Raw genomic sequence first — 56,634 nt, forward strand, 5'->3', positions numbered from 1 at the left:
AAGTCACGCGCGATCCTCGGCGCGGTCGCCGTACTGGGCAGGGCCAGCCGGTAGGTCTCGGCGCCCTGGGGTGGCGGGGGTACGGGAGTTGCGGTGACGGTCACGGTGGTCATGTCGTTCTCCCAACGCGGTGCGATCTGAACTGGCGCGTGGCCCGCCATGCGTGGCGATGGCCGCGTGGGCGCGCCTCAAGGCGCGTGGAAGCGGCTGCACTTCGGTCTGACTGACGTGCGACGCGGTGCTGTGACGACGGTAGGGTAAATACATTCACCGGTCTACTTCGGTAACTCGATCTGGGGATAGCTGGTGGACCCATGACCCGGTTACGCGCAACACTGTGAGCAGACAGGGGAAGGTGACATGCCGCCAAGGGACAACCCGACCGCACGCCAGGCGCGCCTCGGCGCGGAGTTAAAGAAGCTACGCATTCGCGCAGGCAGAACGGCCCGCGATGCGGCCGGCCTCTTCTCGACGGATCAGGCCAGGATCAGCAACATCGAGTCCGGGCGCCTCGGGATCAGCGAGGAGAGGATCCGGAAGCTGGCGGTCTTCTATGCCTGCGACGACAACGCACTGATCGAAGCCTTGTGCACCATTGCGAGTGAACATCGCGGTCAGTACTGGTGGGACGAGTATCGCGGGATCCTTGCTCCCAGCTTCTTGAACATTGCGGAAGTTGAGCACCATGCGAAGTACCTGCGCTATCTGCAACCAGTAACCTTCCCTGGCGTCTTCCAGATAGAGGACTACGCACGGGCGCTTTTCGAAAGCGTGCTTCCAAAGCTCCCCGCCAACGAGGTGCAGGCGCGGGTGGAGCACCGCATGAGACGACAGTCCGTTCTCGACCGCGAAAGTCCTCCGGATCTTGAGGCAATCGTGCACGAGGCCGCGCTCCGCATGCGTATCGGTGGGCGAAAGGTCGCACGCAAGCAGCTTGAGCACCTCATCGAAGTGTCGGAGCGACCGGACGTCATGCTTCGGATCATCCCGTTCGCCAACGAGAACTTTATAAACCTCACGCAAACCTTGCTCTACGCAGGCGGCGTCGTTCCACAGCTCGATACCGCTCATCTTGACAACAGCTTCGAAGGCCGCTTCCTGGACGCCGCCGCCGAGCTGGAGAGATACCGAACGCTGCTCGACTTTGCCGAGCAGGCCTCTCTGGAGCCTGCTGAGTCCCGCAGCTTCATCCACCACATCGCTCGAGAATTGTGAGACAGGCATGAGTGCAGAGATCAACTGGCAGAAGTCATCATTCTCCGAAGGCGGAGCGCAGTGCGTCGAGATCGCCGAGCACAACGGCGAGATCCTCATGCGCGAGAGTGACGACCCGAACGCAGTAGCCGCCACCAGCCCCACCAAGTTCGCCGCGTTCATCGCAGGCGTCAAAGCAGGCGAGTTCGACCACTTCACCGGCTGAACCCTCCAACCTGTAGCGAGAGCCCCTCACCCACGCCGGTGAGGGGCTCTCGCCATGTACCCGTCTGCATAAATGCTCCGGTACACACTTGCGTCCGTCTCTCTGTGACGCTACGGTCGCTGTGCGTCGCCAGTTCGGGTCGAATCCTCGGCAGGACATCGCCCTGACCGGCGCAACTCTCCCCGTCCCGTGCCCCTTTGGGGAGAGTCCCGAAGGGTTGTCCCCCGCCTGCCGCTCGTCATGCCGGCGCGTGGGCGGGGGACAACTCTGCCCCCCGCATCGCGCGCCGAGGAGAAGGGCACCACGACCATGGCCCCACCCCCACCAAAACCGCCCAGCCGTACGACGGGCAGTGAAGCGCGGCAGCGTCTGTCCATGTTGATCGACATGTTCGGTGTGCACGGGACGCTCATGGTCCCCACGGCCGACCCGCTCCCGAACGCGTCCCCGGCCATTCCTGACGAAGCGGAGCTGTTCCGAAGGATCTTCGAGGAACCGCCACCGGAGTGACCGCCCCGCCCCGCCCCAGCCCAGCTCCCTCCCCGACCGAAGGGATCCGCCATGCCCCCGCCCCAACCCGACGCCCTCGCCGACGCGTTGATCCGCGTACCCCGGCACGAGTTCATTCCGCCCCGGGCCTGGGCCGTGCCCCAAGGCGTCGGCACACCTCCCGCCGCTGCCTCCGGGTACTGGATCGATCAGCACCGTGACCCGGATCGCTGGTGGCGGGCCGTGTATTCCGACAGCGTGATCGTCACTCAGCTCGACGGCGGCCGTACCGAGCTCACGCCGGCCAACGCGGCGGCTCCGTCGACCGCGCCGAGCTGTGCCGCCTCCAGTCCTCTCCTCGTGACCGCCGGGTTACGGCACCTCGCCGTGCGGCCCGGTGACCGGGTGCTCGATGTCGGGGGTGGTACCGGCTGGACCTCCGGGCTGTGCGCGTACCTCGCCGGGGACGACGCGCTGGTCACCGCCGTAGAGATCGACCCCGGTCTGGCCGGCACCGCCGCCGAGAACCTCGCCCGCTGCGGCCTCCGCCCGAGCATCGTCACCGGCGACGCGGCCACCGAACTGCCCGCCCCCCACGACCACTCCGACGACCTGTTCGACCGCGTGCATGTCACCTGCGGCGTCACTCACATCCCATACGCATGGGTGGAGCGCACCCGTCCCGGCGGACATATCGTGCTCCCGTACAACCCGCCCATCGGCAGGCTCCTGCGTCTCACCGTCCACGAGGACGGCTCGGCCACCGGCCGGTTCGGGGAGGAGTGCTCGTACATGCCGCTCCGCTCGGGCGACGGCACAACGGTGAGCGGGCAGGAAACGGCGAACGCCGATACCGACCCCCGCGTCCGCTCCCTGGACTCCGACCCCGAGTCTTTGCTCGCCCCCGCCCCCGGCCTTCAGGTCCTACTCGCCTCCCTCGTCGGAGATGAGCCCTGGGTGAGCGGTTCCGGGAGCGTGCTGCTGACCGACGGGGTCTCCCGCGCCACCGTCGAGGACAGCGGCCGACTGACGCAGACCGGGCCGCGCGATCTGTGGGACGAGGCCGAGTCCGTCCACCGCGCCTGGACCCGGCAGGGCCGCCCGGGGCTGGACCGTATCGGCTTCACGGTCACACCTCAGCGGCAGTACGTGTGGGTGGACGACCCGGCCGTACCCGCCGTATCCGCCGTCCGCGCTCTCGACGAGGCGGCGGACAACGCGACGACCGTGGGAGCTTCCCTTGGCTGACTGCGGCACCTGCCACGGCAAGGGATGGGTCTACGAACACCAGGACGGCGCGCGCAGGAAGGTGAGTTGCCCCGTCTGCAAGTGAGCGTCCGGGAACTGTGAACATCCCGTGGCGCACCGCGGGGTGTCGCACTGAGGCACTTGAGTCTCCAGCGGCTGGAGGGTCCAGGATCTCGCTCATGGACGACGAACGCCCCGACGTGCTCACCATCGGCCGGCTCGCACACCGCACCGGACTTCCGGTGCGTACCCTGCGCTTCTGGTCGGACGAGGGAGCGGTGCCGCCCGTGGCCCGCTCCGCGAGCGGCTACCGGCTGTACGACGCCGAGTCCGTGGCCCGCGTCGAGCTGGTCCGCACCCTGCGGGAGCTGGGGCTCGGGCTCGACGAGGTGTGCCGGGTGCTGAGCGGTCGGACCACGGTCGCCGAGGTCGCCAACGCGCACGTGGCCGCGCTCGACGCGCAGATCCGCTCGCTCAAGGTGAGCCGGGCCGTCCTGTCCACCGTGGCGACACGTGGTTCCACCGCTGAGGAGACAGCACTGATGAACCGGTTGGCGCGGCTTTCCGCCGCCGAACGCAAGCAGATCATCGACGAGTTCAAGGAGGAGGTGTTCGGCGGTCTCGACGTCGAGCCGCACCTGCGCGACCGCATACGCGCCTTCAGCATCGAATTGCCCGACGATCCCACACCTGAGCAGGTCGACGCCTGGATCGAACTGGCCGAACTGGTGCGGGACCCCGGCTTTCGCGCCCGGTTGCGCACCTGGATGGAGCTCAACACGCCCGTACCGGGGCAGGGTCGTCCCCCCGGGGCGTCCATCTGGTGGGCCAGGCAGGTCGTGCGGACCGTCGCGGTGGTCAGAAAACGCGGGGTCGCCCCCGAGGGACCGGAGGCGGCCGGAATGCTGTCCGAGCTGTTCGGCGACGCCGATCGCGCCGCCGTGCTGCGCAGCTTGGAGGCCGGGATCGAGGCACGGGCGGAGCACTACCGCAGGCTTGCCGCCCGCGTGCGCGGGCAGGATTCGGCGCCCGACGCGACCAAGGAGCTGGAGTGGCTGGCGCGGGCCCTACGCGCCGCAGATCAGGCCTGACCGGCCGTATTGTGCTCGTGCGCCATCCCGTGGGTTCCCCTGAGCTCGGCGCGCTCGGCGAGAGCGAGTCCCCGCGGTTCGTGGTGCCGAAGCGGACCATCGGCGCTGACCGAGTCGGGGGCCTGAGCAGGCCAATGCAGTTGCTTTAGACATTGCTTCACTTGGCGAGTCGGCTGCATCGTGATGCTGTCCATGCCTGCCCAGTTCACAGGGCTCCTCTGCGCTTAGGCTTCACCGCCGCAGGCGCTCGCCGCCATCACCCGCAGCTGCCAGGCCCCGGGATACACTGCTCCGCCCCACCCCGTGGTCCGGTTGTGCGCCCATCGCCCCGGCTCGACCTTGCTGCGGCCGCTCCGAGTCCTCAAGACCCTCACCGTCTACTTCGACGCGGGCTGTGTGGCGGCGGAGGCCGCGCGGCGGCTCTCGCTGAGCGTGCGGGCCCTGACGTACCGGCTGGAGAGGATCCACAAACTCACCGGCGCCGACCCCGCCGACCCGGTGCATCGCTACACCTTGCAAACCGCTGTGATCGGGGCCAGGCTCATGGACTGGCCGGCGAAGACCTTCTGAGCCGGAAGGCCGCTCGACGAACCGGAAGCCTTCCGAACCCGAAGCCTTCCGAACCGGGAGGCCTGCGACTGTCGGCATCAAGAACGCGTTAAGACTGCCGGAAAACGGCAATGTCCGGTTCCGGACAAAGATGGGACCATGGGGGTCTGCCGGGGAAACAAGCGGCAGAGGGGGAGGGGGGAACCGATGGATCCGATGACCTTTTTTCTCGGTCTCGGCATCGCGGGGATCGCGTTGCTCGTCCTGTCGTTGATCTTCGACGGCATTCTCGAAGGGCTCTTCGACGGGGTAGGGGTGCTGAACGGGCTGTTCGACGGGCTGCTCTCGCTGCCGGTGATCGCCGGGTTCATCTCGATGCTCGGCTTCGGCGGTGTGATCGTGCTGGGCACCACCGACCTCGGTACGGGACCGGCCGCCGTCACGGGGGTGGCGGCCGGATTCGGTGCCGGGTGGCTGACCTGGAAGTTCAGCAAGGCGCTGATGCGTGATCAGACCGCCGTCACCCCGCGGGGCGACGATCTCGTGGGCTCGGCGGGCACGGTGGTCACCGCGATTCCGGCCGGCGGCTACGGCGAGGTACTGCTGCGGCTCGGCGGCCAGCCGGTGAAGTACTCCGCGAAGAGCGCGCAGCCCGTGGAGAACGGCGCCGAGATCTGGGTGGAGGACACGCTCTCGTCGACCTCTGTCCTGGTGCGTCCCGTCCAGCGCTGACCCGCGTATCGCCGCCCCGCCCGTCACCCGTCACCCGTCCTCGTTTATCACCTCACTCACCCCAACCCGCCTCAATCGCCTTAATTTGCCGTCCCTTCGGGAGGCAAGGGAGAGAGCACCATGAGTCCACTTCTCATCGCCGTGCTGGGGATCGTCGCACTCGTCGTCCTGCTGGCGCTCGCCGTCATCACGCGCTACAAAGTCGCCGGGCCCAGCCAGGCGTTCATCGTCACCGGACGGCGCGGCAAGCAGTCGACCGATCCGGCCACCGGCCGGGTGTCCATGGACACCAGCGGCCAGAAGGTCGTGGTCGGCGGCGGTGTCTTCGTCGTCCCCTTCGTACAGCAGAAGTTCACGCTGGACCTGTCCAGCCGGCACATCCCGGTGGCCGTGCGCGGCGCGGTCACGCTGCGCGGGGTGAAGGCGAATCTCGAAGGCGTCGCCATCGTCAAGGTCGGCGGCACCGAGGACTCCATCCGGGCCGCGGCCCAGCGCTTCCTCCAGCAGCAGGGCGGCATCGTCGGCTTCACCCAGGAAGTGCTCTCGGGTGCGCTGCGCTCCATCGTCGGCCGGATGTCGGTCGAGGACATCATCCGCGACCGCGCGGCCTTCGCGGGGCAGGTCGCGGAGGAGGCCGAGGCGAGCCTCTCGGGGCAGGGCCTGGTGCTCGACGCCTTCCAGATCCAGGACATCACCACCGAGGGCTCGTATCTGGAGGACCTCGGCCGGCCCGAGGCCGCGCGTGCCAAGCAGGAGGCCGACATCGCCGAGGCGGTGGCGCGCCGCGCCGCCGAACAGGCACGGCTCAAGGCCGAGGAAGAGATCGCGATCGCCCAGCGGACCTTCAATCTGAAGCAGGCCGAGATCAAGGCCGAGACGGACGAGGCGGCGGCGCGCGCCGCGGCGGCCGGACCGCTGGCGCAGGCGGCGCGCGAGCAGGACGTGCTCATGGAGCAGGAGAAGGTGGCCCAGCGCCAGGCCGCGCTGACCGACCGTGAGTTGGACACCAAGGTACGTAAGCCCGCGGACGCCGCGCGGTACCAGGCCGAGCAGGAGGCCGAGGCCCGGCGGATCGCGCTGGTCAAGCAGGCCGAGGCGGACGCCGAGCGGTCCCGGCTCACCGGTGAGGGCGAGAAGGCGCACCGCGCCGCGCTCGCCGCCGCCGTACGGATCGAGGGTGAGGCGGAGGCCGCCGCGATCGGCGCCAAGGGTGCCGCCGAGGCGGAGGCCATGCACAAGAAGGCCGACGCGTTCGCGCGCTACGGGGACGCGGCCGTCCTCCAGATGCTGGTGGAGGTGCTGCCGTCGGTCGTCGCGAAGGCGTCCGAGCCGCTGAGCGCGGTGGACAAGATGACGGTGATCTCGACGGACGGCGCGGGTCAGCTGGCGCGTACGGTCGCCGACAATGTCGCGCAGGGCGTCGAACTGCTCAGCTCCACCACCGGAGTCGACCTGGCCGAGCTGCTGAAGGGCATCGCCGCGGGCAAGACCGGGGGCGCGGGAGCGGCGGAGGCCGTGGAGGCGAAGACGGCGGACGGCTCCAAGGTCAACGGACAGATCGAGGTCACGGACTGAGCGGACTCAGCGGACTGAACGGACTGAGCGAGCTGAACGGACCGTCTTGAGCGGACTGTCCCAGCCACGACAAGGGCCCGGCCGGCGGGGAAGCCGACCGGGCCCTCGGCGTTCCCCGTCCCGCAACCAGCCTCCGCGGGTGCGCACTTGCCACCCCAATCATGGGCACTACCCCATAAAGGCGAGGCAAAGAAGCGCTATTGGCTCGTATCCGCGATTCCTGGACGGGCCGACGGGGCATCACCCGTGTGCAGCCGCCACGCGGACCTCTCAGCGGACCTCCCGAGGGGGAATCTGATGAGCCGACCCTGCCCGCCGCCAGGCACGACCGCCGCCCCGCACACGACCGCCACCCCGGCGCGTACCGCTCTCACCGTCCGTGGAGAGGTCGCGCGCCCGGTTTCGCTGACCGTCGCCGATCTGCGGGAGCGCTGGGAGCAGCACCGCGCCGAGGTGGTCTTCGACTGCGCCACCAGCGGGCCGCGGCACCACACCTTCGAAGGGCCGCTGCTCCGGGAGGTGGTCGACGAGGCGAAACCGGTCTTCGACCCCCGCCGGCGCAAGGACAGGTCCCGGTTCCTGCTCGCCGTCACCGGCGGGGACGGGCACCATACGGTGCTCTCCTGGGCGGAGATCGACGCCGACTTCGGCAACGTACCGATCCTGCTGGCCACGGCCATGGACGGGCGCGGCCTGGACGCGGCGGGCAGCCAGCTGGTGGTGCCCTCGGACCGGTGCGGGGCGCGCTACATCAGCGCGATCACCAGCGTGTGGGTGGGCGCTTGGACCTGAGCCGAAACGCCGGCACGGCCCGTAACGCCGGCACGACCCGTAACGCCCGCACAGCTGTAACGCCCGTACAGCCCCGCGGCCTCAGCGGACCTTGGCCACGCCCACGTAGAAGGAGCTCTGCTCGTCCTCGGGTGCCGGTGTCCCCTTGAACCACTTCGGGGCCGTCACCAGCCCCGGGTCCACCAGATCCAGGCCGTCGAAGAACCGCAGGACCTCGGCGTGCGTGCGCAGCCGCAGCGCGATGCCGCCCTTGCCGTAGGTGTTGGTGACCTTGCCGACCAGGTTCTGCGGCTGGAAGTCCGCGGTGCCCTGCGAGAAGACGAAGACACTGCCGGACGGCAGCGCGTCCACCAGGGTGCGGGTGATGCCGTACGGGTCGTCCTCGTCCGGGATGAAGTGCATCAGCGCGATGAGGGACAGCGCGACGGGCCTGCTGAAGTCCAGGAAGCCACGGGCGTGTTCGAGGATGTCGTGCGGCCGGCGGACATCCGCCTCGATGTAGTCGGTGGCGCCCTCGGGCGTGCTGATCAGCAGGGCCTCGGCATGACGCAGCACGATCGGGTCGTTGTCCGTGTAGACGACGCGCGAGGCGGGCGCGATCTTCTGGACGATCTGGTGGAGGTTCGGCTCGGTCGGGATTCCCGTACCGATGTCGAGGTACTGGTCGATACCGCTCTGCGCCACCCAGGCCGCGGCGCGGTGCATGAACGCGCGGTTCAGCCGGGAGTCGCGCCGGGAGTCCTCGGGCAGCTGCTGCCCTATCTCCCGGTCGACCGGGTAGTTGTCCTTACCGCCCAGCAGGTAGTCGTACACCCGCGCCGGGTGGGGCTTGCTGGTGTCGACCTGGGGCTTGGGTGTGCCTGCCGTCATCTCGGTTCACAGTTCCTTACGGAAATCGGCGAGGATTTGTTTGGTGCGGCGCGCGGATTCCGCGTGAGCCACCATGCGGTCCATCGCCTCCATGTGCTCCGCGACCTCACCGGTGTTGTCGATATAGAGGGCACCGGTCAGATATTCGACGATGACCATATCGGGCAATTCGGGTATGGCGAAGCGGAACAGCACGAAGGGGCTGTAGGTGCCGGGGTGATGCCCGGAGGCGAACTCGGCTATCTGAAGCGTCACATTCGGCAGCTCGGTCGCGGCCAGCAGCTGGTCCAGCTGAGCGCGCATCACGGCGGACGAACCGACGGGGCGGTGCAGAACCGTCTCGTCCATGACAACCCAGAAGACCGGGGCGTCCGGCCCGGTCAACAGCGACTGGCGCGCCAGGCGCAGCGCCACATGACGTTCTATGCGCTCCGGGTCGTTCCTGCCGACCTCGCCGTAGGTCAGGATCGCGCGTGCGTAGTCCTCGGTCTGGAGGAGCCCCGGCACGAAATGCGGCTCGTAGCACCGGATGGTCTTGGCCGCTTCCTCAAGGCTGACATGGCCGCCGAACCAATCCGGCAGAACATCGTGGAAACGCTGCCACCAGCCGGGCTTGTTGGCCTCGTCGACCAGCTGGAGAAAGGCGGTGGCCTCGTCGCCGGTCACCCCGTACGAGGGCAGCAGCAGCTGTATGTACGGGACCTTGAGCGCGACCTCGGCCATCTCCATACGCCGTATCGTCGCGGGCGCGACATGTAACAGCCTGGCGGCCTCGTCACGGCTGAGGCCGGCTCTCTCGCGCAGCCCCTGGAGCTGTTTGCTCAGGACGAGCTGCCCAATCGTCGGGGCAGACCGCGGCTCGCTCACACCCCACCACCAGCCACCAGCATGCGGGCAGTTTGCCACAGGGGCCCGAGGGCGCACACGGGGGCCTCGGCGTGGACGGACGCAGGCGTTCCGGCAGGGCGGCAAGATGAACCCTCAGCGTCGACAGGGACATGTTCCGGTGTCCTGAGGATGGCGTCCTCCGGTTAGCATCGATTCGCGGCGTCTTTTCGTTTCCCGCCGTTCACCTGTCCTGCCCCTTGCTCCCTGCCCCTTGTTCCCTGCTCCTTCCCTTCCCTTCCCGTCACCGAGAGCTGGAGTGATCTGGACGTGTCCCGACCGCGTGTGGGTGTGGCCGTGCTGACGATGGGGACCAGGCCCGTCGAACTGCGAGCCCTGCTGGACTCCGTCGCCAAGCAGCGGGAGGCCCCGACGCGGATCGTGGTCGTCGGCAACGGCGCCGCGCTGCCCGTGCTGCCCGAAGGCGTCATCGGGATCGAGCTGGCGGAGAACCTCGGGGTCTCCGGAGGGCGCAATGTCGCGATGGAGAAGCTCCGCGACTGCGGTGACGTGGACGTTCTGGTGGACCTGGACGACGACGGCCTGCTGATCGAGGCCGATGTGATCACGCGCGTGGCCGATCTGTACGAGGCACAGCCCAGGCTCGGCATCGTCAGCTTCCGTATCGCGGACGAGACCGGCCTCACCCAGCGGCGGCACGTGCCCCGGCTGCGGGCCGACGATCCGATGCGCCCGGGTGAGGTGACGACGTTCCTCGGCGGCGGACACGCGCTGTCCATGGCGATGCTGGCCGAGACGGGCGGCTGGCCCGACGCGTTCTTCTTCACCCACGAGGAGACCGACCTCGCGTGGCGCGCTCTGGACGCGGGCTGGACGATCCGTTACGAACCGGCGCTGGTCCTCCAGCACCCGCGCACCTCACCGGCGAGGCACGCCGAGTTCTACCGGATGACCGCCCGCAACCGGGTGTGGCTGGCACGCCGGAATCTGCCCGCGCCGCTCGTACCGCTCTACCTCGGTACGTGGATTCTGCTCACCGTGGCCCGTACGCGGTCGGTGAGCGGGCTGCGCGCGTGGTTCGGCGGGTTCTTCGAGGGCGTGCGGACGACGTGCGGGACGCGGCGGCCGATGCGCTGGCGGACCGTAGGGCGTATGACGGCGCTGGGCCGGCCACCGGTCATCTGAACGCGCCCCCACCGACGGTCAGGTCGCCCGCGTCACCGCCACGGCCGCCTTGAGATCCGCCCAGAACTCGGGCCGGATGCCGACGCGGGGGCCCAGCCGGTAGACGGTCGTCCTGACGGGACCGCGTACCGCCAGCTGTACCTCGGTCGGGCCCGGATGGGCCTGGAGGATCTCTTTGAGCTGCTGGACGGAGCGCGGTGTGACATGACCTTCGAGCATGTCGAGGCGGAGGGGCGCGCCGGCGCCCCGCGCGTTGCTCAGGTCGGGGACCGTCAGCTCCATCGCCATCAGCCGGGGCACGTCCTCGCGCTTGTCGAGCCGGCCCTTGACGAAGACGATCGCGTCCTCGACCAGCTGCGTGGAGACCAGCTGATACGTGGCGGGGAAGAACATGCAGTCGATGGAGCCGGCGAGGTCCTCGACCGTCGCGATCGCCCAGGCGTTGCCCTGTTTGGTCACCTTGCGCTGGAGACCGGAGATGATGCCGCCGATGGTGACCACGGCGCCGTCCGCGTGCTCGCCGCCGGTCAGCTGCCCGATGCCCGCGTCCGCCCGGTCGGACAGGACGTGCTCCAGGCCGAAGAGCGGGTGGTCGGAGACGTACAGCCCGAGCATCTCCCGCTCCTGCGCGAGCAGATACGGCTTGTCCCACTCGGTGTCCGAGAACTCGACGTCGAGTCCGAAGCCGGGCTCGCTGCTCTCCTCCTCGCCCGTCCCGCCGAAGAGGTCGAACTGCCCCTCGGCCTCCTTGCGCTTGACCCGCACCACGCTGTCGATCAGCGGCTCGTACTGGCCGGCGAGGCCCTTGCGGGTGTGCCCCAGGCTGTCGAACGCGCCCGCCTTGATGAGTGACTCGGTGGTGCGCTTGTTGCAGGCGGCGGCCTCGATCTTGTCGAGGTAGTCGGGGAACGAGGTGTACTTCCCCCTCGCCGCGCGGGCCCGGATCACCGAGTCGACCACCTGCGTACCGACGTTGCGTACGGCCTCCAGGCCGAAGAGGATCACGTCGTCGCCCTGGGCCGCGAAGTGGTGCACCGAGTCGTTGACGTCCGGCGGGAGGACCTTGATGCCCATGCGGCGGCACTCGTTGAGGTAGACCGCGGACTTGTCCTTGTCGTCCTTGACCGAGGTGAGCAGCGCCGCCATGTACTCGGCGGGGTGGTTGGCCTTCAGATACGCGGTCCAGTACGACACCAGGGCGTAGGCCGCCGCATGGGCCTTGTTGAAGGCGTATCCGGCGAAGGGGACCAGTACGTCCCACACCGCCTGGATCGCCTCGTCGGAATAGCCGCGCTCCCCGCATCCGCCGCGGAAGGGGACGAATTCCCTGTCCAGGATCTCCTTCTTCTTCTTGCCCATGGCCCGGCGCAGCAGATCCGCCTGGCCCAGGCTGTAGCCCGCGAGGATCTGGGCGGCCTTCTGCACCTGCTCCTGGTAGACCACCAGACCGTAGGTGAGACCCAGAACGTCCTTCAGGGGGTCTTCGAGCTCCGGGTGGATCGGGGTGATCTCCTGCTGCCCGGTCTTGCGCAGCGCGTAGTTCGTGTGCGAGTTCATCGCCATCGGGCCGGGCCGGTACAGGGCGGTGACGGCCGTGATGTCCTCGAACCGGTCCGGCTTCATCAGCCGGAACAGGGAGCGCATCGCGCTGCTGTCGAACTGGAAGACACCGACCGTGTCACCACGTCCCAGCAGCTCGAACGTCCGGTCGTCGTCGAAGGGCAGACTCAGGAGATCGATGTCCAGGCCCTTGTCGGCCCGCACCATCTTGACCGCGTCGTCCATGATCGTCAGGTTCCGCAGGCCCAGGAAGTCCATCTTCAGCAGGCCGAGCGACTCGCACTGCGGATAGTCCCACTGCGTGATGGTCACGCCGTCGGTGTGGCGCACCCAGACCGGGGCATGGTCGACGATGGGCTCGCTGGACATGATCACGCCGGCCGCGTGCACGCCCATCTGCCGGACCAGGCCCTCCACACCCTTCGCGGTGTCGACGACCTTCTTCACATCCGGCTCGTTCTCGTACAGCGCCCGGACCTCGCCCGCCTCCGGGTAACGGGGATGCGACGGATCCGTGATGCCCGCCAGCTCGATACCGGATCCCCCGACGTCGGCGGGCATGGCCTTGGTGATGCGGTCGCCCATCGCGTACGGGTAGCCGAGCACGCGCGCGGAGTCCTTGATCGCGTTCTTCGCCTTGATCTTGCCGTACGTACCGATCATGGCGACCTTGTCGGCGCCGTACTTCTCCGTCACGTACCTGATCACCTCGACGCGTCTGCGCTCGTCGAAGTCGATGTCGACATCGGGCATGGAAACGCGCTCGGGGTTGAGGAACCGCTCGAAGATCAGACCGTGCTCGATCGGGTCGAGGTCGGTGATGCCCAGGGCGTACGAGACGATCGAGCCGGCCGCCGAGCCCCGGCCGGGACCGACCGCGATGCCGTTGTTCTTGGCCCACATGATGAAGTCGGCGACGACCAGGAAGTACCCCGGGAACCCCATCTGGATGACGACGTCCATCTCGTACTCCGCCTGCTTGCGGCGGTCCTCGGGGACGCCGCCCGGGTAGCGGCGCTCCAGACCGCGCCGGACTTCCTCCTGGAACCAGGTGACCTCCGTCCAGCCCTCGGGGATGTCGAACCTCGGCATGAGGTCACGCTTCTCGAACATGCCGGTCGTGTCGATCCGCTCGGCGACCAGGAGGGTGTTGCGGCAGCCCTCCTGCCAGGCGTCGGAGGAGTCGACCGCGTACATCTCGTCGGCGGACTTGAGGTGGTAGCCCGTGCCGTCGAAGCGGAAGCGGTCCCGGTCGGAGAGGTTCTTGCCGGTCTGGATGCACAGCAGGGCGTCATGGGCCGTCGCCTCGTGCGCGTATGTGTAGTGCGAGTCGTTCGTCACCAGCGGCGGGATGCCGAGCTTCCTGCCGATCTCCAACAGGCCGTCGCGGACCCGGCGTTCGATCTCGATACCGTGGTCCATCAGCTCCAGGAAGTACCGGCCCTCGCCGAAGATGTCCCGGTAATCGGCGGCCGACCGCAGGGCCTCGTCGAACTGGCCCAGACGCAGCCGGGTCTGGAGTTCGCCGGACGGGCAGCCGGTGGAGGCGATGAGCCCGTCCGACCACTGTGCGATGGTCTCCTTGTCCATGCGCGGCCACTTCTGGAGCCAGCCCTCGGCGTACGCGTCCGAGGACAGCCGGAAGAGGTTGTGCAGGCCGGTCTTGTCCGCGGCCCAGATCGTCTTGTGCGTATAACCGCCGGAACCGGACACGTCGTCGCGCTTCTGATGCGGCTGGCCCCACTGGATCTTCCGCTTGTCGCGCCGTGATCCGGGGGCGACATACGCCTCGATCCCGATGACCGGCGTCACGCCCGCCTTCCGCGCCTGATGGAAGAAGTCGTAGGCGCCGTGCAGATTGCCGTGGTCGGACATGGCGAGATGCGTCATCCCCATCTCACGGCAGGCGGTGAACATGTCCGTCAGCCGCGCCGCACCGTCGAGCAGGGAGTACTGGGTGTGGACGTGCAGATGTGTGAAGGGCCCTGACACTCCCGCCCCCGGTCAGGCGTCGGCGGCGTCGGACTCAAGGCGCCGGGCGATCGCCCGCAGGCCCGCGGCCACCTCCCGCGCCGAGGGGGCGCGCTCGGGGTCGATCAGCCACTGCTGGGTCAGGCCGGCGACCAGGGCCATGTGTACGGACCCGACGGCACGGGCCAGCTCGCCCTCCGCCGCGCCGTCGATGCCGTGCAGGTCCGCCGCCAGTTCCGTACGGGCCAGTTCGAAGGCCTCGGCGATCTGCCGGCGGATCTCGGGGAAGCGTTCGGCCTGCGCGAACGCCTCGATACTGGCCACCACCAGCGGCCGGTCCGTGGCCCCGGAGTCCGTGACCCGCGCCCACATCGCCTCAAGCCGGCTTCCCTCCCCGGCGCTCCGGGCGGAATCGGCGGGGCGGGCGCGGACCCTGTCGCCCCACTCCTGGAGCGTCTCCAGGAGCGCCGCGTTCAGCAGCGCCTCTTTCGAGCCGTAGTGGTAATTGATCGTGCCGAGCGGCGCGTTGGCGGCGGCGGCGATGTCACGCGAGGTGGTACGGGCGTATCCCCGCTCCTCCAGGCAGCGCTTGGCCCCGACCATCAGCTGTTCGCGATGTCCCATGCCGGGGAGCGTACCCCATGTTTGAACGCTCGTTCAGAACGGACGTTCAGAACGTTGGTTCAGAAACGTGGGTTCAGAGCGTGGGTTCAGAGGTCGGTTCAAAAGGTCGCGTCCGACGCCCGCTCGATCGGCAAGTGGCGGGGCCCCCGGAGGATCGAGCTGCGGCGGTACGGGGGCGGGTCCTCGGACAGTCGGAAGCCCTCCAGACGGGGGAGCAGCGCGTTCAGGGCGATCTGGGCCTCCACGCGGGCCAGCGGCGCGCCGAAGCAGTTGTGGATGCCGCTGCCGAAGCCGAAGTGCTGGTTGTCCTCGCGGGTCGGGTCGAAGTGGTCGGGGTCGTCGAACCGCAGCGGGTCCCGGTTCCCGGCGGCGAGCACGAGGATCAGCGGGACGCCCTTGGGGACGGTGACGTCCGAGACCTCGATGTCCGCGAGCGGGGTGCGCTGCGGGAGCAGGTGGACGGGGGGTTCGTAGCGCAGCAGTTCCTCGACCGCCCTGGGCATCAGCTCGGGCTTGTCGCGCAGCAGCCGGTAGGCGTCGGGGAAGCGCAGGAAGGTGAGCGCGCCGTTGCTGATGAGGTTGACCGTCGTCTCGTGCCCGGCGATGAGCAGGAGGGTCCCGGTCGCCATCAGCTCGGTCCTGGTCAGCCGCCCCTCGGGGCCGTTGTCGTGGACGAGCGCGGAGAGCATGTCGTCCGTGGGGTGGTCACGGCGCTTGTCGGCGAGGTCCCCGATGTAGTCGCCCATGGCCTCCCGGGCGTCCTGGCCCGCTCTCTGGCGGCTCTCCGCGTCCTTCCCCGGCGTCAGGTCGACGCCGTCGATGACCGCGTTCGTCCACGCGCGGAACCGGGGCACGTCCTCGTAGGGCACGCCGAGCAGCCGGCAGATCACGGTGACGGGGAGCGGGTACGCGAAGTCCTCGACGATGTCGATGCGGTCCTTGTCCCCGAACGCGTCGATCAGTTCGTCGGAGATACGGGTCATGTCCGGGCGCAGCGCATCGATCCGGCCCGGGGTGTGGGGCGGCCCGAAAGGGCGCATCGTGAGGCGGCGCAGCCGGTCGTGCTCGGGGTCGTCGAGGCCGATGAAGGCCTGGTGAACGTTGCGTCTGAACATCGGGACCGTGGACGGGTCGGCGCGGCTGCGGGAGTCCGAGCTGACCCGCGGGTCATGGAGCAGTGCGGCGATCTCGTGGTAGGTGCCGACCAGATAGCTGCCGTCCTCCTGCCGCGTCACCCCGTTCTCGCGGAGTTCGGCGTAGAGCGGATAGGGGTCGGCGCGGTTCGCGTAGTCGATGATGCGCTGGTAGAGGGTGTCCGGGGACATGCGTGGGGCTCCTCAACGACGGTGGGCGGCGGTCGGGGTCGGTTCGTGCCGCACCAACGTCAGGCGCCGGTCCGGCAGATGGCCGGTGAGGGCCACGGTCGGTCCGTGCGAGAGCAGTTGGGGGTCCGGCACGTCGGAGGGGACGGGCGCGGCCGAGTCGGGACGGTCCGCGGCGCCGCGCTCGGGGGGAAACGGCGCCGCCGTCTCGATGAGGTACTCGTAGTGCTCAAGCCACTTGGCCCGGTTCACCGTGACCGCCGCGGTGATCCGTCCCCGGTAGCCGTACACGGCGACGAGCCGGCGCTCCCGCAACGAGCCCTGGGCGATGATCACTTGGTCGGAGAAAGTCGGTACGCCGACGGACTTGATGTTGAGGCCGAACTGACTGGACCAGAAGGCGGGCACCGCCAGATGCGGGCGCCTGTGCGGGCCCGTGCTGACCATGTTGTGGGCCGCCACCTCCGCCTGCGCGACCGCGTTGCCCCAGTGTTCGAGGGCCAGCATCTGGTACTCGAAGAGCGGATGCGGGAAGCGGGCCACGTCACCGGCGACGAAGACGTCGTCGGTGACGATCCCGTACATGTTGAAGGCACGGCACCCCGCGTCGCAGGCGACGCCCCGGGGGCCCGCGGCCAGACCCGATCCGGCGAGCCATTCCGTGTTGCGTACGGCGCCGAGCGCGACCACGGCGACATCGGCGTCGATCCGGCTGCCGTCGGAGAATTCGGCGCCCGTGAGCCGACCGTCGCGGCCCTTCAGGGAGGTGACCGTCACGCCGCAGCGCAGATCGACGCCCTGCGCGCGCTGGAGCTTGGCGGCGAACGCGCCGAGCGCGCCGCCGAGCGCACCGACGAGAGGTGAGGGGCCGCGTTCGGCGACGGTCACCTCCAGGCCGCGTTCCCGGCAGGCGGAGGCGATCTCCGAGCCGGTGAACCCGGCGCCGATCACCAGGACCCGGCGCGGCCCGGCGTCGAGCCGTTCCGCGAGCTGTGCCGCGTCGTCGCTCGTCCGCAGCGTCAGCACGCCGTCCAGCCGGGCTTCCGCGGGGTCCGGCCAGGGGCGGGCCCGGGTTCCGGTGGCGATCAGCAGCCGGTCGAACGGCAGGTGTTCACCGTCGGAGAGGATCACCCGCTTCTCGATCGGATCGAGCCCGCCGGCCCGTACGCCGAGCTTCCACAGCGCGTCCACCTCACGGCGGCGCGGCAGCCCGATGTCCGCCGCGCGCGTCCGCCCGAGCAGCACCTGTTTGGACAGCGGTGGCCTGTCGTACGGGGGGTGCGGCTCCTCCCCGACCATCGTCAGAGGTCCGGTGAAGCCCTCGTCGCGCAGCGTCTCGGCGGCGCGCAGACCGGCCAGTGACGCGCCGACGATGACGATGCGGCCGTCCCACGGTTCACCGGTCACCGGGGCCCCGCCCGCTCACCGACGAGGATGGCCTGCACCGGACACGCCGCCGCGGCCCGGCGTACGTGCTCCCGCTGGTCGTCGGGCACGGTCGGTGTGAACATCAGAGCCTCCTCGCCATGCAGCTCGAACACCTGAGGGGCGAGGAACGCGCACTGCGCGTATCCCTGGCAGCGATTGAGGTCGACAACGATCTGCATCCGGTCCACTCCTCCGCGCGCCGCCCGCCGTCTCCGTCCTATGGCCTGCGCGGGAGCGGCGCGAGCGGTGGAGGGCCGACGGGGTGACCTCGGGAAGCCACGCGAGGCCCCGGCCCCCGCACGGTTCTCGGGGTTCTCGGAGTTCTCGGGGTCCTCGGGGTCCTCGGGGTCCTCAAGGTTTCCGGGGTTCCGGGGGTTCTCGGGTGTAGAGCGCGTAGAAGACCACGATGACCGTGGCCGCGCCGAAAGCCAGTCCGATGCCCGAGGACAGCATCACGCTGTGGTTGGTGAGGCTGTAGAGGAAGCCCATGCCTCCGCCGACCAGTACGCCCCAGGCGGCGGCGCGTACTTCGGTCATCAGTCTCCGCTGGACGTGGCCGAGGCCGAAGACCAGGAGCGCCACGAGTGCGCCGGAGATCAGGGCCAGGGCGAGCTGACCGAAGGTGGCGGGGCCACCGCCCCGGGCGAGGTAGGACGCGTAGACGCCATAGGCGATGCCCAGCAGGAGAGAGGTCACCACGAGGCGTGGCGAGACACCGCGCCGCCCGGAGTCCTGGGGGCGTGCGCCCCGCGCACCCGGCGGCGGCCCGCCGTCGTGGCGCGGGAGATGAGGCCGCAGCGTGCGGAGTCGTGTGGGCAACGATGTCCGTGTGGGCATCGGTGTCTGGGTCGCCATGGCAGGCGCTCCTTCCCTCGCCCCCCACGTGCGCCCCCGCTTCTCAAGCGCACACCCGCCCGCCGTACGCGTCAACCTCGGCCGAGGGCAGCCGGAGGCGCTCTCACCGGGTCGGCGGCGCCCCGCTCGCGCCCGTCGCCCCGTACCCGTTCCCTTGAGGAGTGCGGACCTACCTCTCCACGGCGCTGATCGTCCTGCTGACGGTCCTCGCCCCGCTGAGCGCGGTCGCGGCCTGGGTCGATCTGGAGATCGGCGACACCGACCGCTTCGTCTCCACCATGGCGCCGCTCGCCTCCGACCCCGACGTACAGAACGCCGTCGCCGACCGGATCACCGACGAGGTGCTCGCCGAGGTCGACGTGGGGCCGCTCCTCCAGAACGGGGTCCGCGGTCTGCTGCACGACGCCGTCCTCTCGTTCGAGACCACCCATGCCTTCAAGAACGCGTGGAAGACGGCGACCCGCGCCGCCCACGCCACCGCGGAACACGCGCTGACCAGCGGCGGCGGCAATGCCGTGACGATCGATCTGGCGCCCATCACCGCGCGGGTGAAGAAGCAGCTGACCGACGACAGCGTGCCGTACGCGAACCGGATCCCCGTGCGGCATACGCAGATCATCGTCCTGGAGGCCAATGGACTCGGGATCTGGCGCGATGTCACCCAGGGGCTGCGCGCGGCGGGGATCTGGCCCGCCGTCGGAACACTGGCCCTCACCGGGGCGGCCGTGCTGCTCGCCGTCCGCCGCCGCAGCGCGCTCATCGGTGCCGGTCTCGCGTACGCGGCCGGGGCGGCGCTGCTGTTCCTCTGCGTCGCCGTGGCGCGCGGATCCATCCTTCAGGACGTGCCGGACAACGGTGACAGGTCGGCCGCCGCCGCCATCTTCGACGCGTTGACCGCCTCGCTGCGTACAGCGGGCTGGTGCGTGCTCGCCGGCGGACTCGCCCTGGCCGTCGGCGCCTGGCTGAGCGGCAGGCTGCCCCGGGCGCCGCACGCGCCGCGTATCGCTCCCAGCGCCCCGTGCAGCTCCTCCGTCGTCTGACTTTACTAAATCTTTATGTCGATCCCACTCGGCCGAATGTTCCTTTTGTGGCATTTGGAGCACCATGGGGTTATGAGCCAGAACACAGCACAGAGGCCCCCCACCTCGGGCACGGGCACAGGAATCGGCACAGGCACGGGCACAGGAACAGGCATGAGCACCGGTACCGGAGCAGGCACCGGCGCACATGCGGAAAGGAAGGCAGCCTGGGCTGTTGGCGGCAGCTTCTTCGCCGGTGTTCTTCTGCTGGTCGCGGGAGCTGTCGACATACTTCAGGGCGTAGCGGCCGTACGCAGCGACGCGGTCTTCAACAGGGTCACCGGTTACGCCTACACGTTCAACCTCAGCTCCTGGGGCTGGATCCACATAGCACTCGGGATCCTGGTCGCCCTCACTGGACTGGCCCTTCTGATGCGAGTCCCGATGGCCCGCTACGTCGGTATCGGACTGGCGGCGGTCTTCCTCGTCGCGCAGTTCATGTATCTGCCGTACGCGCCCGTCTGGGCGATCGTCGGCATGGCCCTCGCGGCGTTCGTGATCTGGGCACTGACCACGGACCGCGGACCGACCGGGGACGGCAACAGATACTGACGGTCCGGTCCCCCTCCCACCCGACCACGCGTCACCAAGCGCTCGACCACGCAACGTCCGCGCATACGGGCACAGCGGCTCAGGCTCCTGTGTCCGTATGCGCGTACGTACGCTCCACGCAAGGTTTCCACGCAAGGAGATCGGGATGAACGCAGCCAGCGACGCCGCCGGCAAGAACAACGGGATCCTCGACAACATCAGCGCCCTCGTCGCGGAGGAGCGCACCCTGCGCGAACGCTCGACCGAGCATCTCGGCCTCGGTGCCGACGAACAGGCGCGGCTGCTCTCCGTCGAGGTCCGGCTCGACCAGTGCTGGGATCTGCTGCGGCAGCGGCGCGCCAAGTCGGAGTTCGGCGAGAACCCCGACGAGGCGGCGGTGCGGCCCCCGGACGAGGTCGAGGGCTACCAGGGCTGAAACCGCCCGCCCCCCATGGCACCGGCCTCCCGACTCGCCCCGCCCGCGTGGCTGCTCGCCGGGCTGCGCCCGCGGACGGCCCCCATCTCCTGGGCCGCCGTCGCCCGCGCCTCCGTCGCCATCACCGTGCCCTTGGCGGTCGGTCTCGCCATCGGCAGCCCCGCCTACGGCGCGCTCGTCTCGATGGGCGCGCTGTTCTCCGTCGTCGGCAGCACCGCGGACGCGTACCGCATGCGGATCCTCACCATCGCGGTCCCCCAGCTCTTCGGCGTCGTCGGCGTCACGCTCGGCACGCTCGTGTTCGGACAGGGGTGGGCGGCCGTCGGGGTACTGACCGTGGTCGCGCTCGTCTCCGGGATGATCTCCTCGATCGGTGCGGTGGCCTCGTCCGCCGGGCTGCTGCTCCTGCTCGAAGCGGTGATCGGCGCGGGGCTGCTGCTGCCCCAGCCCTGGTGGAAGACCCCGCTGCTGTTCGGTCTCGGCGGGCTGTTCGTCCTCGTACTCTCGCTGCTGGCCTGGCCCGTGCGCGGCAGGGTGCCGGAACGGACCGCCGTGGCCGCGACGTACCGCGCGCTGGCCGGTCTGCTGGAGTCGGCGGGCCGTCGTGCCGAAGGAGCGGAATCGGACCCGTACGACACCAGACGGCAGGCCTTCACCGAATCCCTCAACCACGCCTACGACCTCATCCTCGCCCGCCGCGCCCGCGAACACGGCCGGTCCAGCCCGCTCGTACGGCTGCTCGCGCAGCTCAATGTGATCATCCCGCTGGCCGAGGCCGCGCCCGCCGCTCATCTGCGCGGCCGGCCGCTGCCCGCCGCGGTCCCGGCCGCCGTGGAGGAGTTGGCGGACGCGATCGCCTCGGGCCGCACCGTGGGCCCCACGCCGGAGCTGCCCGCGCCCGACGACCCGTCCGCCCGCGCGGTCGACACCGCGCTGCGGCACGCCTTCGCCGTGGTGCGCCGCACCGACACCGACCCGGACAATCTCGACGACCAGCTCGGCCGCCCCGCCGCACTCCGGGTCCGCGCCCGCCGCGGCGCGCGCAACATACTGCTCTCCGGGGCGTCCTGGCGGTACGGGTTGCGCCTCGCGCTCTGCATCGGCCTCGCCCAGTCGCTGGTGTCGCTCGTCCCCGTACCCCGCTCGTACTGGGTGGCGCTCACCGTCACCTTCATCCTCAAGCCCGACTTCGGCTCGGTCTTCTCGCGCGCGGTGCTGCGCGCGCTCGGCACGGCGCTCGGCCTCATCACCTCCGCCGCGATCCTGGCGGCGGTGCCGCTCGGCTGGTGGGACGTCGCGGTGATGCTGGTCGTCGCCGGGCTGGTCCCGGCGTTCGCCGCGAAGGGGTACGCGTTCCAGACTGCGGCCATCACGCCGGTGATCCTGCTGCTCTCCGACACCCTCAACCGCCAGGGTTCCGCCCTCGTGGTCCCGCGCTTCGTCGACAGCATGATGGGCTGCGCGATCGCCCTGATCGTCGGCTATCTGCTCTGGCCGGAGAGCTGGCGCAGCCGGATCGGGGACCGGCTCGCCGACTCGGTCGAGGACACGGCGGAGTATGTGCGCCGCGCGTTCGTGTACGGGGCCGACCAGAGCGACCGGCTACGCATGCGGCGCCGTCTCTACCGCGATCTGTCCGTCGTACGCAGCGAGTTCCAGCGGGCCGTGACCGAGCCGCCGCCCACCGGGCCGCGCGCCGCGGCCTGGTGGCCGCTGGTCGTCGCGGTGGAGCGCGTCGTGGATGCGACGACGGCGGCCCGGGTCCGCGTCGACTACGGCGCCGAACCGCCCACCCCCGCCGAGATCGCCGGCATCGAGCGGGAGTTGCGGAAGCTGGCGGCCGGGGTGCGGTCGAGCAAGGTCCTGGTGGAGGTACGGACGGAGCCGGCGGCCGACGAGAAGGGCGTCCTGGCTCCACTGCGCCAGGAGGTGCGGGCGGCGCGGGCGATCGCCTCTCCACAACGCAGGACCGGCCTCACTGATCGGACGCCTTGAGCATCCTCTCGGGCACTTTGAGCGTGGCCCACACCCGCTTCCCCGGGCCGAGTCGCGGCGCCACGCCCCAGTCGTCGGCGAGCGCGGTCACCAGCGCGAGCCCCCGCCCGCACTCGTCTTCGAGGTCGGGGGTGCGAGGGCGTGGCAGATAGTCCCCCGCGTCCTCGACCTCCAGTCTGAGCAGCCCTTGGACCCGTTCCAGGGTGACGGCGATCTCCCTCCCCGGTGGGCTGCCGTGGCGCAGCGCGTTGGTGACGAGCTCCGACAGCAGGAGGGCGGCGGTCTCGCCGGGATCTCCGGGCAGATCAACCTTCGTATGAAGAACTTCGCGGGCCCGGCCGACGCTACGTGGGTGACTGGGGAGGCGGAACGTGAAGCGCTGTGTGTGCTGGTGCGGCTGGTCACGCTGTTCACCGTCGTGGTTCATGGGAAGGACCTTCCCTGTGGTGCCGGTTTTACTTTCCGTGCACCAAAGGTGACCGTGTGCAGCTAAACTCATCCGTTCGCTGACATTCGCGAAACCCCGCGGTCAGCCCTGAAACCCCCGGTTCTGAGGCCGGTTCTGAGGCCGGTCCTGGGACCAGTCCTGAAGCCGGTCCTGAAGCCGGTCCTGAAGCCGGTCCAGCTCCCTGCGGTCGCGCTTCGTGGGGCGGCCCGCCCCCCGGTCGCGCAGGGCGATGGGGACGGTCAGTTCGCGCGGCGGAGGCGGCGGGCTGTTGTCCACGTAGCACTCCACGGCCACCGGCGCGCCCACCCGCTTCTTCACGACGCGCGAGACCACCACGACCCGGTCGCGGGCCGCGTGGCGCAGCCGGATCTCGTCGCCCGGCTTGATCGCGTACGCGGGCTTGACCCGCTCGCCGTTGACGCGGACGTGGCCGGCGCGGCAGGCGGCGGCGGCCTGGGAGCGGGTCTTGGTGAGCCGTACCGACCAGATCCAGGAGTCGACCCGTGCGGTCCCCGCGTCCGAAGCCTCAGAAGTCATACATCGAGGGTAAGCGCGGAGGGCCCGGCGGCTCTCCCCCTTTATCCGTGTCCATCCGTGTCGGCTGCCCGTGTCAGCTCATCCGATGGTCCGCGTCTACGCAGAGCGGGGTGACGCCGGTCCGAGACGGCGCCACCCCGCGGTCGTGCCCGGAAAGATCCGGTCAGATCGGGTCAGGTCAAGTCAGATCTGATCTGATCTGATCTGATTAGGGCAAGGCAGGGCAGGTCGGCGTCAGACGCCGATGTCGCTGCCGTCCTTGCGCCAGACCGAGACCACCGACGGACGGACGATCTTGCCGGGGCCGTCGGGCCACGCGCTCGCCGGCTTCTCGACGGACGCGCCGTCGATCTCGCCCGGGTGCTGCACCGCGACCAGGACCCGGCGGTCCTGGACGATCGGGCCGCAGGTCTCCGCACCGTTCGGCATGGTCAGGAACTGCTTCAGCTCACCGCGCCGCTCGCCCTGCGTCGCGACGCCGAACAGGCCGTCGTGCGTACCGAGCGCGTTGCCGTCCGTCGAGATCCACAGGTTGCCGTGCGCGTCGAAGGCGACATTGTCCGGGCAGGAGATCGGGCTGACCTTGTCCTTGGGGAAGCCCGCGAAGTAGGTGGCCGGGTCGTTCGGGTCACCCGCGACCAGGAAGAGCCGCCAGGCGAACCCGTCGCCCGCCGGGTCGTCCCAGTTCTCCGCCAGCTCCAGTACGTGACCGTGCTTGTTGGCGTTACGGGGGTTGGCCTCGTCGGCGCCCGCCTTGCCCGCCTTGCCGCGGTCGGTGTTGTTCGTCAGCGCGACATAGACCCGGCCGGTGCGCGGCGACGGCTCGACATCCTCGGGACGGTCCATCTTGGTGGCGCCGACCTTGTCGCCCGCGAGGCGCGTGAAGACGTACACCTCGTCGGCGGTCATACCGGGCACATGCGAGACATCGCCGGTCGCCAGCGGGATCCAGACACCGGAACCGTCGAACTCGCCGTCGTTCGGGAGCTTGCCCGTGCCGTCGAGCTCGCCCGCCGGGCTGTCACCGGTCAGCTTGGCGACATACAGCGTGCCCTCGTCGAGCAGCGTCAGGTTGTGCTCGTGGGCGGCGCGGCTGCCGTCCTTCTTCATCTGCTTCGACGAGACGAACTTGTAGAGGTAGTCGAAGCGCTCGTCGTCGCCCATGTAGACGACGGGGCGGCCGTCGGCGGTCAGCCGGGGCTGCGCGGCCTCGTGCTTGAAGCGGCCGAGGGCGGTGCGCTTGCGGGGCGTGGAGTCCGGGTCGTACGGGTCGAGCTCGACGACCCAGCCGAAGCGGTGCGCCTCGTTGGGCTCCTGCTTGAGGTCGAACCGCTTGTCGAACAGCTCCCACTTGCGCTCGCTGGCCGCGGTGCCGATGCCGTAGCGCAGGTCCGTTTCGCTCGAACCGTTGGCGAAGTACTGGTTGAAGTTCTCCTCGCCGTGCAGCGTGGTGCCCCAGGGGGTGGTGCCGCCGGCGCAGTTGTTGAGCGTGCCGAGGACCCTGCTGCCCGTACGGTCCGCCGAGGTGCGGAGCAGATCGCTGCCCGCGGCCGGGCCGGTGAGACGGAACTCGCTGGTGGCGGTGAGACGGCGGTTGAGCTCGTGGCGGGTGACGGCGGTGAGCTTGCCGCTCTTGCGGTCCTCCTCGACCACGACGACGGAGAGGCCGTGGGCGGCCCAGGCGATCTCCACCTGCTCGCGGGTCGGCTTGGCCGGGTCGTAGCCCTTGAACATCAGAATCTCGTCGGTGTACTCGTGGTTGGCCACGAGGACCTGACGACCGCGCTCGCCCTTCAGCGGCAGCAGGCTCAGGAAGTCGTTGTTGTACCCGAACTGGCCGGCCTGCGCCTTGGCGGTCTGCTTGTCCGGGTTGAAGGCCGGCGCACCGCGCAGGATCGGTTCGCCCCAGCGGATGACCACGTTCTGGTCGTAGCCGGAGGGGATGGTCACCTTGTCCGCGGTGTTGGGGGCGACCGGGGTGAAGCGCAGGCCGCGGGCGCCGTCGGCCTTGCCACCCGCGCCACCGGCGTTGCCGTTGCCGTTGCCGGCGAGCGCGGCGGCGGACGCCGGGGAATTGCCGGGGCCGAAGGCGAGTGCGCTGCCCGCCGCGGTGGCGACCGTCACGACGGCGGCGGCGCGCACCATGGAACGTCTCGACATGGCACCGGCGATGATGTCACCGACGTACTCGTTGTCGCTCTTGTTCGGAACCTCGTGGAAACAGGCGTCGCCGCAGCGGTAACGGCAGGTCAGCGCGGAACGCCCACCCGGGTGAGGACTGGAACTCGAACTGAGCAGCGGCAGCAGTTTGCGCACTTTCGCCTCCGGAAATGCGATGGTTCGGCGCGCACCGCGCCGACAGCGTGTCGGGATGTCTCGGCTCGTGACGCTAGGTGCGGATGCCACCAGGGTGGCGACCTCCAGGTAAACGGCACATGAATCCGCACCGACCTCATGGCCTGGAGAGGGTAATGCCGGTGGCGCACGAGAGTACCGTCCTGCCCGCAGGGCCGCCCTACCCGTGGACCGCCCCTGCCGGAGATCGTTCGCGGCGGCCGCTAACCTTACGTATCCGCCCTGGCCAGGGATGCGCGTTTCCCCGGTGGCGGACACCGCACCCAACTCATCTGAAAGGCCTCGCCCATGGGCATTCGGAGCTTGCTGCGCAAGGTGTTCGGACGCGACCGTGCGGAGGAGCACCACGAGTCGGCGCCGGTCTCGGCCTCGGTACCGTCACAGGCGGGCCGTTCGGACCGTACGGATTCGGCGGAGCCGACGCCCAAGGACTCGGGTACGGACACGACGGCCGTCCCGGACACGACGGCCGTCCCGGACACGACGGCCGTCCCGGACACGACCACGACAGCGACCACGACCTCGACGGCGACCACGAGCGCGGTCACGGTCACAGCCACGGCCACGGACCCGGCGCCTGCCGCCGCTCCCGCCCCCGTTGAGTCCAAGGACTCGGTCGAGCCCAAGGACGTCGAGCCCAAGGACATCGGAGGGGCGGCGGCGGATCTGGTGGCCGCGGCGTTCGACAACCCGCGCCCGGCCGATCCCGACCGCGGCGTGCCTTCACAGCTGCCGCGGACGAGCGCGATCGAGGAGCCGCCAGTGCTCACGGCCACGCCTGCCCCGGCCGCCACGCCCGCCCCCACGCCCACGGTCCCCGCGCAGGCCACGGCGGAGCCCGAACTCGACATGGCTTCCGTGCGGGAGGCGGTTGTCCCGGCGGCACCGGAACCGGAACCCGAGCCCGAACCCCGGACCACGGCGGAACCGAAGGCCGAGGCCGAGCCCGAAGTCGTCGCGCCCGTACTCGAAGCCGAGCCCGAGCCCGTCACCGAGCCCGAGCCCGAGCCCGAGCCCGCCGCCGCCCGCCCCGCCCTCACCCTCGCCCGCGTCAAGTCCCGTGCCCCCGGCCTCGCCGACCACTACAAGGCCGCCGGCGCCGCCCTCAAGAAGCGCGGCCTCACGGGGGAGCGGGCCACCGTCTATCTGGTGCTCGACCGGTCCGGTTCCATGCGGCCGTATTTCAAGGACGGCAGCGCCCAGCACCTCGGCGAGCAGGCCCTCGCGCTCGCGGCGCACCTGGACGGGAGCGCGACCGTCTCCGTCGTGTTCTTCTCCACGGACATCGACGGAACCGGTGAGGTCGGTCTCACCGACTACGAGGGGAAGATCGACGAACTGCACGGCTCCCTCGGCCGCATGGGGCGTACGAACTACCACCGCGCCGTCGAAGAGGTCGTCGCGCTGCACGAGAAGTCCGGCTCGGCCGGGCCCGCGCTGGTGATCTTCCAGACGGACGGTGCGCCCAGCGCCGTACGCCTCGCCGAGCAGGCTCTCGCCGAGGCGGCGAAGCTGCCGCTCTTCTGGCAGTTCGTGGCGTTCGGCGAGGAGGACGCCAAGGGCTTCGACTTCGCGCGGAAGCTCGGCGCGGACGAGGCCACGGCGAACGTCGGCTTCTATCACGCGGGCCCGGTGCCCAGCGAGGTCCCGGACACCACGTTCTACCGCGAGCTGCTCGCCGCCTGGCAGCCGTCCACCCCCGACAACTGACCCGACCCGTACCGCCTTACCGCCGTCGGCCCGCGTCCCGTACGCGGCGCCGGCGGCGGTTTCGGTTCCGGCCCCGGTCGCGGCCGTGGCCGGGGCCGGGGCCGCCGTCAGTCGCCGTCGCGCTCGGCCTTCGGCAGCGTCACCGTCACCGCCAGCCCCCCGCCCACGCCGCCCGGCTCCGCCCTGACCGTCCCCCCGTGCGCCACCGCGATCGAGCGGACGATGGAGAGGCCGAGCCCCGCGCCACGCCCCATCCGGTCGCGGCCCTCTCCCCGCCGGAACGGTTCGAACAGCGCGGGGATGTCCGCCTCGGCGACGAAGGGGCCGGTGTTCCGCACCACCAGCTCCCCGCCCCGTACATCGACGTCCACCGTCCCCCCGGGCACGTTGTACGTCACCGCGTTGGCCAGCAGGTTTCCCACCAACTGCGCGAGCAGCGCCCGGTTTCCGCGCACCACGCCGGCGTCAACGACACACAGGGAGATCCGCCGCCCGTAGCGGACCGTCTCCTCGGCCACCGCCTCGCCAAGATCGACCGGCTCCTGGTCCTCCACCTCGCGCTCGCTGCGCGCCAGCACCAGCAACCCCTCGATGAGCTGCTCGCTGCGCCGGTTGTTGTCGAGCAGCGTCTCCTTCGTACGGGCCAGCTCGGCCGGCGTGCACAGGTCGTCCAACCCGACCTGGATCGCGGCGCGTTGGGTCGCCAGCGGGGTACGCAGCTCGTGCGAGGCGTTCGCGATGAACCGGCGCTGGCTGTCGAAAGCTTTCTGCAGGCGCCCCAGGAGGGCGTCCAGGGTGTCGCCCAGTTCCTTCAGCTCGTCATCGGGGCCGCTCGCGCCGATCCGTTCGTGAAGATTGTGTTCGGACAAGCGGCGGGCCTTCGCCGTCATCGCGTGCACCGGGCGCAGCACGCGCCCCGCCGTCCACCAGCCGACCCCGACCGCGCACGCCGCCATGACCAGCAGCGCGGCGACGGACCAGAACAGCATCTCGTCGGAGGCGGCGTCCGTGACGTTGTCGGTGAGCTGATGCACGGCCACGGGCCGGGCCTGCTGCTGGCCGATCAGCCCGCGCACCGACGAGACGGGGAACGCGGGCGACACCTGGACCGGCGCCACCCGCGCGGCGATCTCCTGGGCCTCGTTCTGCGTACCGGCGCTGGAGAGCAGATTGACGACGGTGAGCAGACAGCCACCGAGGACGACGAAGACGCCGCCATAGATAAGGGCTATGCGTGTACGGATGGTGGAGCCGGGGGCCGGCGCCTTACCCGCTGTTCCCGTTCTCCCCCGCCCGCCGCCTCTCACGGCGCGTATCACAGCGCGTACCCCACCCCTTGCACCGTACGGATCAGCGGCGGATCCCCGAGTTTGGCCCGCAGCTTGCTGAGACAGACCCGGACCGCGCCGGTGAAGGGATCGGCGTGCGCGTCCCAGGCCCGCTCCAGCAGTTCCTCGGCGGAGACCGGCGCCCCGTCCGCCTCCAGCAGGATCTGGAGCACCGAGAACTCCTTGGGCGAGAGGTCGAGCGCCACCCCGTCCCGCGACGCCGTCCGCCGTACGGAATCGAGCCGTACGCCGTGCCGCTCCAGCTGCGGCGGTACGGGTCTGGCGCTGCGCCGCCGCAGCGCGCGCACCCGCGAGACCAGCTCGGGGAAGTCGAAGGGCTTGCCCAGATAGTCGTCGGCACCCAGATCGAGCCCCTCGACGCGGTCCTCCATGGAGGCGGACGCGGTGAGCATCAGGATGCGCGTACGGGACGACTCGGCGACCAGCTTGCGCGCGACGTCGTCGCCGTGGACGCGTGGCAGGTCGCGGTCGAGGACGACGACGTCGTAGTCGTGGAGTCCCAGATAGGCGAGGGCGGCGTCACCGCTGTACACGGTGTCGACGGCGAATCCCGCCCGCCGCAGTCCGGTGGCCACCAGCTCCGCCAGGACCTCCTCGTCCTCGGCGACCAGTACCCGCATGCTGCCGTCCCCTGCCCCTGTCCCCTGCCCCGCCTCGTACATGATGCCCTTTCTCTCCCAGGATGTGCCTGTCTACGGGAAGGGGTGTTTCGGAAAGCTCTCCCCTGCCCCGGTGCCCCGTCCCGGTGCTCCCGCCCCGCTGCCCCCGTACGCCCCCTCGCATCGCCGCGCATCCCCGCGCTCCCCCGCGCACCCCGGGAAGCGCGGGCGACTCGCGTGGGACGGGTCGGATACGATATTGACATTCCGTAGACCAATTGGTCACACCGTGTAGCGACTTGGGAGCAGCCTGCAATGGCTCGACACCTCATCACCAGCGCCCTTCCGTACATCAACGGGATCAAGCACCTGGGCAACATGGTGGGGTCCATGCTCCCGGCGGATGTGTACGCCAGGTACCTCCGCCAGCGCGGCCACGAGGTCCTGTACATCTGCGCGACCGACGAGCACGGCACCCCCGCCGAGCTGGCGGCGAAGGAAGCGGGCGTCCCGGTCGACGCCTTCTGCGCCGAGCAGCACGACGCCCAGAAGGCCATCTACGACGGCTTCGAGCTCGCCTTCGACTACTTCGGCCGCAGCTCGTCCGCGCAGAACCGCGAGATCACCCAGCACTTCGCGCGCCGCCTGAAGGAGAACGGCTTCATCGAGGAGCGGGCGATCCGCCAGGTCTTCTCGATCGCCGACGACCGCTTCCTGCCGGACCGCTACATCGTCGGTACGTGTCCGCACTGCGGCTACGACAAGGCCCGCGGCGACCAGTGCGAGAACTGCACCCGCGTCCTGGACCCGACCGATCTGATCAACCCGCGCTCCGCGATCAGCGGCAGCAGCGAGCTGGAGGTCCGCGAGACCAAGCATCTCTTCCTCCTCCAGTCGAAGCTGGCGGGCGAGGTCGAGACCTGGATCGACGCGGCCGGCGCGGAGTGGCCGCAACTCGCCTCCTCGATCGCCCGCAAGTGGCTGACCGAGGGCCTGCACGACCGCGCGATCACCCGCGACCTGGACTGGGGCGTACCGGTCCCGGCCGACACCTGGCCGGAGCTGGCCGCCGAGGGCAAGGTCTTCTACGTCTGGTTCGACGCGCCCGTCGAGTACATCGGCGCGACGAAGGAGTGGGCGGACGCCGCGCGGGACACAGACCCGGCGAACCGCGACTGGAAGTCCTGGTGGTACGAGGCGGACGACACCGTCCGCTACACGGAGTTCATGGCCAAGGACAACGTCCCGTTCCACACGGTGATGTTCCCGGCCACCCAGCTCGGCACCCGCGAGCCGTGGAAGAAGGTCGACTACGTCAAGGCCTTCAACTGGCTCAACTACTACGGCGGCAAGTTCTCCACCTCGCAGAAGCGGGGCGTCTTCACCGACGCGGCGCTGGACCTGCTGCCCGCCGACTACTGGCGCTACTTCCTGATGGCGAACGCGCCCGAGTCGGACGACACGTCCTTCTCCTGGGAGCACTTCACGGCGACGGTCAACAAGGACCTCGCCGACACCCTCGGCAACTTCGTGAACCGCGTCCTGTCCTTCTCGCGCAAGCGCTTCGGCGACGCGGTACCGGCCGGCAAGCCGGCGGGCGAGGCGGAGGCGAGGCTCGGCGAGGAGATCGCGGGGCTGCTCGCGGAGTACGAGGGCCACATGGAGACGCTCCAGTTCCGCAAGGCCGCCGCGGCGCTGCGCGCCCTGTGGTCCGCGGGCAACTCGTATCTGGAGGAGAAGGCTCCCTGGCTGGAGATCAAGTCCGACGAGGAGGGTGCGGCGCTGACCCTGCGGACGGCGATGAACCTGATCCATCTGTACGCGGTGATCTCCGAGCCGTTCATCCCGGCGTCCGCCAGGGCGATGCGGGAGGCGTTCGCGCTGACCGACGACACGGCGCGCTGGGTCACGGCCGGGGAGGCGAAGGCGCTGGCGTCCGTTCCGGCCGGTACGGCGTTCACCGTCCCGCCGGTGCTCTTCGCCAAGATCACCGATGAGGACCTGGCCGCGTACCGGGAGCGCTTCGGCGGCGAGGACCCGGCGGCGGCGGCGTAACACGCGGCTGCCGCTTACGGCACGCCAGGCCGGGGCCCGGGACGTCAGGTCCCCCGGGCCCTCGCGCGTACGCGGCGGGGCGGGCGCCTTCGTACCGTCGGCCGCTCGGAGGTCGGTCGCCGTCCGCGTGCCGGTCGCCGGGCGAGTACGCCGGTCAGCTCCAAGCCAGTCCGCCGGGCAGTCGCCGGGCGAGTCCGCATGTCAGTCGCTGAGCGAGTCCGCGTCGCCCATCACCACGATCGGCCGCTTCGCCGGGTCCAGCATCCGCAGCAGTTCCTTCATCCGCCAGCGCGGCAGCGAGACACAGCCCTGGGTGGGCCCGCCGTGGTCCACATGGAGCCAGATGCCGCCGCCCTTGTTCTCGCCGAGCGGCCGGGTCCAGTCGAGCGGTGTGGTGCCGGGCAGCCGGTTGTAGTTGATCGCGACCACATAGTCGAAGGACCCCGCGAGCGCCTCGCCCTGGAAGCCGTCGCCCGACGCCTCGAAGGCGGAGCCGCGGTCGTACGGGAGCTTCGTGCCCGGGTCGGGCAGCTTGCCGCCCGCGTCGGTGAGGTTGAACACCCCGATGGGCGAACGCAGATCGCCCTGGAAATGGTCGTCGGTCCAGCCGCGCACGGCGTTGTGGGCGGGCCAGACGTCCGAGACGGCATGCCAGCCGGTGACCGGATCGCGCTCGTAGACGACGACGGAGGACGTGCTGGAGTCCCGGTCCGTGCCCGTCACCACGACGGCCTGGAACGCCTGCGGGGAGATCTCGGCGCGGGTCGCCGGACCGAGCGAGGGGATCTCCTCCTGCTGGACGTTCTGCGCCTCGGGAGCGGACAGTCCCGTGCCGCCGCCGGCGGCATCGGCGCCGACCGCGGCGCCCTTGTCCTTCGCGGCCGCCTCGCCCGGCGCCGAGCCCACGTTGTCCGCGTGGTCCGTGGTGCCGCCGAAGCCCGAGCAGCCGGTGAGCAGCAGGCCGGTCGCCAGCAGCGCGGCGATCAGCGGTCCTCTGCGAACAGGGCGGACAGGGGGCACAGACATGTACGGGCCTCTTTCATCTCGCGTTCCGGGGATGCTTGGTAGTGGTGGGGTCGGTCACAGGTGCTCTGCCGAAGTCTGCGCCGGTGATCATCGCGTGGGCGCCCTCGACGGTCCCCGGCGAGTCGCCCGCGGCGCACAGAGTGACGGTGACCGCCGAGTAGGGGGCGGGGGCGTCACCGATCAGTCCGGTGAACTCCTGGGTGCCGCCGGCCTTCCGGCAGGCCAGGGAAGGGCTCTCCGACGGGTGCAGCACCGGCGGATCCTGGGCCTTGGCCGACAGATCGGCCTCCTTGCGCGCGACCAGCGTGACCAGAGCGCCGCCGGGCCGGAGGACCTGCACCGGAAGGCACAGGCTCTGGTCGTTCCCGGGACAGGGCTGTTCGTACGGGACGAGCCGCTGGGTCGAGACGTAGCCACGGGCCGGCTGCTTGTACCGGGCGTTCTCCGGCACGTCGAGGGCCTGCCAGGTGTCGGGCAGCCGGAGGGTGAGACCGGCCACATGTGCGAAGCGCGTCCGCTGGTCCTTCGCGTCGGCGGGCGTGGGGGGCGGGGGCGTGGGGGGCGGGGGCGCGCCGTCCGGGAGCGCGGTGAGCGTGGGCGCGGTGAGCGTGGGCGGCGTGGCCGAGGGGCCGGTGGCCGGCGGCGGGGTGGCCGGAGGCGCGGTGGCCGAGGGGGCTGAGGACGCGGGTGGCGTGGACTCCTCCCCGGCGCGCAGCACGCCGGGCAGGAGCGTGCCGGCGAGGACCAGCCCGGTCACGGCCGCCGCGGTGGCCCCGGCCGTACGGCGCCGGCGGCGGTTCCGGGCGACCCGTTCCCGTACTCCGTGCAGCCGTCCCTCGGGGGCGGGCAGCCGGGGCACGGCCCTCTCCAGCAGGATCCGCAGCTCCCGTTCGTCCTCCGCGCCCGGCTCACGCCCGGCGCCCGGCTCACGCCCGGCCCGGATCCCACTGCCGGTCCCGCCTGTTCCGTCCGTTCCATCCGGCCTGTCCGGCCAGGAGTCACCCACAGCGGTCACCTTCTGCGACCCCGGCAGTCCATGGCAGCGCGGCTCGAACGACAACACCAACGGCCTGCTGCGGCAGTACTTTCCCCAAGGCACCGACCTGGCCGTCCACACCCGCGACCACCTGGACGCCGTCACCGCCGAACTCAACGGCCGCCCACGCAAAACGCTCGACTGGGAAACCCCAGCCGAGCGCCTGCATAATCTGCTCACGGCCTGATCAACACGACCACGTGTTGCAACGACCCCTAGAAAGCGCCCACGGTCCCGGGCCCCTTCGCGTGTGCCGGAGGGCTACTCGCCGGACTTCGCCGGCGGCTTGCGCAGCGCGATGTTCAGCTCGCGGAGGCGGGACTCGGCCAGCTCCGTGGGCGCGCCCATCATCAGGTCCTGCGCGTTGCCGTTGAGCGGGAAGGCGATCGTCTCGCGGATATTCGGCTCGTCGGCCAGCAGCATCACGATGCGGTCGACGCCCGGGGCGATGCCGCCGTGCGGCGGGGCGCCGAGGCGGAACGCGCGGAGCATGCCCGCGAACTCGTGCTCGACGGTCTCGCGGTCGTAGCCGGCGATCTCGAACGCCTTGATCATCAGCTCGGGCTCGTGGTTACGGATCGCGCCGGAGGACAGCTCGATTCCGTTGCAGACGATGTCGTACTGCCACGCCAGGATGTCCAGCGGGTCCTTCGTCTCCAGGTCTTCCAGACCGCCCTGGGGCATCGAGAACGGGTTGTGCGAGAAGTCGATCTTCCCGGTCTCCTCGTCCCTCTCGTACATCGGGAAGTCGACGATCCAGCAGAACCGGAAGACGCCCTCCTCGAAGTGGCCCGCGCGCTTGGCCGCCTCGACGCGCACCGCGCTCATGATCTTGGAGACCTCGTCGAACTCTCCCGCGCCGAAGAAGACGGCGTGGCCGGGGGCGAGCCCCAGGCGCTCGGTGAGCAGCTTGACGTTCTCCTCGGTGAGGAACTTGGCGATCGGGCCGCTCAGCGAACCGTCCTCGCCGACCCGCACCCAGGCCAGGCCCTTCGCGCCGTGCTCGACGGCGTACTCACCGAGCCCGTCGAAGAACTTGCGCGACTGGCCCGCCGTGTCCGGCACCGGCAGGGCGCGGACGTGCTTCCCGGCGAACGCCTTGAACTCGGAGCCCTCGAAGATGTCCGAGATGTCGGCCAGTTCGAGCTTGGCGCGCAGGTCCGGCTTGTCGTTGCCGTACTTCAGCATCGACTCGCGGAACGGGATGCGCGGGAACGGCGAGGTCACATGGCGGCCGTTGCCGAACTCCTCGAACAGCTCGGTCATCAGCTTCTCGATCGGCCGGAAGACGTCCTCCTGCTCGACGAAGCTCATCTCGACATCGAGCTGGTAGAACTCGCCGGGCGAGCGGTCGGCGCGGGCGTCCTCGTCGCGGAAGCACGGCGCGATCTGGAAGTAGCGGTCGAAGCCGGAGATCATCAGCAGCTGCTTGAACTGCTGCGGAGCCTGCGGCAGCGCGTAGAACTTGCCCGGGTTCAGCCGGGACGGGACCACGAAGTCACGGGCGCCCTCGGGAGAGGTGGCGGTGAGGATGGGCGTGGCCATCTCGTTGAAGCCCAGCGCGGTCATCTTGTGCCGGATGGCGGAGATGACGGACGTACGCAGCATGATGTTGCGGTGCATGCGCTCGCGGCGCAGGTCGAGGAAGCGGTACTCCAGGCGCCGCTCCTCGTTCACTCCGTCCTCGGCGTTGACCGTGAACGGCAGCGGGCCCGCCGCGCCGAGGATCTCGACCTCGGCGACCTCGATCTCGATCTCGCCGGTCGGCAGCTCCGGGTTGACGTTCTCCGCACCGCGCGCGGAGACCTTGCCGTCGATACGGACGACGGTCTCCTTCGTGAGCTTGGACAACTCCTCGTTCGCGGGGGTGCCGGGGCGGGCCACGAGCTGGACCAGGCCGTAGTGATCGCGGAGATCGATGAAGAGGATGCCGCCCAGGTCTCGGCGATTGTGCAGCCAGCCGCTCAGCCGGACGTCGGTACCGACGTCAGAGGCGCGGAGCTCGCCGCAGGTGTGGGACCTGTACCGATGCATCGTCGTTTCATCCAGTTCTTGGCAAGTCGGGGTTGGCCGGGCGGAAGCGTTACGTCGTACGACACAACAGGTTACCGCCCGGCTGTGACACCCCCCTCGGTGGCGTTTACTCATCAGATATTCATAAAGTGGGACAATGCTCACCGAGGATGTCCTGGCCGCGATCGCGACCGGCCTATGGCGCTGGGACGACGCGTCCGGCACGGTCACCCTCGACGGGGAGGCGGCCCGCCTGCTCGGCATGCCCGAAGAACCCGTGACGCTCACCGAGTCCGCCACGCGCTCCCGTTTCCATCCCATCGACTGGAACGAGATCGACGGCATCGTGAACCTCGCGCTCGCCGAGGGGACCCTGGCCGAGGCCAGGATGCGGGTCGTGGACGAGAGCGGCCGGGTGCTCCGTACCGTACGGGTCAGGACCAAGCCGACCGTCACGTCGCCGGCCGAGGGGGAGCGGGACTACGAGATGGTCGGCACCGTCCAGGCGGTCATCGAGCCCCAGCCGGGCACCACCGTCGAACGGACCTCCGTCACCGGCGACTGGCGCCGCTCCCGCGAGGCCTTCCTGCTCGACGCGGGCCGCGCACTGGCCGAGGCACGCTCCACCGCCGAGGTGCTGCGGGTCGCCGCCTCCCTCTCCATGCCCGGCTTCTCACCGGACGGGCTCGCGGTCTACGGCGTCTCCGGCGAGCGGCTGACGATCATCGGCCACCACGGGCACGCCCCGGAGGACTCGGCCCCGTTCGAGGGCATGACCGTGGACACCGACTACCCGGCGGCCGAGGTCGTACGGACCGGCCGGGCCGTCTATCTGCCGACCCCGGAGGCGTACGCCGAGCGGTACCCCGCCACCTGGCGGTACGTGGAACGCTTCGGCCGCCGCTCCTGGGCCTTCCTCCCGCTGATCGTCGCGGGCCGCACGCTGGGCACCTGGATGGCCGCCTTCAAACACCGTGTCGCGTTCTCGCCGGACGAGCGCTCCGTCCTGACGACGGTGGCCCGCATGCTGGCGCAGGCGCTGGCCCGCGCGGGCGTCGCGGAGACCGAGCGCGAACTCTCCCTCGGCCTCCAGCGAACGATGATGCCGACGCTCGGACCCGAGATCCCCGGCATGACGGTGGCGGCCCGGTACGTACCGACCGGCGGCGGGCTCCAGGTGGGCGGCGACTGGTACGACATGATCCCGCTGCCCGGCGGCGCGGCGCGCTCCCAGAGCCGCTGGGGCGGACGCTTCGCGCTGGTCATCGGGGATGTCCAGGGCCATGACGTACGGGCCGCCGGCCTCATGGGCCAGCTGCGGATCGCCCTGCGCGCGTACGCCTCCGAGGGCCACCGGCCGGACGCGGTGCTCTCCCGCGCCACCCGCTTCCTGGCCGGTCTCAACCACTACCCGGGGCGCGACCGCGGCGGACCGCCCACGGACGCGGGGCCCGCCGCGATGAACGAGTGGTACTCCGTGGCGGGCCCGCGCTTCGCGACCTGCCTCTATCTGGAGGTCGACCCGGAGAACGGGACGCTCGACATCGCCCGCGCGGGCCATCCCGACCCGGTGATCCGCACGGCGGACGGGACCGCGTTCATCCGGCACACCGAAGGCGGGCTGCCCCTCGGCATCGAGACCGACTCCGACTATCCGACGACCCGGCTCGTCCTGGGACCCGGCGAGACGCTCATGCTCTGCACGGACGGGCTCATCGAGACCGGCGGGCACGATCTCGCCACCGGCTGGGCGCGGCTGCGGCCCGTACTGGAGCAGGACAGCGGCGAATCCCTGGAGAAGCTCGCCGACGCCCTCATCCAGGCCGTGCACGGCCCCACCTCGCACTACACGACCGGCCCGCTCGTGGACCGCCGCGAGGACGACATCGCACTCCTGCTGCTCGCCCGGGACCTCGCGCCGACCCGGCTCGGCGGGATTCCCCGGCGTACCGCGCTGACCGTCGCCCAGGCCGAGCCCGAGCGGATCGCGGGCGTACGGCGGCAGCTGCGCGAGCTGCTGCACGACTGGACGGACGAGGAGCAGATCGACTCCGCGGAGCTGATGGTCTCCGAAATGCTCACCAACGTCCTCGTGCACACCGACGCCGACGCCCTGCTCGTCGCGGAGGCGCGCGGCGAGCGGGGAGGCCGCCGGCTGCGCGTCGAGGTCGCCGACACCAGCGACGAACTGCCGCACCGCCGGCGCCCCGGGGAGCTGGCGTCCAGCGGGCGCGGCCTGGTGCTGATGGAGGTGCTGGCCGACGCCTGGGGAGTGGACCCGCGCGGCGAGGGGAAGTCGATCTGGTTCGAGCTCTACGAGTGCGGCGGGACGGAACCCGAGGCGTCGTCGTAGTGGCCGTAGCGGTCCCTCAGCTCGGAGAGGACCCCGAACGCGGCGGCCGTCAGCGGTACCGCGAGCAGCATGCCCAGAATCCCGGCCACGCTGGCGCCCGCCGTGATCGCCAGTATCACCACGGCCGGGTGCATCTGGACCGTACGGCTCTGGATCATCGGCTGGAGCACATGCCCCTCCAGCACCTGCACGGCGAGCACCACCCCCAGCGCCCACAGCCCGATCACCCAGCCCCGGTCGGCGAGCGCGACCAGCACGGCGACGGCGCCGGAGATGAACGCGCCGAGATACGGGATGTACGCCCCGACGAAGACGAGCGCACCGAGCCCGATCGCGCCGGGGACGCGCAGGATCAGCAGGCCGACGGTGATGCAGATCGCGTCGATGAGGGCGATGACCGTGGTACCGCGCATAAACCCCTCCACGGCGCCGAAGGCACGGCGGGCCATCGCCTCGACGGTCTCCCCGGTCGTATGCGGGGCGAAGGTCCTGAGCGCGTCGGCCGCGCGTTCCGAGTCGCGCAGGAAGAAGAACATCAGCAGCAGCGCGAGCACGGCGGTGGCGATCAGCTCGCCGACGACACTGATCCCGGTGAGCACCCCGGAGGCGGCGGTGGCGCCGAACTTCCCGAGCAGCTCCTTGCCGTTCTTCGCCAGATCGTCGAGCGAGGTCCCGGCGGCGCCGAAGTGCCGGGCCATGTCCCGCGCCGCCTCCCGCAGCGAGGTCATGATCTGGTCCCCGTTGTCGACCAGCGCGCTGACGACGATGTACCCCGCGCCGCCGACCACGGCCACGACGGCGACGCAGGTGAGCCCGGCGGCGAGCGACCGGTTCAGCCGCAGCGCGACGAGGCGGCGGTACAGGGGGCCGAGCAGCGCGGTGCCGAGGAGGGCGAGCAGTACGGGCGTGACGGCGGTCTTGAACGTGACGACCAGCCAGATCCCGACGGCCCCGACCCCCGCGATCACCAGCGCCACACCGCACCAGGCGGCGAGGCGCCGGGCGCTCTCGGGGAGGACGGACGGCGGCGAGATCTGCACGCTCCCACCCGACCACGCGGAGGGGGACCTGTCCCGCGTAGGGCTCCGCGCGGGTGACGGTCGCCTCCCGGCGGTGCGCCTCCCGGCGGGGGGTCGTGGGGTGCGGGTGCGGTGCGCCTCCGGCGGGGGTGCGGTGCGGTGCGGGGTGCGGTTGTTGTGGCTGGTGCCGGGGGCCGGGGCCTCCGGAGGTGCATGTCCGGACGGCATGATTTACGGCGCGCAGCTGCCCACAGTCGGAAGACGGGCGTCCGCGCGCCACACATCACGCTTTAGTGTCCGGACACCCACCTCCTGCGACCCCGACCCCCTCCCGCCGGTGGCCTCCCACACCCGCCGCCCTGCTGGGGGTTGGGGGTGGGTGCGGCCCGGGTGGCCCCCGCCAGTCGCCATCTCGGCGGGGGTGAGTGGGCCGGTGCGGGAGCGTGCCGCCGCACCGGCCGGGCCGCTTGAGCGGGCGGTGAAGGGGGCGCGCAGGGGTCGTGTCCGGGACACTAAAGCGTGATGTGTGGCGCGCGACCGCCCGTGCCCTGACTGTGGCCCGTCACGCGCCGTAAATCATGCCGTCCCGGGCGCGAGCCCCGGAGCGACACCCGGCAACAACCCGCACCCGGAAACCGGCCCCAGCCGAAAACGGACGCACCTCGAACCACGCCCCCCCGCCGGACGGCGCACCGCGACACCCGGCGACAACCCGCACCGCACCACCGGCCCCAGCCGAAAACGAACGCACCCCGGACAGCAACCGTCGGCTACGCCGACCCCGCCGACCCCGCCGGGACCGTTCCCAGGCGGCCCGCCTGGAAGTCGTCGAACGCCTGCTTGAGCTCCGCGTGACTGTTCATCACGAACGGCCCGTAATGCGCCATCGGCTCCCGGATCGGACGCCCGCCCAGCAGCACGACCTCCAGGTCCGGCGTGTTCCCGTCCTGGGACTCGTCGGCGCGCACGCTCAGCGCGCCGCCCGCGCCGAACACCGCCGTCTGGCCCATGTGCACCGGGCGCCGGTCCGTACCGACCGAGCCGCGCCCCGCCAGTACGTACGCGAGACCGTTGAAGTCCTCCCGCCAGGGCAGGGTGATCTCCGCACCCGGCCGCAGCGTCGCGTGGATCATCGTGATCGGGGTGTGTGTGATGCCGGGACCCTCGTGTCCGTCCAGCTCGCCGGCGATCACGCGGAGCAGCGCGCCGCCGTCGGGCGAGGTCAGCAGCTGGACCTGGCCGCCGCGGATGTCCTGGTACCGGGGGTCCATCATCTTGTCGGACGCCGGAAGGTTCACCCAGAGCTGGAGGCCGTGGAACAGCCCGCCGGACATGACCAGCGACTCCGGCGGAGCCTCGATGTGCAGTAGGCCGGAGCCCGCCGTCATCCACTGGGTGTCACCGTTCTGGATGGTGCCGCCGCCACCGTTGCTGTCCTGGTGGATGAAGGTGCCGTCGATCAGGTACGTGACGGTCTCGAAGCCGCGGTGCGGGTGCCACGGCGTGCCCTTGGGCTCGCCCGGCGCGTACTCCACCTCGCCCATCTGATCCATCATGATGAACGGGTCGAGGTGCTCGTATTTGATCCCCGCGAACGCGCGACGCACCGGGAAGCCCTCGCCCTCGAATCCGCCGGGGGCGGTCGTGACGGCGAGCACGGGGCGGGCCACGGCGTCGGCCGGAGCCGCCACCCGGGGCAGGGTCAGCGGGTTTTCGACAGTCACTGCGGGCATGAGGGCCTCCTTGATGATTCAACGTTCAATTTAGTTGAACAGTGAACATCTGGCAAGGCGTACTCCATTCCCGTACCGCTTCCAGGGGTGACGACATGAGCACGCCGCGGCCGGGAGGGCCGCGGCGGAAAGGCCGGGAAGGCTGGGAAAGCCGGGAGAACCGGGAAGGAAAGGAACGGACAGGACTCAGCCGTACATACGGCGCATCGCGAAGTCCACCATCTGCTCGACCGCCTTCGCGTCGAACACCATCCGGTGGTCGCCCTCCATGTCCAGTACGAAGCCGTATCCCGTGGGCAGCAGATCGATCACCTCGGCGCCCGTGATCACGAAGTACTTCGACTCCTTGCCCGCGTACCGCCGCAGTTCCTTGAGCGTGCTGAACATGGGGATCACCGGCTGCTGCGTGTTGTGCAGCGCCAGGAACCCGGGGTTGTCACCCCGCGGGCAGTAGACCTTCGACGTCGCGAAGATCTGCTGGAAGTCCTCGGCCGACAACGACCCTGTCGTGAACGCCCGTACGGCGTCCCCGAGCGACGGGGGCGAGGGCTCCGGATACAGCGGCTGCTCGCCGTATCCACCCGCACCGGGGCCGCCCATCGGCTGCTGCTGCGGCTGCTGAGGCGGGTGCGTGTACTGCTGCTGAGCGCCCGGGTTCTGGTCGTAGCCGTACATGAGCGCAAGAGTACTGAGGAATGGCGCCCGGGGGAGCCTCGTCGGCCTCGTCACACTATCCGGGACGGGGTTGCATCTTATTACCCATGGGTAGCATCATCGTAGCTACTTACAGGTACCTGTATGAGGAACCCGCCTCCCCGATCCTTACGGAGTCGTCGCCATGGGGCACTACAAGTCGAATCTGCGCGACATCGAGTTCAACCTCTTCGAGGTCCTCGGACGCGACAAGCTGTACGGCTCCGGACCGTTCGCGGAGATGGACGTGGAGACCGCCAAGAGCATCCTCGAAGAGGTCACGCGCCTCGCGGAGAACGATCTCGCCGAGTCGTTCGCGGACGCCGACCGCAACCCGCCGGTCTTCGACCCGGAGACCAGCACCGCTCCGGTCCCCGCGGCCTTCAAGAAGAGCTACCAGGCGTACATGGACTCCGAGTACTGGCGTCTGGGCCTGCCGGAGGAGATCGGCGGCACGACCTCGCCGCGCTCCCTGATCTGGGCATACGCGGAGCTGATCCTCGGCGCGAACCCCGCCGTGTGGATGTACGCGTCGGGCCCCGCCTTCGCCGGCGTCCTCTTCGACGAGGGCAACGAGGCGCAGAAGAAGGTCGCCGCGTTCGCCGTCGAGAAGCGGTGGGGCTCCACGATGGTCCTCACCGAGCCGGACGCCGGCTCGGACGTCGGCGCGGGCCGTACGAAGGCCGTCGAGCAGGAGGACGGCAGCTGGCACATAGAAGGCGTGAAGCGCTTCATCACCTCCGGTGAGCACGACATGTCGGAGAACATCCTCCATTACGTCCTCGCCCGCCCCAAGGGCGCCGGCCCCGGCACCAAGGGCCTGTCGCTCTTCCTCGTGCCGAAGTACGAGTTCGACTGGGAGACCGGCGAGCTGGGCGAGCGCAACGGCGTCTATGCCACGAACGTCGAGCACAAGATGGGCCTCAAAGCCTCCAACACCTGCGAGATCACCTTCGGTGACCGCCACCCCGCCAAGGGCTGGCTGATCGGTGACAAGCACGAGGGCATCCGCCAGATGTTCCGCATCATCGAGTTCGCCCGGATGATGGTCGGCACGAAGGCCATCGCCACGCTCTCCACCGGCTATCTCAACGCGCTGGAGTACGCCAAGGAGCGCGTCCAGGGCCCCGATCTCGCGCAGTTCATGGACAAGGCCGCGCCCAAGGTCACCATCACGCACCACCCCGATGTGCGGCGCTCGCTGATGACGCAGAAGGCGTACGCCGAGGGCATGCGCGCCCTCGTCATGTACACCGCCTCCGTCCAGGACGAGATCGCCGTCAAGGAGGCCGAGGGCGAGAACGCCAAGGCGCTGCACGGGCTGAACGATCTGCTGCTGCCGATCGTGAAGGGCTACGGCTCGGAGCGGTCGTACGAGCAGCTCGCGCAGTCCCTCCAGACCTTCGGCGGCTCCGGCTATCTGCAGGAGTACCCGATCGAGCAGTACATCCGGGACGCCAAGATCGACACCCTCTACGAGGGCACCACCGCGATCCAGGGCCAGGACTTCTTCTTCCGGAAGATCGTCCGCGACCAGGGCCAGTCGCTGAACACGCTCGCCGAGGAGATCAAGACGTTCCTGGCGGTCGGCACCGGCGGTACGGAGCTGGCCCCGGCCCGTGACGCGCTCGCCAAGGCGGCCGGTGACCTGGAGGCGATCGTCGGCCGGATGCTGACCGACCTGACCTCCACCGGCGAGGACGTCAAGAACATCTACAAGGTCGGGCTCAACACGACGCGGCTGCTGATGGCCTCGGGCGATGTGGTCGTCGGTTATCTGCTGCTGCGCGGGGCGGCCGTGGCCGCCGAGAAGCTGGAGACGGCCGCCGCGAAGGACGTGGCGTTCTACCGGGGCAAGATCGCGGCGGCGAAGTTCTTCGCCGCGAATGTCCTGCCGGACGTCTCGACGCAGCGCGCGCTCGCCGAGTCCGTCGACGGCTCCCTGATGGAGCTGGACGAAGCGGCCTTCTGACCGGGCCGCGCCACCGGGTCGCGACGGCAGGGCACCTCTCCTCGGGAGGTGTCCTGCCGTCTGTCCGTCTCCCCTCCCGCCTCCCCTCCGCCTCCACTCCCCCGCTCTCCGCCCGCTCTCCCGCCGTTCGGTCCCGTCCGCCGGCCCGGTTCGCGTGCCTGTTCTCCCTATGTGCGGAGCTTGTCCCGCCCCAGTTACGTGCCGTTCCAACCGGTGGCGGGCCGGGTGTCGGAACCCGTCGTTATGGTGAACCCCATGAGCACTTCCGCCCGCTTCGACCGCGGCCACACCGACGACCTCATCTCCTTCTTGACGGCCAGTCCTTCGCCGTATCACGCGGTGGCCAACGCCGCGGAGCGGCTGGAGAAAGCAGGCTTCCGGCAGCTGCGGGAGACGGACGCCTGGGACGGGTCGGCGGGCGGGCGGTTCGTGCTGCGCGGCGGGGCGATCATCGCCTGGTTCGTCCCGGAGGGCGCGGATCCGCACACCCCCTTCCGAATCGTCGGCGCCCATACGGACTCCCCGAACCTGCGGGTGAAGCCCCTGCCGGACACCGGCTCGTACGGCTGGCGCCAGATCGCCGTCGAAATCTACGGCGGGACGCTCCTCAACACCTGGCTCGACCGCGATCTGGGCCTCGCGGGCCGCATCACCCTGCGCGACGGCTCGCACCGGCTGATCAATATCGACCGCGCCCTGCTCCGCGTCCCACAGCTGGCCGTGCACCTGGACCGCTCCGTCAACACCGAGGGCCTCAAGCTGGACCGGCAGCGCCACATGCAGCCGATCTGGGGCCTCGGGGATCCCCAGGAAGGCGACCTGATCCGCTTCGTCGCACAGGAGGCGGGGGTCGACGCCGCGGACATCACCGGCTGGGACCTGATGCCGCACTCGATCGAGCCGCCCTCCTATCTCGGCCGCGACCGCGAGCTGCTGGCCGGGCCCCGGATGGACAACCTGCTGTCGGTGCACGCCGGTACGGCGGCGCTGGCCGCCGTCGCCACCTCCGCCGCCGCCGAGCCGCTCCCGTACATCCCGGTGCTCGCCGCCTTCGACCACGAGGAGAACGGCTCGCAGTCGGACACCGGCGCGGACGGGCCGCTGCTCGGCACGGTCCTCGAACGCTCGGTGCTCGCCCGCGGCGGTACGTACGAGGACCGGGCGCGGGCCTTCGCCGGCACGATCTGCCTGTCGTCCGACACCGGCCACGCCGTGCACCCGAACTACAGCGACCGCCACGACCCGACGCACCACCCGCGCGCCAACGGCGGCCCCATCCTCAAGGTCAACGTCAATATGCGGTACGCGACGGACGGCAGCGGCCGGGCCGTGTTCGCCGCCGCCTGCGAGAAGGCGGGCGTGCCCTGGCAGTCGTTCGTCTCCAACAACTCGATGCCGTGCGGCACGACGATCGGCCCGATCACCGCGGCGAGACATGGCATCCAGACCGTCGACATCGGGGTGGCGATCCTGTCGATGCACAGCGCGCGCGAGCTGTGCGGCGCGGACGACCCGTATCTGCTGGCGAACGCGCTGGCGGCGTTCCTGGAGGGCTGAGCGCCCGCCGGGCCGAACTCCCACCGCTCGCATGGCCGTTACGGACCGGGGTACGCGATTGCCATGGCCCGGACAGTCACCACTCATACGAGGAGGCGGGATTCATGGGCATAGGCGGATGTATCGCCCTTATCGGGGTGGGTGCGATCCTCACGTTCGCGACCGACTCGGATCACGGGCTGTCGGTGACGGGCCGTCGGAATACGCGCTGTCGGATTACGCGCCGAGGCCGGCCAGTACGAGTGTGAGCCGGGACGTTCCCGTGCCCTCGATCCGGACGGGTACTCCCCAGTCCTGCTGATGGACATGGCAGGCCGGGTACTCGTTCGCCGGGTCGTCGTCGCAGGAGGCCGCCATCGCGGACACATGCAGCACGCCCTCGGTGACACCGTCGGCCAGCACCAGATCGCGGCGCAGATCCGTACCGGCGCCGCCGCCCTCGGCCAGCAGCTCGGGCGGGGTGGCGGAGACCAGCAGCCGGGTCGAGGGACCGTAGCGCGTGTCGAGCTTCTGGCCCGTCGGCGCGGTGAAGACGACGTCCAGCGTGAGCGCGCCGGGGGCGACCTCGGTGGCCGCCCGCTGGGTGCGGTGGGCGACGGCCTCGACCCTGACCGCCTCGTCGGGCAGCCGCAGCCGGGTCAGCCGGTGCCGCGCGGACTCGACGACGACGATGTCCTCGCCGACGAGCACGGCGTCGCTCGGCTCGCGCAGATCCGTTGCCAGCGTGGTCACTTCACCGGTCGCCGGGTCGTAGCGGCGCAGCGCGTGGTTGTACGTGTCCGAGACGGCGACCGAGCCGTCCGGCAGCGCGGTGACGCCCAGCGGGTGCTGGAGCAGGGCCTGTCCGGCGGCGCCGTCGCGGTGACCGAAGTCGAAGAGCCCGGCGCCGACGGCCGTACGGATCACGAATCCGTTCCCGTCGACGGCCTCCTCTCCGCCGCCGTCTCCGTTCGCCTCGCCGTCTCCGTCTCCCGCCCGCTCCACGTAGCGCAGGGCGCTGGTCTCCGAGTCGGCGATCCACAGCCGGTCCCCGGCCGCCGCCAGCCCGGACGGCTGGGCGAACCACGCCTCGGCGGCGGGCCCGTCCACCAGCCCCTCATTGGTCGTGCCGGCCGCGACCCCGACCGTCCCGGTGGCCGGGTCGTACGTCCACAGCTGATGGACCCCGGCCATCGCGATCCAGACCCGGTCCGCCCACCAGGCGACGTCCCACGGCGAGGAGAGATCCACCTCCAGGGCGGGCCCCTCGGTCGGTGAGCCCTGCCACCACTGCCTGCCGGTCCCCGCGACGGTCTCGATCGCACCGCTGACCGGGTCGTACACGCGCAGCGCGTGGTTCACGGTGTCCGCGACGATCACCCTGCCGTCCGGCAGCAGCGCGAGCCCCTGCGGTTCGCTGAAGGAGTCCGGACCGAAGCCGCGCACGCCGGTGCCGATCCGCCGGACGACCGTCTCGCCGTCCGCGTCCAGCTCGACCAGCTGATGACGGGTGGAGTCCGAGACGAGGAAGTGCCCGCCGGGCAGCACCAGCGCCTTGCCGGGGAAGCGCAGATCGGTCGCGACCGGCTCCGGCGGTACGTACGGACCGTCCCCGCGCCGCAGCGTTCCCTTGGCGGCGTGCTCGGTCTCCAGCTCCTCCACCAGCTTCTCGATGGCGTGCGCATGCCCCTCGCCCGCGTGCTGGGCCACGACATAGCCCTCGGGGTCGATGACGACCAGCGTCGGCCAGGCGCGTACGGCGTACTGCTTCCAGGTCGCCAGCTCGGGATCGTCCAGCACCGGGTGGTGCACCTCGTACCGCTCGACGGCGTCGACGACGGACTGGTGCTCGGCCTCGTGCACGAACTTCGGCGAGTGGACACCGATGATCACGACCGTGTCCCGGTGCTTCTCCTCCAGCTCCCGCAGCTCATCGAGGACGTGCAGACAGTTGATGCAGCAGAAGGTCCAAAAATCGAGAATGACAACGCGCCCGCGCAGGTCGGCGAGGGTGTACGACATCTCGCCGGTATTGAGCCAGCCGCCCTTGCCGATCAGCTCGGGGGCACGGACACGGGCGCGGCGGGACGGGGGTGAGGCGGGGGCGGGGGTCGCATCGGTCATGAAACAAGGGTGCCACCACCGGAAACGCCCCGGCCGTCGGGGCACGCGTCGAGGCACTCGTCGGGTGCACGCCGGGGCACGCGTCAGAGCGGCACCCCACAACCGCGCGCGCCGCACCCCGCACACCGCCGTACGCGTGCGCCCGCGCTCGTATGCGTGCACCTGCGCCCCGCCCGACCGCCGTACCGGCTCCCCCGGGTACCCGTTCCTCCATGAGATATCTCGTACGCGACAAGATCTTCGCGATCGGCGACGACTACTGGATCGAGGACGAGCACGGCCGACGGGCCTTCCGCGTCGACGGCAAGGCGCTGCGCCTGCGCGACACCCTGGAACTGAAGGCGCCCAGCGGCGAGGTGCTGATCACGCTGCGCCAGAAGCTGCTCAGCCTGCGGGAAGCCATGATCATCGAGCGGGACGACCGGACGCTGGCGACGATCCGCAGAAAGCGTCTCTCGCTGCTGCGCAATCACTACCGGGTCGCCCTGGCCGAGGGCACCGAGCTGGATGTGAGCGGGCGGATCCTGGACCTGGAGTTCGCGATCGAGTACGACGGTGAACTGCTGGCCCATGTCTCGCGGCGCCGGCTGCGGATGCGGGAGACGTACGGCGTGAATGTCGTACGGGACGACGCGGACCACGCGCTGCTGATCGCCGTCGCGGTCTGTGTGATCAGGATGGCGGAGAAGGAGCACGAGGACATCTGAGGGGGAGGGGCGGCGAGAGGACTGACGGGCGCGGCTCCTCCGGCCACGGGCTATCGGATCGCGGTCGGCGTCTTCAGCCCCAGCCGGCGGTCCTTCAGCGCGGGGAAGCGCTCGCGGGTCGTCGCGACCGTCCCCGGATCGAGATCCACGGTGAGGACCTCCTCGACCGTCCCCGCCTCCGCGAGCACCTCGCCCCAGGGGTCCACCACGATGCTGTGCCCGGATTGCTCCACCCCGGCGTGCGTACCGGCGGTCGCGCAGGCCAGGACGTACGCCTGGTTCTCCACGGCGCGTGCGCGGGCGAGCAGCGTCCAGTGCGCGCGCCTGCGGGCGGGCCAGCCGGCCGGGACGACGAGCGTCTCGGCGCCCGCGTCGACCAGGCCCCGGAACAGTTCGGGGAAGCGCAGGTCGTAACAGGTGGCGAGGCCGAGAGTGGTCTCGGACAGCGGGACGGTGACCAGTTCGTCGCCCGCGCCCATCAGCGTCGCCTCGCCCTTGTCGAAGCCGAAGCGGTGGATCTTGCGGTACGTACGGACCAGTTCACCGGCGGGGGAGAGGACGAGCGAGGTGTTGTAGAGGGTCCCGTCCGGGGCCTGACCGTACGGGGTCTGACCCTCCGGAGCCTGCCCGTCCTCTGCTCGCTCCACGATGGATCCGGCGTGCAGCCAGACGCCCGCGTCGCTCGCCGCCTTCGACATCTCCCGGAACGTGGGCCCGTCCAGCGACTCCGCCTCGTCGGCGAACGACTCGTACGCGAAGGCCCCGACCGGCCAGAGCTCGGGAAGGATCACCAGATCGGCGTCGCGCTGCTCCCGTACCAGCGCCGCCACGCGCCGTCTGCGCGAATCGATCGATTCGTCCGGGTCTACTGCGATCTGGATCAACGAGGCGCGCACAGTACCACCGTCCTGGCTTGAGAGCCGTCAACACGGGCCTACGATCGTCACACGAAAGCACTGCCGGGGTGCCACCGGGCAGCGTAACTTAGCTGCCAAACCTCCCACGCAGCCCGCAGCCCGCCCGCCAGCAAGCCAGCCCGCGTACCGCAGAACCGCCGAGGGGTCCCGTGACCGTCCATCCCAGCCTTCAAAACTACGCCGATGCCTGGACCCACTCCATCGAGGCCATAGCCGAGCTGGTGCAGCCGCTCGTCGAGGGCGAATGGAACCGCCGCACACCGTGCCCCGGTTGGTCCGTACGAGACATCGTCTCGCATGTCATCGGCCTGGAATGCGAGATGCTCGGGGACCCGCGGCCCATTCACTCGCTGCCGCGCGACCTCTACCACGTACGGGACGACCACACCCGCTACATGGAGATGCAGGTCGACGTACGGCGCCACCACACCGCGCCGGAGATGACCTCCGAGCTGGAGTACACGATCATCCGCCGCAACCGGCAGCTGCGGAACGAGAACCGCTCCCCCGACACCATGGTCCGCGCCCCGCTGGGCGCCGAGTGGACCCTCGAAGCCGCCATGCGCGCGCGGGCGTTCGACATCTGGGTGCATGAACAGGATCTGCGCACCGCGCTGAACAAGCCCGGCAACCTGGACTCCCCGGGCGCGCTGGTCACCCGCGACGCGCTGCTTGCCGCGCTGCCGAAGGTCGTCGCCAAGAAGGCGGGCGCGCCGCCGAACTCGGCGGTCGTCATCGATGTCAGCGGGCCGGTGGAGTTCCTCCGTACGGTCAGGGTGAACGCCGACGGACGCGGTTCGGTGGACGGCTCCCCCTCGCTCGGTCCCGTGGTGACGCTCGCGACGGACTGGGAGACGTACTTCCGGCTGGCGTGCGGACGGGTGCGGTCCGTGGCGGTGGCCGACCGCGTCAAGGTCGACGGTGATCTCGATCTCGCCGAGGCGATTCTGCGGGAGTTCGCGGTCACGCCGTAGGGCCGGGCGCGGTGGCGGCACCGGGCCCGGCCCGTATCCGTTCACGTCCGACGCCCGCCCTCCCGGCTGTACGTGGACGGCGCGGCGTACGCACAGGCGTCAGGCCGGTACGTACCTACACCTCACGCGGGTCATGCCGGTACGTGCACGGCCTCCACCCGGCTCGCCACCAGCCGCTCCCGCTCGCGGCGCGCGGTACGGTTCCGCAGCCGCAGGATCTGCACCAGCCCGATCGCCTGGAGAACGAAGACGGTCGAGAACGCGATCCGGTAGTTGTCGCCGGTCGCGTCCAGCAGGACGCCGACCGCGAACAGCGTCGTCATCGAGGCGGTGAAACCGCCCATGTTGACGATTCCGGAGGCCGTGCCCTGACGCTCCGGCGGGTTCGCGGGCCTGGCGAAGTCGAAGCCGATCATCGACGCGGGTCCGCACGCCCCCAGGACCGCGCAGAGCGTGATCAGCAGCCACATCGGGGCATGGTCGCCGGGGTACACGATCGTCACCGCCCAGGCCAGCGCCGACGCCCCGACGGTCGCCAGGGCCAGCGGCGCCCTGGCCGCGTGGTGGCGGGCGATGACCTGCCCGTAAACCAGCCCGACGACCATGTTGGAGAGCACGATCAGGGTGAGCAGTTCACCCGCCACGGCGCGGGACAGACCCTGCGCCTCGACGAGGAACGGCATGCCCCACAGCAGCAGGAAGAACATCGCCGGGAACTGGGTGGTGAAGTGCACCCACATCCCCAGCCGGGTACCGGGTTCGCGCCAGGACGCGGCGATCTGCTTCCGTACGTACGCGGCGCCCGCGTGCTCGGCGGGCGGCGGCTCATGGCCCTCCGGGTGGTCCTTGAGGAAGAGCAGCAGCAGAACGAGGACGAGGACCCCGGCGAGCGCGCTGCCCGCGAAGGTCGTGGTCCAGCCGAGACCGTTCAGGGTGCGGGAGATGAAGATGGTGGAGACGAGGTTGCCCGCCATCCCGAAGAGCGCGGCGACCTGGGCGATCATCGGCCCGCGCCGGGCCGGGAACCAGCGGGTGCCGAGCCGCAGCACGCTGATGAAGGTCATCGCGTCACCGCAGCCGAGGAGCGCGCGGGAGACGAGGGCCGTGCCGTACGAGGGGGAGAACGCGAAGCCGAGCTGCCCGAGGGTGAACAGCACCACGCCGATGGTCAGCACCTTCTTGGTGCCGAGCCGGTCGACCATCAGGCCGACGGGTATCTGCATGCCCGCGTAGACGAGCAGCTGAAGTATGGAGAACGTCGACAGGGCCGAGGCGTTGACCCCGAAGCGGTCGGCGGCGTCGAGGCCGGCCACGCCCAGGCTCGTACGGAAGATGACGGCGACGAAGTAGACGGCGACGCCTATGCCCCATATCCAGGTGGCACGCCGCCCGCCGGGTGGATCGCCGGGGAGGCTGACCGAGGCGGCGCTCACCGGTCTTCACCCCGGACCAGCACCTTGACCCGGCTGACATGCCGGCGCAGACACTGCGCGGCGCCGTCCGCGTCGCCGGTTCTGATGGCGTCGAACAGCTCGGTGTGCTCGGTGATGTTCTTGGCGATGCGGTCGGGGTGCGCTTCGAGTACGGCGACGCCCATCCGCAACTGACGGTCCCTGAGCTGGTCGTACAGCTTGGAGAGGATCTCGTTGCCCGCGTGGCGCACGATCTCGGCGTGGAAGCACCGGTCCGCGACGGCGACGGCGGCGAGATCGCCGTCCTCGGCCAGCCGCTGCTGCTCCGCCAGCACTTCCTCCAGCCGCGCGATCAACCGCGTGGACGCCGGCACGGCCCTCCGTACGGCGAACTCCTCGACCAGCAACCGGGTCTCGACGACATCCGCGATCTCCTGCGCGGAGACGGCGAGCACGAGGGCGCCCTTCTTCGGGTAGAGCTTGATCAGCCCCTCGACCTCCAGCTTGAGCAGCGCCTCCCGCACGGGCGTACGAGACACCCCGACGGCTTCGGCCAGCTCACCTTCTGTCAGCAGGGTGCCGCCTTCGTAACGGCGGTCGAGAACGGCTTCTTTGATGTGGCTGTACACACGGTCCGCGGCGGGCGGTTGCTTCATGGGAGCGGCTGGGACCGCAGGGGCGGGGGCAGGAGCGGGCGGCATGCGCACAGCTTAGATACAACAGAGGTGCAACAGCAGTCCGCGTCCGAGATTCGGACAAGGGCCACTCAGAGTGATGAATCTGACCGCGCACGCTGGCATATTCGATTTGCTCCGCTGGCCGAACCGACGGCGCCGACACCTCCGACGGCACCGGCGGCACCCGTCTCGTACGCGCTGCCCGAACAGGTCGCCGACGCGATCGTCCGTCTCGAAGAGCGCAACACCCGGCTGGACGAGGAGTTCGCAGCCGTACAGCGCGAATCCCTCGCGTTACGACGCGAATCGCTCTCCACCCAGCGTGAGGCGCTCGCAGCGCATCAAGCCACCGCGCGCGCGATGGAGCGGATAGCGGACCGCCTCGACGGCCTGCTGACCGACCGTTCCGCACCGGCCGCACCGGCACCAACCGCCCAGCCCCCGCGCCCCACCGCCGAAGCGGTCCTCGCCGACTGGAAGACGCGGATGTCCGTGACGGAGGACGTCTGGGCCGTCGCCGTCACCATCGCCCCGGCCCTGGCCGAAGAGGGAGAGCTGCTGCAGCCACTGGGGACCATCGCGGCCAGGACGGGCCTGTCGGTCCGCCGCGTCAACGAGTGCCTGCGGTTCATGCGGAAACACGCGTGCATCGAGGCGCGGGGAGGCGCCCCGGACGGCTCACCGGTCTACGTACTCCGTGCCCGTACCGGACCACCACAGCGATCCGCGCCGTCGTGATCTGAATGACGGAATCGCCCGTATCCCGTACATCCCTCCGGTCCGCTCATGCGTCATCTCTTGGGGCTTGTTTCCCAAGACGGCCCCACTCGCTGCTTTCCCTCGCATTCGCGGATTCGGAGCGTTCCTCTTGATACCCAGCCTCCCGGGCGCGCGCAAAGCCGCCGTGATCTCCCTCACCGCCGGCGCGCTCATGGCCGTCTCGGCCCTGGCCTCACCCGCTCAGGCGGCCACCGCGCCGTCCGTCAGCGCCAAGGGCGGGTTCCTGCTCAACAACGCGACCGGCGCGACGGTCTACAGCAAGACCGCCGACACCAGGCGCCAGATGGCGAGCACGACGAAGATCATGACCGCCGCCGTGGTGCTCAGCACCAAGGGCGTCGACCTCAATCGCAAGGTGACCGTCAAGCAGGCCTACCGCGACTACGTCGCCCAGCAGGGCGCGAGCACCGCGGATCTGCGGACCGGCGACAAGCTCACCGTGCGGCAGCTGCTGTACGGCACGATGCTGCCCTCCGGCTGCGACGCGGCCTACGCCCTCGCCGACACCTTCGGCACCGGCTCCACGAACGCCGCCCGCACCAAGTCGTTCATCGCGAAGATGAACGCGAAGGCCGTCGAACTCAAGCTCAAGAACACCAAGTTCGACTCGTTCGACGGCATATCCCAGGCCGGGAACAACTACACCACCCCGCGCGACCTCGCCAAGATCGCCCAGTACGCGATGAAGTGGACCAACTTCCGCGCGGCCGTGAAGGCCACCTCGTACAAGAGCACGGCCCCGACCAGCACCGGCGGCACGCGCACCTACACCTGGTACAACACGAACAAGCTGCTCGGCTCCTACAGCGGCGCGATCGGCATCAAGACCGGCACCGGCACGGCCGCGGGGCCCTGCCTGGTCTTCGCCGCCACGCGCGGCAGCAAGACCCTCGTGGGCGTCGTCCTGAACAGCGCCGACCGTTACAAGGACGCGGCGAAGCTGCTCGACCACGGCTTCGGCTCGTCGACCGCGAAGACGATGAAGCTGCGGTCGCTCCCGGCGGACGCGCAGCGCGACTGATCCAGGGGGTTCTACGGCTTGCGCAGGCCGGCCCGGAAGGCGTCCCATGCGGCGGGGGCGAGGAGCAGTACCGGGCCGGCTGAGTCTTTGGAGTCGCGGACGGCGACGGTTCCGGGGAGGTTGAGGGCGACCTCTACGCAGTCGTTGGACGCGGCGCTGTAACTCGACTTCTCGAACTGGAACAACATCACTCGCTCAATCCCTTGCTAATGCTGCCGATGAACCGGACGGAGTCGTAGGGCGACATACTGGCCCTGGCCGCTCGATCGAAGAGCGTAGCGAAAACGGCGCTCTCCTCGGCGTTTTCAATCCAGATCGTGGACCCGAGAGCGTCCATGTGCACGACATCCACGGCTTCATCCTCCGCGAAGGAAAGGATGTTGAAGGGCCCACCGCTGCATGGGTGCGCGCCGGCTCGGAAAGGCAGCACCTGAATCTGCACATTCGGGAGTTCCGCCAGCTCACAGAGGTGCGCAAGTTGCCGGCTCATCACCTCCGGGCCGCCCATGAGTTGTCGGAGCGCCCCCTCCCAGATCACCGCGTGGATCCGTAGCGGTTGCTCACCGTACAGCCGCTCCTGACGCTTCGCACGTGCCGTAACTACGTCCTCAATGCGTTCGATGTCGTCCCAGGACATGTCCGCCACACACATGGCCCGAACGTACTCCGGCGTCTGGAAAAGCCCTGAAATGAGGGCCAGTTGCCATTGCCTGACCCTGAGCGCCCCGTCTTCCATCTCGATGTACTCGACTTGGGTGGCGAGCGTCGGGGTGTCGTTCCACCACCCTTTCACTTTGCGTCGCTCTCGGTCCGTCTTCGCCAGTTCCAGCATCCGGTTGACGACCCGGGGATCCTCTACTCCATACAGTTGACACAGCGCCTTGATGTCCGGATCCCGCATAGGAACCCAGCCACGCTCCATCTTGACGATCTTCGTCGCTGTCGCGCTCAGGATGCTGGCCGCTTCCTGCTGCGTCTTGCCCGCAGCCACTCGCAAACTCAGTAGCTCGCCACCCAACCTGCGGCCAAGCACCGTGGAAGTTCGGTTGCCATTCGCGCGCGCTCCGGATGTCGCCATATCGCCCTCCCGCTGACTCGCGAACAATGTGGCAGTCCGTGCCCACCGAAGAAGCTCCCGTCACTCGACTGGGGAATATATTCCCCAGATATCTTGATCCCGGGTCACCGGCGCCACTGCGTTCAGTACGCAATCGCTCGCACAGCGGCGCCGTGCGGCAGAAGTGCACCGCCCTGCCCTGCGCCCAGAGCAGCCCGCGGCATCGCCACTGCCAGGCGCACCCCGTACGGGCAGACCCGACCGCACACGGAGGTGCGCGTCCATGACCTCAGCCCAAGAGGCGGCACAGCCCAGCCCCGAGCCGGTCCTCCAAAAGGACCGGCTGAACTACACACCCACCGCCGGCAGCGTCAGCCTCGCGCGGCGGCGCGCCGCGCGGCTCGTCACCGAGTGGGGGCACCCCGAACTCGCCTGGTCCACCGCCCTGGTGGTCAGCGAACTCGCCACCAACGCCCTGCTGCACGGCAGCCTGCGCGACCGGCTCTTCCAGGTACGCACCACCCTCCGGCCGAAGGCCCTCCGTATCGAAGTCAGCGACCCGCGCGGGGAACGGTTGCCCAGCCTGCGCATCGCCGAGGACGACGAATGCTTCGGCCGGGGGCTGCACATCGTCACGCAACTCGCGGACGCTGGGGCACCCAGCCGCGCAGCGTGGGCAAGACCGTCTATGCCGAGATCGATGTGCGGACGGATACGGCACGGTGATCGACCCCGTCACCGACAGGGCACTGTGGGGCGTCGTCGCTCTCGCCATCAGCTTCATCGTGCTGGTGATCGGCATTCTGTACGCGGCGACCTGGCGCCCCGAACACGAACCGCCCCAGGCCCTGGCCCCGGCAACCGCCGAAGAGATGTACACGTACACCTGCTACTGCCACCGCGAACCGGTCCACGTCAACCTCCGCGCCTGCGAACTCCCCCGCAGACACGCACGCGGACACTGGAGACGGTGAGAGCCTGGGGACTGGCCCGGCCGTATTCCGGCGTGCCCAGCCCGGCACATGTTGCAGGTTGACGGGGGTGCTGGACTGCGGGGGCTCCCTATGCTTCGGGCATGTCATCTCCCAGCGCCACTCCTGATGAATCCGCGCCTCCTGCAACCCGGAGGACTTCAGCGACCCGTTGGGCGATCACGGGGTTGTCGTGGTGGTGGATGGCCGCCCCTCTCGTCCTGCTGACTCCTCTGATCGCCCGCTCAATGGGGTTTCCGGGGGTCCGGGACGAGTACGGCGCGATCTTCGGGTGGGCTGCCGTTGCCAGTGCGGTGATCGCGCCGACCATGGGGTTCGTGGTGGCCCATGTCAATCGACGACGGCGGGCTCGTCGGCGCTTCGCCATCATGGGAGCGGTATCCAGCGTGCCGATCCTCTTCCTCTGGATCTTCGGAGTACTGCTCGCCGAGTGCCCCGACGGGTACCACTGCTAGCTGCTAGCTATCTATCTATCCCCATTCATGGTCTCGGGCCGAGTCGCCGCCACTTGTTCGTCGCGCTCTGGGTGCGGGTTCGTGCCGGGAGGGTAGTCGGGGGCACCCGGAATCCGTCATGGCGGGTGGGGGCGGCCCCGACTACCCCCGGCCCTGACCCGCAAGCCGGCCCACCCCGCAGGCCGGGTCGTCCAGCCAGACGGACTGGGCGCCGTCCGGCGCGACGGTCAGACCGAATCGGGTCAGCTCCGGCCTTCCGTGTTCCAGCCACCAGAACCGGGCGGCGGTGATCTCCTCCCAGAGTCTTCGGGGGCCCGCTTGGCGCACGGCGTCCTCGGAGTCCCAGCCCTGGTACGCCACCGATGCCCAGGAGCCTTCGCCGTCCGAGAGCTGGATGCGATACGTGGCCTGCGGATCGGCGTCGTCCCAGGTGTGGACGTACCGTACGCCGGGGACGCGCAGTCCGATGGCGAAAGCCACGTCCAC

At 69.9% G+C, this 56,634-nt stretch carries 51 protein-coding genes and 3 pseudogenes (2 of these 54 running past the window's edge); 27 read left to right on the plus strand and 27 right to left on the minus strand.

Annotation, left to right across the window (positions count from 1 at the left end; all coding sequences use genetic code 11):
• A protein-coding gene (locus ACIRQP_RS20250; protein ID WP_403891765.1) for an ATP-binding protein crosses the window boundary here: on the minus strand, positions 1–113 show its 5' end (the start). Its footprint begins 382 nt before the window's first position; only the first 113 of its 495 coding nucleotides appear in the window; its start codon is at positions 111–113; its stop codon lies off the left edge, out of view.
• Between the two features lie 247 nt (positions 114–360).
• On the opposite strand from ACIRQP_RS20250, the gene ACIRQP_RS20255 reads away from it, so the two are divergent.
• From ACIRQP_RS20255 to ACIRQP_RS20295, 9 genes and pseudogenes are all read left to right on the plus strand, one after another.
• Positions 361–1,215: a helix-turn-helix domain-containing protein gene (locus tag ACIRQP_RS20255; RefSeq protein WP_403891768.1), complete on the plus strand. Its 855-nt coding sequence runs from the start codon at positions 361–363 to the stop codon at positions 1,213–1,215.
• Between the two features lie 7 nt (positions 1,216–1,222).
• On the plus strand, positions 1,223–1,420 hold the full coding sequence (locus ACIRQP_RS20260; RefSeq protein ID WP_403891771.1) for a DUF397 domain-containing protein: 198 nt from the start codon (positions 1,223–1,225) through the stop codon (positions 1,418–1,420).
• Between the two features lie 375 nt (positions 1,421–1,795).
• Positions 1,796–1,930: a hypothetical protein gene (locus ACIRQP_RS20265; protein ID WP_403891774.1), complete on the plus strand. Its 135-nt coding sequence runs from the start codon at positions 1,796–1,798 to the stop codon at positions 1,928–1,930.
• Positions 1,931–1,981: 51 nt separating this feature from the next.
• Positions 1,982–3,157: a protein-L-isoaspartate O-methyltransferase gene (locus tag ACIRQP_RS20270; protein ID WP_403891777.1), complete on the plus strand. Its 1,176-nt coding sequence runs from the start codon at positions 1,982–1,984 to the stop codon at positions 3,155–3,157.
• Between the two features lie 179 nt (positions 3,158–3,336).
• On the plus strand, positions 3,337–4,248 hold the full coding sequence (locus ACIRQP_RS20275; protein WP_403891780.1) for a MerR family transcriptional regulator: 912 nt from the start codon (positions 3,337–3,339) through the stop codon (positions 4,246–4,248).
• A 357-nt stretch (positions 4,249–4,605) separates the two neighbouring features.
• Positions 4,606–4,818: pseudogene (locus ACIRQP_RS20280) on the plus strand (helix-turn-helix domain-containing protein); the annotation flags it as partial.
• Between the two features lie 195 nt (positions 4,819–5,013).
• Entirely contained in the window at positions 5,014–5,529 is a 516-nt protein-coding gene (locus ACIRQP_RS20285; RefSeq protein ID WP_403892125.1) for a hypothetical protein, read from the plus strand.
• A 120-nt stretch (positions 5,530–5,649) separates the two neighbouring features.
• Positions 5,650–7,104 carry a flotillin family protein gene (locus tag ACIRQP_RS20290; RefSeq protein WP_403891783.1) on the plus strand — a complete coding sequence of 485 codons (1,455 nt, stop codon included), beginning with the start codon at positions 5,650–5,652 and terminating at the stop codon, positions 7,102–7,104.
• A gap of 297 nt (positions 7,105–7,401) precedes the next feature.
• Positions 7,402–7,896: a molybdopterin-dependent oxidoreductase gene (locus tag ACIRQP_RS20295; RefSeq protein WP_403891787.1), complete on the plus strand. Its 495-nt coding sequence runs from the start codon at positions 7,402–7,404 to the stop codon at positions 7,894–7,896.
• Positions 7,897–7,977: 81 nt separating this feature from the next.
• Here the strand turns inward: ACIRQP_RS20295 and ACIRQP_RS20300 are convergent, their stop codons facing one another.
• Both ACIRQP_RS20300 and ACIRQP_RS20305 read right to left on the minus strand, forming a co-directional pair.
• Positions 7,978–8,766, minus strand: coding sequence for an SAM-dependent methyltransferase (locus ACIRQP_RS20300; protein WP_403891789.1), 789 nt, complete (start codon positions 8,764–8,766; stop codon positions 7,978–7,980).
• A gap of 6 nt (positions 8,767–8,772) precedes the next feature.
• Positions 8,773–9,633, minus strand: coding sequence for a helix-turn-helix domain-containing protein (locus ACIRQP_RS20305; protein ID WP_403891792.1), 861 nt, complete (start codon positions 9,631–9,633; stop codon positions 8,773–8,775).
• A gap of 288 nt (positions 9,634–9,921) precedes the next feature.
• Between ACIRQP_RS20305 and ACIRQP_RS20310 the strand changes: the two genes are divergently transcribed.
• Positions 9,922–10,797, plus strand: coding sequence for a glycosyltransferase family 2 protein (locus ACIRQP_RS20310; protein WP_403891795.1), 876 nt, complete (start codon positions 9,922–9,924; stop codon positions 10,795–10,797).
• Positions 10,798–10,815: 18 nt separating this feature from the next.
• On the opposite strand, the gene dnaE is transcribed toward ACIRQP_RS20310, so the two are convergent.
• The 6 genes from dnaE to ACIRQP_RS20340 form a co-directional block, all read right to left on the minus strand.
• Positions 10,816–14,349 carry a DNA polymerase III subunit alpha gene (dnaE, locus tag ACIRQP_RS20315; RefSeq protein WP_403891798.1) on the minus strand — a complete coding sequence of 1,178 codons (3,534 nt, stop codon included), beginning with the start codon at positions 14,347–14,349 and terminating at the stop codon, positions 10,816–10,818.
• Between the two features lie 12 nt (positions 14,350–14,361).
• Positions 14,362–14,952, minus strand: coding sequence for a TetR/AcrR family transcriptional regulator (locus tag ACIRQP_RS20320; protein ID WP_403891801.1), 591 nt, complete (start codon positions 14,950–14,952; stop codon positions 14,362–14,364).
• 98 nt (positions 14,953–15,050) lie between these two features.
• Positions 15,051–16,277, minus strand: a complete 1,227-nt coding sequence (locus tag ACIRQP_RS20325) for a cytochrome P450 (protein ID WP_403891804.1) — start codon at positions 16,275–16,277, stop codon at positions 15,051–15,053.
• Between the two features lie 12 nt (positions 16,278–16,289).
• Positions 16,290–17,681, minus strand: a complete 1,392-nt coding sequence (locus tag ACIRQP_RS20330; RefSeq protein ID WP_403891807.1) for an NAD(P)/FAD-dependent oxidoreductase — start codon at positions 17,679–17,681, stop codon at positions 16,290–16,292.
• Entirely contained in the window at positions 17,678–17,881 is a 204-nt protein-coding gene (locus tag ACIRQP_RS20335) for a ferredoxin (protein ID WP_403891810.1), read from the minus strand. The genes ACIRQP_RS20330 and ACIRQP_RS20335 overlap by 4 nt, the downstream gene beginning before the upstream one ends.
• A 172-nt stretch (positions 17,882–18,053) precedes the next feature.
• Entirely contained in the window at positions 18,054–18,557 is a 504-nt protein-coding gene (locus tag ACIRQP_RS20340) for a hypothetical protein (RefSeq protein WP_403891813.1), read from the minus strand.
• A gap of 161 nt (positions 18,558–18,718) precedes the next feature.
• Here ACIRQP_RS20340 and ACIRQP_RS20345 point away from each other — a divergent pair, with 161 nt between their 5' ends.
• The 4 genes from ACIRQP_RS20345 (at position 18,719) to ACIRQP_RS20360 (ending at position 22,598) form a co-directional block, all read left to right on the plus strand.
• Positions 18,719–19,597 (plus strand): hypothetical protein, encoded by an 879-nt coding sequence (locus ACIRQP_RS20345; protein ID WP_403891816.1) that lies wholly within the window; start codon positions 18,719–18,721, stop codon positions 19,595–19,597.
• A 153-nt stretch (positions 19,598–19,750) separates the two neighbouring features.
• Positions 19,751–20,188: a hypothetical protein gene (locus ACIRQP_RS20350; protein ID WP_403891819.1), complete on the plus strand. Its 438-nt coding sequence runs from the start codon at positions 19,751–19,753 to the stop codon at positions 20,186–20,188.
• 145 nt (positions 20,189–20,333) lie between these two features.
• On the plus strand, positions 20,334–20,603 hold the full coding sequence (locus tag ACIRQP_RS20355) for a DUF2630 family protein (protein WP_403891822.1): 270 nt from the start codon (positions 20,334–20,336) through the stop codon (positions 20,601–20,603).
• A 15-nt stretch (positions 20,604–20,618) separates the two neighbouring features.
• Positions 20,619–22,598, plus strand: coding sequence for an FUSC family protein (locus ACIRQP_RS20360; protein WP_403891825.1), 1,980 nt, complete (start codon positions 20,619–20,621; stop codon positions 22,596–22,598).
• Here the strand turns inward: ACIRQP_RS20360 and ACIRQP_RS20365 are convergent.
• From ACIRQP_RS20365 to ACIRQP_RS20375, 3 genes are all read right to left on the minus strand, one after another.
• Positions 22,579–23,025: an ATP-binding protein gene (locus tag ACIRQP_RS20365; protein ID WP_403891828.1), complete on the minus strand. Its 447-nt coding sequence runs from the start codon at positions 23,023–23,025 to the stop codon at positions 22,579–22,581. The genes ACIRQP_RS20360 and ACIRQP_RS20365 overlap by 20 nt on opposite strands.
• Positions 23,026–23,127: 102 nt before the next feature.
• Positions 23,128–23,583 carry an RNA-binding S4 domain-containing protein gene (locus ACIRQP_RS20370; protein WP_403891830.1) on the minus strand — a complete coding sequence of 152 codons (456 nt, stop codon included), beginning with the start codon at positions 23,581–23,583 and terminating at the stop codon, positions 23,128–23,130.
• Positions 23,584–23,817: 234 nt separating this feature from the next.
• Complete coding sequence (locus ACIRQP_RS20375; protein WP_403891833.1) at positions 23,818–25,899, minus strand: PhoX family protein; 2,082 nt, start codon at positions 25,897–25,899, stop codon at positions 23,818–23,820.
• Between the two features lie 327 nt (positions 25,900–26,226).
• Between ACIRQP_RS20375 and ACIRQP_RS20380 the strand changes: the two genes are divergently transcribed.
• Positions 26,227–27,648, plus strand: a complete 1,422-nt coding sequence (locus tag ACIRQP_RS20380; RefSeq protein WP_403891836.1) for a VWA domain-containing protein — start codon at positions 26,227–26,229, stop codon at positions 27,646–27,648.
• A 107-nt stretch (positions 27,649–27,755) separates the two neighbouring features.
• Here ACIRQP_RS20380 and ACIRQP_RS20385 read toward each other — a convergent pair whose 3' ends face one another.
• Together ACIRQP_RS20385 and ACIRQP_RS20390 are read right to left on the minus strand one after the other, a co-directional pair.
• Positions 27,756–28,955 (minus strand): sensor histidine kinase, encoded by a 1,200-nt coding sequence (locus ACIRQP_RS20385; protein ID WP_403891839.1) that lies wholly within the window; start codon positions 28,953–28,955, stop codon positions 27,756–27,758.
• An 8-nt stretch (positions 28,956–28,963) separates the two neighbouring features.
• Complete coding sequence (locus ACIRQP_RS20390; RefSeq protein WP_403892128.1) at positions 28,964–29,617, minus strand: response regulator transcription factor; 654 nt, start codon at positions 29,615–29,617, stop codon at positions 28,964–28,966.
• A gap of 294 nt (positions 29,618–29,911) precedes the next feature.
• On the opposite strand from ACIRQP_RS20390, the gene metG reads away from it, so the two are divergent.
• Positions 29,912–31,651, plus strand: coding sequence for a methionine--tRNA ligase (gene metG / locus ACIRQP_RS20395; RefSeq protein WP_403891842.1), 1,740 nt, complete (start codon positions 29,912–29,914; stop codon positions 31,649–31,651).
• 201 nt (positions 31,652–31,852) lie between these two features.
• Here the strand turns inward: metG and ACIRQP_RS20400 are convergent, their stop codons facing one another.
• Complete coding sequence (locus ACIRQP_RS20400; protein ID WP_403891845.1) at positions 31,853–32,677, minus strand: hypothetical protein; 825 nt, start codon at positions 32,675–32,677, stop codon at positions 31,853–31,855.
• Positions 32,678–32,690: 13 nt separating this feature from the next.
• Entirely contained in the window at positions 32,691–33,683 is a 993-nt protein-coding gene (locus tag ACIRQP_RS20405; protein ID WP_403892149.1) for a hypothetical protein, read from the minus strand.
• Positions 33,684–33,687: 4 nt separating this feature from the next.
• Between ACIRQP_RS20405 and ACIRQP_RS20410 the strand changes: the two are divergent.
• A pseudogene (locus ACIRQP_RS20410) lies at positions 33,688–33,900 on the plus strand (transposase); the annotation flags it as partial.
• 74 nt (positions 33,901–33,974) lie between these two features.
• Here ACIRQP_RS20410 and aspS read toward each other — a convergent pair.
• Positions 33,975–35,747: an aspartate--tRNA ligase gene (aspS, locus tag ACIRQP_RS20415; protein ID WP_403891848.1), complete on the minus strand. Its 1,773-nt coding sequence runs from the start codon at positions 35,745–35,747 to the stop codon at positions 33,975–33,977.
• 136 nt (positions 35,748–35,883) lie between these two features.
• Here aspS and ACIRQP_RS20420 point away from each other — a divergent pair, with 136 nt between their 5' ends.
• Positions 35,884–38,079 carry a SpoIIE family protein phosphatase gene (locus ACIRQP_RS20420; RefSeq protein WP_403891851.1) on the plus strand — a complete coding sequence of 732 codons (2,196 nt, stop codon included), beginning with the start codon at positions 35,884–35,886 and terminating at the stop codon, positions 38,077–38,079.
• Here the strand turns inward: ACIRQP_RS20420 and ACIRQP_RS20425 are convergent.
• The 3 genes from ACIRQP_RS20425 to ACIRQP_RS20435 form a co-directional block, all read right to left on the minus strand.
• Positions 38,040–39,119 carry an AI-2E family transporter gene (locus ACIRQP_RS20425; RefSeq protein WP_403891854.1) on the minus strand — a complete coding sequence of 360 codons (1,080 nt, stop codon included), beginning with the start codon at positions 39,117–39,119 and terminating at the stop codon, positions 38,040–38,042. The genes ACIRQP_RS20420 and ACIRQP_RS20425 overlap by 40 nt on opposite strands.
• A 749-nt stretch (positions 39,120–39,868) precedes the next feature.
• Positions 39,869–40,831: a pirin family protein gene (locus ACIRQP_RS20430; RefSeq protein WP_403891857.1), complete on the minus strand. Its 963-nt coding sequence runs from the start codon at positions 40,829–40,831 to the stop codon at positions 39,869–39,871.
• Positions 40,832–41,017: 186 nt separating this feature from the next.
• The gene (locus ACIRQP_RS20435) at positions 41,018–41,506 is read right to left on the minus strand and encodes an SseB family protein (protein ID WP_129772895.1); all 489 of its coding nucleotides are present in this window, start codon (positions 41,504–41,506) and stop codon (positions 41,018–41,020) included.
• Positions 41,507–41,669: 163 nt separating this feature from the next.
• On the opposite strand from ACIRQP_RS20435, the gene ACIRQP_RS20440 reads away from it, so the two are divergent.
• Both ACIRQP_RS20440 and ACIRQP_RS20445 read left to right on the plus strand, forming a co-directional pair.
• Positions 41,670–43,496 carry an acyl-CoA dehydrogenase gene (locus ACIRQP_RS20440; protein ID WP_403891860.1) on the plus strand — a complete coding sequence of 609 codons (1,827 nt, stop codon included), beginning with the start codon at positions 41,670–41,672 and terminating at the stop codon, positions 43,494–43,496.
• A gap of 255 nt (positions 43,497–43,751) precedes the next feature.
• Complete coding sequence (locus ACIRQP_RS20445) at positions 43,752–45,053, plus strand: M18 family aminopeptidase (protein WP_403891862.1); 1,302 nt, start codon at positions 43,752–43,754, stop codon at positions 45,051–45,053.
• Between the two features lie 216 nt (positions 45,054–45,269).
• On the opposite strand, the gene ACIRQP_RS20450 is transcribed toward ACIRQP_RS20445, so the two are convergent.
• The gene (locus tag ACIRQP_RS20450; RefSeq protein WP_403891865.1) at positions 45,270–47,156 is read right to left on the minus strand and encodes an NHL domain-containing thioredoxin family protein; all 1,887 of its coding nucleotides are present in this window, start codon (positions 47,154–47,156) and stop codon (positions 45,270–45,272) included.
• Between the two features lie 212 nt (positions 47,157–47,368).
• On the opposite strand from ACIRQP_RS20450, the gene ACIRQP_RS20455 reads away from it, so the two are divergent.
• Complete coding sequence (locus tag ACIRQP_RS20455) at positions 47,369–47,863, plus strand: LURP-one-related/scramblase family protein (RefSeq protein WP_403891868.1); 495 nt, start codon at positions 47,369–47,371, stop codon at positions 47,861–47,863.
• Between the two features lie 50 nt (positions 47,864–47,913).
• Here the strand turns inward: ACIRQP_RS20455 and ACIRQP_RS20460 are convergent, their stop codons facing one another.
• Complete coding sequence (locus ACIRQP_RS20460) at positions 47,914–48,759, minus strand: carbon-nitrogen family hydrolase (protein WP_403891871.1); 846 nt, start codon at positions 48,757–48,759, stop codon at positions 47,914–47,916.
• Positions 48,760–48,929: 170 nt separating this feature from the next.
• Between ACIRQP_RS20460 and ACIRQP_RS20465 the strand changes: the two genes are divergently transcribed.
• Positions 48,930–49,754: a maleylpyruvate isomerase family mycothiol-dependent enzyme gene (locus ACIRQP_RS20465; protein WP_403891874.1), complete on the plus strand. Its 825-nt coding sequence runs from the start codon at positions 48,930–48,932 to the stop codon at positions 49,752–49,754.
• A 131-nt stretch (positions 49,755–49,885) separates the two neighbouring features.
• Here the strand turns inward: ACIRQP_RS20465 and ACIRQP_RS20470 are convergent, their stop codons facing one another.
• Entirely contained in the window at positions 49,886–51,187 is a 1,302-nt protein-coding gene (locus ACIRQP_RS20470) for a nitrate/nitrite transporter (protein ID WP_403891877.1), read from the minus strand.
• Positions 51,184–51,867, minus strand: a complete 684-nt coding sequence (locus ACIRQP_RS20475; RefSeq protein ID WP_403891880.1) for a GntR family transcriptional regulator — start codon at positions 51,865–51,867, stop codon at positions 51,184–51,186. The genes ACIRQP_RS20470 and ACIRQP_RS20475 overlap by 4 nt, the downstream gene beginning before the upstream one ends.
• Before the next feature lie 24 nt (positions 51,868–51,891).
• On the opposite strand from ACIRQP_RS20475, the gene ACIRQP_RS20480 reads away from it, so the two are divergent.
• Both ACIRQP_RS20480 and ACIRQP_RS20485 read left to right on the plus strand, forming a co-directional pair.
• Positions 51,892–52,581 (plus strand): DNA-binding protein, encoded by a 690-nt coding sequence (locus ACIRQP_RS20480; protein WP_403891883.1) that lies wholly within the window; start codon positions 51,892–51,894, stop codon positions 52,579–52,581.
• A gap of 130 nt (positions 52,582–52,711) precedes the next feature.
• Positions 52,712–53,644 carry a D-alanyl-D-alanine carboxypeptidase family protein gene (locus tag ACIRQP_RS20485; RefSeq protein ID WP_403891886.1) on the plus strand — a complete coding sequence of 311 codons (933 nt, stop codon included), beginning with the start codon at positions 52,712–52,714 and terminating at the stop codon, positions 53,642–53,644.
• A gap of 11 nt (positions 53,645–53,655) precedes the next feature.
• On the opposite strand, the gene ACIRQP_RS20490 is transcribed toward ACIRQP_RS20485, so the two are convergent.
• Both ACIRQP_RS20490 and ACIRQP_RS20495 read right to left on the minus strand, forming a co-directional pair.
• Positions 53,656–53,832: a DUF397 domain-containing protein gene (locus ACIRQP_RS20490; protein WP_403891889.1), complete on the minus strand. Its 177-nt coding sequence runs from the start codon at positions 53,830–53,832 to the stop codon at positions 53,656–53,658.
• Positions 53,832–54,722 carry a helix-turn-helix domain-containing protein gene (locus tag ACIRQP_RS20495; RefSeq protein ID WP_403891892.1) on the minus strand — a complete coding sequence of 297 codons (891 nt, stop codon included), beginning with the start codon at positions 54,720–54,722 and terminating at the stop codon, positions 53,832–53,834. The genes ACIRQP_RS20490 and ACIRQP_RS20495 overlap by 1 nt, the downstream gene beginning before the upstream one ends.
• A 262-nt stretch (positions 54,723–54,984) precedes the next feature.
• Here ACIRQP_RS20495 and ACIRQP_RS20500 point away from each other — a divergent pair.
• The 3 genes and pseudogenes from ACIRQP_RS20500 to ACIRQP_RS20510 form a co-directional block, all read left to right on the plus strand.
• Positions 54,985–55,293, plus strand: a pseudogene (locus tag ACIRQP_RS20500) (ATP-binding protein); the annotation flags it as partial.
• 130 nt (positions 55,294–55,423) lie between these two features.
• Positions 55,424–55,675, plus strand: a complete 252-nt coding sequence (locus ACIRQP_RS20505; RefSeq protein WP_403892152.1) for a hypothetical protein — start codon at positions 55,424–55,426, stop codon at positions 55,673–55,675.
• A 200-nt stretch (positions 55,676–55,875) separates the two neighbouring features.
• The gene (locus tag ACIRQP_RS20510) at positions 55,876–56,148 is read left to right on the plus strand and encodes a hypothetical protein (RefSeq protein WP_403891895.1); all 273 of its coding nucleotides are present in this window, start codon (positions 55,876–55,878) and stop codon (positions 56,146–56,148) included.
• 141 nt (positions 56,149–56,289) lie between these two features.
• On the opposite strand, the gene ACIRQP_RS20515 is transcribed toward ACIRQP_RS20510, so the two are convergent.
• On the minus strand, positions 56,290–56,634 hold the final stretch of the coding sequence (locus ACIRQP_RS20515) for a methyltransferase domain-containing protein (protein ID WP_403891898.1). The gene runs 810 nt beyond the window's last position; 345 of the gene's 1,155 nt are visible here — the last part of the coding sequence; its start codon lies beyond the right edge, outside the window — the gene reads right to left on this strand; it ends in the stop codon at positions 56,290–56,292.

Source organism: Streptomyces sp. NPDC102274 (assembly GCF_044766385.1).
Taxonomy (GTDB): domain Bacteria; phylum Actinomycetota; class Actinomycetes; order Streptomycetales; family Streptomycetaceae; genus Streptomyces.

Excerpts from the sequence above, each read along its gene's own strand:
- ACIRQP_RS20255 (WP_403891768.1), top strand. The coding sequence starts at position 361 with ATGCCGCCAAGGGACAACCCGACCGCACGCCAGGCGCGCCTCGGCGCG.
- ACIRQP_RS20260 (WP_403891771.1), top strand. The coding sequence starts at position 1,223 with ATGAGTGCAGAGATCAACTGGCAGAAGTCATCATTCTCCGAAGGCGGA.
- ACIRQP_RS20265 (WP_403891774.1), top strand. The coding sequence starts at position 1,796 with ATGTTGATCGACATGTTCGGTGTGCACGGGACGCTCATGGTCCCCACG.
- ACIRQP_RS20270 (WP_403891777.1), top strand. The coding sequence starts at position 1,982 with ATGCCCCCGCCCCAACCCGACGCCCTCGCCGACGCGTTGATCCGCGTA.
- ACIRQP_RS20275 (WP_403891780.1), top strand. The coding sequence starts at position 3,337 with ATGGACGACGAACGCCCCGACGTGCTCACCATCGGCCGGCTCGCACAC.
- ACIRQP_RS20285 (WP_403892125.1), top strand. The coding sequence starts at position 5,014 with ATGACCTTTTTTCTCGGTCTCGGCATCGCGGGGATCGCGTTGCTCGTC.
- ACIRQP_RS20290 (WP_403891783.1), top strand. The coding sequence starts at position 5,650 with ATGAGTCCACTTCTCATCGCCGTGCTGGGGATCGTCGCACTCGTCGTC.
- ACIRQP_RS20295 (WP_403891787.1), top strand. The coding sequence starts at position 7,402 with ATGAGCCGACCCTGCCCGCCGCCAGGCACGACCGCCGCCCCGCACACG.
- ACIRQP_RS20300 (WP_403891789.1), bottom strand. The coding sequence starts at position 8,766 with ATGACGGCAGGCACACCCAAGCCCCAGGTCGACACCAGCAAGCCCCAC.
- ACIRQP_RS20320 (WP_403891801.1), bottom strand. The coding sequence starts at position 14,952 with ATGGGACATCGCGAACAGCTGATGGTCGGGGCCAAGCGCTGCCTGGAG.
- ACIRQP_RS20325 (WP_403891804.1), bottom strand. The coding sequence starts at position 16,277 with ATGTCCCCGGACACCCTCTACCAGCGCATCATCGACTACGCGAACCGC.
- ACIRQP_RS20335 (WP_403891810.1), bottom strand. The coding sequence starts at position 17,881 with ATGCAGATCGTTGTCGACCTCAATCGCTGCCAGGGATACGCGCAGTGC.
- ACIRQP_RS20340 (WP_403891813.1), bottom strand. The coding sequence starts at position 18,557 with ATGGCGACCCAGACACCGATGCCCACACGGACATCGTTGCCCACACGA.
- ACIRQP_RS20350 (WP_403891819.1), top strand. The coding sequence starts at position 19,751 with ATGAGCACCGGTACCGGAGCAGGCACCGGCGCACATGCGGAAAGGAAG.
- ACIRQP_RS20355 (WP_403891822.1), top strand. The coding sequence starts at position 20,334 with ATGAACGCAGCCAGCGACGCCGCCGGCAAGAACAACGGGATCCTCGAC.
- ACIRQP_RS20360 (WP_403891825.1), top strand. The coding sequence starts at position 20,619 with ATGGCACCGGCCTCCCGACTCGCCCCGCCCGCGTGGCTGCTCGCCGGG.
- ACIRQP_RS20365 (WP_403891828.1), bottom strand. The coding sequence starts at position 23,025 with ATGAACCACGACGGTGAACAGCGTGACCAGCCGCACCAGCACACACAG.
- ACIRQP_RS20370 (WP_403891830.1), bottom strand. The coding sequence starts at position 23,583 with ATGACTTCTGAGGCTTCGGACGCGGGGACCGCACGGGTCGACTCCTGG.
- ACIRQP_RS20380 (WP_403891836.1), top strand. The coding sequence starts at position 26,227 with ATGGGCATTCGGAGCTTGCTGCGCAAGGTGTTCGGACGCGACCGTGCG.
- ACIRQP_RS20390 (WP_403892128.1), bottom strand. The coding sequence starts at position 29,617 with ATGCGGGTACTGGTCGCCGAGGACGAGGAGGTCCTGGCGGAGCTGGTG.
- metG (WP_403891842.1), top strand. The coding sequence starts at position 29,912 with ATGGCTCGACACCTCATCACCAGCGCCCTTCCGTACATCAACGGGATC.
- ACIRQP_RS20400 (WP_403891845.1), bottom strand. The coding sequence starts at position 32,677 with ATGTCTGTGCCCCCTGTCCGCCCTGTTCGCAGAGGACCGCTGATCGCC.
- aspS (WP_403891848.1), bottom strand. The coding sequence starts at position 35,747 with ATGCATCGGTACAGGTCCCACACCTGCGGCGAGCTCCGCGCCTCTGAC.
- ACIRQP_RS20420 (WP_403891851.1), top strand. The coding sequence starts at position 35,884 with ATGCTCACCGAGGATGTCCTGGCCGCGATCGCGACCGGCCTATGGCGC.
- ACIRQP_RS20430 (WP_403891857.1), bottom strand. The coding sequence starts at position 40,831 with ATGCCCGCAGTGACTGTCGAAAACCCGCTGACCCTGCCCCGGGTGGCG.
- ACIRQP_RS20435 (WP_129772895.1), bottom strand. The coding sequence starts at position 41,506 with ATGTACGGCTACGACCAGAACCCGGGCGCTCAGCAGCAGTACACGCAC.
- ACIRQP_RS20440 (WP_403891860.1), top strand. The coding sequence starts at position 41,670 with ATGGGGCACTACAAGTCGAATCTGCGCGACATCGAGTTCAACCTCTTC.
- ACIRQP_RS20445 (WP_403891862.1), top strand. The coding sequence starts at position 43,752 with ATGAGCACTTCCGCCCGCTTCGACCGCGGCCACACCGACGACCTCATC.
- ACIRQP_RS20450 (WP_403891865.1), bottom strand. The coding sequence starts at position 47,156 with ATGACCGATGCGACCCCCGCCCCCGCCTCACCCCCGTCCCGCCGCGCC.
- ACIRQP_RS20455 (WP_403891868.1), top strand. The coding sequence starts at position 47,369 with ATGAGATATCTCGTACGCGACAAGATCTTCGCGATCGGCGACGACTAC.
- ACIRQP_RS20475 (WP_403891880.1), bottom strand. The coding sequence starts at position 51,867 with ATGCCGCCCGCTCCTGCCCCCGCCCCTGCGGTCCCAGCCGCTCCCATG.
- ACIRQP_RS20490 (WP_403891889.1), bottom strand. The coding sequence starts at position 53,832 with ATGTTGTTCCAGTTCGAGAAGTCGAGTTACAGCGCCGCGTCCAACGAC.
- ACIRQP_RS20495 (WP_403891892.1), bottom strand. The coding sequence starts at position 54,722 with ATGGCGACATCCGGAGCGCGCGCGAATGGCAACCGAACTTCCACGGTG.
- ACIRQP_RS20510 (WP_403891895.1), top strand. The coding sequence starts at position 55,876 with ATGGCCGCCCCTCTCGTCCTGCTGACTCCTCTGATCGCCCGCTCAATG.